This window comes from Paenibacillus sp. Y280, assembly GCF_056786335.1.
In genome coordinates, this window is record NZ_JBXCIW010000008.1 from 171,953 (window position 1) to 229,623 (window position 57,671).

The following is a 57,671-nucleotide window of genomic DNA, read 5'->3' on the forward strand; positions in this document are numbered from 1 at the left end:
ATATCATCCAAATCTTTCAGCATATCGATAGAGGAAGCATTCCAATCATTGTACGTTTCGATATGGTTGGAAAAAGACTGCTGCTGTGGCTGCTGCACGGCTTGATAGCTTGGCTGCTCAGCTTGTTGTTGTTGGCTTTTCCATGAGTAGGTCTCTGCATATTGAGACTGCTCGGATTGTCGGGATTGCTGTGCCTGCTGGGACTCTTGTGCCTGCTGGGACTCTTGTGCTTGCCGGGAATGCTGTGCTTGCTGCCTTTGTGCCGTCTGTGCTGCTCCACTGTGGTGCACGGAAGGAAGTTCTCCTATCAGCTTCAGAAGCGTAGCTCTCAGCTCTGCTAAAGGCCATCTTGTACCCGTTAAATGATGCAGAACTTGCTTTAATCCCTCTCCGTCGATTTGATCGATATATGAGGTGAAACGAACGATCAATGACAAGAGGTCCCCCGCACCGACAGTTTGCTCGGCAGCCTCACCCTTCATAGGCACATATGCTAATCGAATGTCATGCAAATGATGTCCGAAAAAAATAAATTGCTCGTCGAGCAAGCAGCCTTCAGGACGCAGCATATAATTCTTGCACTCAAAAAGCGCATCCGTAACGGCTAATATAAGCGAATAGTACTGCTCCATCGTAAGCTTTTGCTGCTGCAGACGGTGAAGAAGCATTTTCATACCCGACAGCTTATATCGAAAGATTAGCTTTCCATCCAGCTCAAACCAATCAACTGGCAGCAGAAAAGGAATCCGCTCGCTCTGCAGCATCTGAATCTCGATTTCATCAAGCTCGTTTCTATAGATGCCGCCTTCTCGATCAAGCGTCATCTCATGCCCATGATTCATGGTAAAATCAACGCGATAGCTTTGCATGCCACATTCATCTCCTTTCAAGAATGCTAGTTTAGCTGATCATTGACCATACCGTAATAGCTGCAGGAGCAACCGCCAGCATAAAAGGGAATTTCTTGCCTGAATTCGCCCACTGCAGCCATTGATTCCTTTTCCATCTCGCTGCTGGAATGAGGATGGCGGTTACGCCTGCTGTTACCTTCTTGCCGAAAGCTCGATTCACAACAACTAGACATACCCCGATCACCCCCGCGTACAAAATGGCATAAAGCATCATTTGCAGCACGATCCATACGCCTACCCAAGCGCCCAGCGCTCCAAACAGCTTCACGTCGCCGGCGCCTATCCCTCTCGCCAAGTGAAGCAGCAGCAACGGAACGAAGCCTGCGGCTGCGCCGGCAGCAGCATTGACTAACCCATCTATTCCGCTGAAGGCAGCATGATAGATAAATGCAGCAGCAAAAAAACTAACCGTTAACCTGTTCGGAATAATTTGCGCTTTTATATCCGTCACGAAAGCAATAATCAACAACAAGGCTGCTGCAGCCGTCATCATGAGGTTCATGCTAACTCCAACTCCACTCTCAGCTTTTTTCTCTTTAACTTCTTCCGCTGCTTTTTTCCACTTCAAAATGCATCGATACTTGATTGGAATGCTTGCTCGTTTCTGATGCTGTAAGCTCCCAAATGCCAGGCGTTGTATTTCCTGATACATGCCAAGTCCATGTCACATAACCATTGGCATCGGCAACGGCTGCTCCCAGATGCTTCGCTTTGCTTGAGCCGCTTTTGTAGGTGACATCAAGCGATATAGCCGCATTCGGCTCCGTCTTGACCGTAACGGTCGCCTTCCTTCCCGGTCGCAGCGGCGTCGGTTCAATAGCCACGATTTGTATCGGGATATTATTTTGTTCGATGCTTTCCATTCCATACCGTGCAGGAGCAGAATCGCTTATCCAAACACGCTCGGAGGCTTGCTCCTTAAGTACGATTGGCTTCCCGTAGAAAGGGAGCTTTAAGGGGAAATCATATTCCACCGAAATAGCTAAATAGGGCTCATCCTTCTTCCCCAGATCAGGCAGCGTCAGCCAGCCCAGCCTTAGCCGCTTCGGATCGATAATGGCAGCATCCGCAAACTCTCTTAATAACGGCTCAATGACAGCTCGTCCTACTTCCGTTGCGGCCATATTTTGAAGCGGCCTGAAATCGCCACGCAGCACGGACGATACCATTTCCCCAGTCGGCGAGGGAAGCCACTCCGACGCTTCTGCAGCAATCTCGCTCCACGGGGACAAAGGGAATCGAGTCTGTGCAGATACTGTGATCTGAGCTGCTGCTGCCTGCTGCCATGCCAGATTTACAGGATGTATATTTGCTGCCATTTGCCTTGCCGTCTGGGATGCCGCCGAATGCAATGCCATCTGAACGGCGCATAGACGAATAAGCATGACAAACACAAGCAGTACAATCATAACCATGGGCATTACTAACGCAGCTTCTAATACGATAGAGCCTTGCTCATTTCTGCGGCATCGGCATTTAATAGGACCAGCCAATCGTTTGTGTCGTTTCATAGCGATTGCCGACAACCCTTCCTTCCAAAAGTCCAAACTTGCCCAGCACTTGCATTAAGCCAGGTACAAACCATAGCTGCATGGAGACTTCAGCCTCTCCCGTCACTCCGCTCGGAACGGCCGAAAGCGTCGTTCCGCTATTCTGCTCGATGACCGCAATCATGCGGGCAAAGCTTGCCCCGTCCTCTGCTCCATGCATAAGAATGAATAATCGTAAATAGTCGGTGTACGACAGCTCTACTTTTACATATTTAGACAAAGGCGCCGATCCTCGTTCCGTGAAGGCAAGCATATCCTCAATCGTCTTCTCCAAGCCGTAAATAAGCGCAGCCGACAAAATAAGCAGCGGATGGCCCAGCGATCTGCTCTCAATCAAACCCTCCATCGTCCTTATAGCAAGACGAGTCGCAAACAGCTCTCCATATGCGGCTGCTATATTTCCGATTGGATTGTGAAAGCCATAGATGATATACTCCGACTCCTGATTATTAAAAGAAACAGCTTGCGACAGCTCTGATATGTTTCCATCTGTTATCATGTTTCGCAAATACTGCGGGGCAAAATGGGAAAAGCGATTAATCACGTACTCGCCATAATAAACGGAATCTCTCGCCCTCTCCAGCATCCCGGACATACCCGAAAATAGACCGTACATCAAGGCTGTTGATTGTTCCGCAGCCTCATGTGCATCGGTTGCTTGCCCTTCCCCTGCAGCCGCCGCTGTATGGTCTGACTGCTGATTAAACATTAAGTTTTCGTTATAGCGCGCCTTAACCTGCTCAAAAATTTGCATATGCTCTTCCGTCTGAGGGACAGCTGTCAAGCCGTGAAGCATGCTGCGCGCCCGCTTCCACAGCGAACCTGCTTGCTCCTCCTGCTGCTTAAGCTGCGCCTTAATGTTGCCTTGCTCAAGCGACTGCTTGCGACTTATAAGAACACCAGCGGGACGAATATATTTCTCTTCATAGGCACCATATGCAAGTCGCAGGCTAGCTGCACTTTCCAGCAAAGTATCTGAGGCATAACGTTTAATCGGCTTCGCCAAGGAAGCCAAGCTGCTGGATTGAAAACCTCCCGCTTCCATATCGATGGCTGCTGCTGCTGTTCCTTGCGTCTCTAGCTCCTGCCGGTAGTCGTTAAACCAATTTCCAGGATTTACCAGCTCATTTGCAGCTTCCTTCACCTGTATAATATCAGAAGCGGCGCTATCCGGAACAAGGTGCTGCTCCGAGCCTGCTACACTGCGCCTTGACACCGCATCATAATCAGCTAGATTTGGCTGCTGATTCGCTTGTTGAACGAGCCTTTGCATATCCTCATTCAGTAATCGTGCAGCTTCCAGCTCCTTAATAGCATCGCCTTGAAGCTTTACATGCTGCTTCAGCATCCCTCCGCTCACTCGGCGAAGCTCAAGCGCGAACGCTCTGACTTTATTCTCATATTCCTCAATTTCACTCGTATACTTTGCTTTCTCTCCAGCTGGCAGCGATTGATCATGTATGACCTTCTTCGCATAGTCTTCATATTCACTAGCGATACGAAGTGCGGATTCACCAGAAAACGCTACTCCTCCCGTCTGAGCGGGAATCATCGCAGCAATTCCGCTTTCTCCTACCGTTCCAGCGGATTGCTCTTGCAGCATCAGCACTCTGGCTAGGTGAGCTTCTCGCTTCTCGTATAGCCTGCGCATTTTCTCAAGCAGATTGACTGCAACGGAAGCCTCCTTCATCGCCCCTGCCATCGGCACAAACCTCGCGGCAAGCTCCAGTGTAAAATCAATAGGCGCTTTGTACTTCATCTCCTCCAGAACCTGCCTGCCAAACACATCATGACTTCCTAGAAACGAGGCTGCATGCAGCCCAGAGGATTCTACCTTCAAACGGACCAGCTTCATGCCTTGTTTATTCGAATCAACAGCTCCTTCTGCATTAGCTGCCATCACCTGTGCGAAGAGCGTTTTCCCCTCCGTTCCACCGCGTCCGAACAGTCCATATTTCTCATAAAGAACAGCATCGTAGGCAGAGAGCACGGAACGTACGCTCGAGCGGACAGCATCTTCGGTAAGCTTATGAAAGGCCGCAATCCGGGCATAATCAATGAGCAAAGAGAAAAATAGCAGCAGTGCAGATAATACGATAACCGAAAATATCGTCACTGCACCGTCCTCTCGAAACAGCAGTCTGCTTTTGCCAACTTCTCGATTGTATCCCCTGTCCTTCTTCACGATCACAGCTGCTCTGCCCCTCTCTTCCTATGTAAGGCTCAACCTCAAATCAAGGCTTCCTCAACTCTACAGCGTCTTTGTAGGGAGTAAGCGCTTGACCTGCTTGAGACCTTGCCTGGCCTGCTCCGCCTGTCCGATTGGCAAACTTCGTAGTATAATAGCGGACGAGGTCAACGCTTCGTATAAACTCGACCGGATCAACAACGGCAGCAGTCGATACCGACATTGGCTCTCGCCGCAGCCAGCTTTTCTCAATAGATCGATTAGACAAAGGCGACTTCAGCTTTACCTCTATCTCTCTCTTTAGAACGCCGCCCGAATAGCTAATTTGGCCTTCGTATGTAAGACCTGCTTGTCCGATCCACCTTACGGATCGCTCCATTTTTCGCAGTGGCAATGCAGCCTCTCCAGCCTCGCTTGCCCCAGCAAAAGGAATCGCGACTGCTGCGGCCTGCTTCTCTCCGCCAAGTCCGAACAAGCTGCCTAGCATCTCATCCTCGCCAATCCGCCAATACAAGCCGTCATACTTAGGCTCCGCAAGCATGCCGCTCCTTGCCTCGCGAAAGCTGTTGTCCCAACCAAATGCGGCACGTTCCGCGGATGCCGAAGCAGCATAATACAGAACGACCTTCTGATACATGTACATGCCGAACAGGATAAATAGCAAGATAAGCCCAAGCAGCAGTGGAAAAACGATGGTCGACTCCAACGTAAAAGTGCCCTGCTCCCTTCTCAGCCATTGCAGCAGCCGCGCCTTCATCCTTATTCCGTTCACAAGCATCACCTGCTAACTAAAAATTTTGTCTGCCTCGTCATCCGCTTTGCCCATTAGCCTTTCAATCAGCTCAATAATCCAATCCTTAAACAGCAGCGCAATAATGATGACGACCGCAATAATCAAAATAATTTCCAATGTTCCAAGACCTTCTTCCTCCGACCAGAACGACCTCATTGCTTGACCTAGTTTTTTCATTTTTTATCTTCCTCTCTGTTTTTGGTTTGATTAAGACATGAGCAGAACTGCTGGCGCAGCTACCAAAACCATAAGCACAAGCAATATGCCTACGAGGGGAAACACCAGCTTGGACGACGCTTCCTCTCCGCGCGATCTGGCGATAGCTTTGCGTTTCTCCCACAGCGTATAGGAAAGCTCACGCAGAGCAAGTACAAAGTGCTCCCCGCCTCGGCGATAATTCAGCAGCAGCACAGTCGTAAAAATCGATACCTCCTGAACGGCGCAGCGCCTATTAAATCTCTCGATCGCCGCGCTGAAGGTTTGGCCATTGCGAAGCGAAATCACCGCATCTCCCCACTCTTTATAAAGCGGATGCTGCCTGGAATCCTTCCCTTCCAGACATCTCGATAATGCTTGCTGCACGGTTTCCCCAGCTCCTACCAGCAGCATCAGCTTGCTCAGCATTTCCGGAAGCTCGGTGATCAACTGCTGCTTGCGCCGCTCTACGCGCCTGCCTGCTTCTACGAATGGGCGCAACGTCAGCACAATGCCGAATACGGCACCCATCGCTAGCAGCATAGGCTCTTGACCGAGCAGGCTGAGCCATGCACAGGCCGTTAAGGCTGCATATCCCATCCCGAAAGCAGCTGCCGCTTCTGCCTTCGTTCGCTCAATCGTCCAATCGCTTTCCATCAGCACGAGCAGCTTCATATGATAGCTGCTTATTGGCAGCTGCAGGGAATCGTACAAGTGGAGCCGCTCAAGCAAGCGCATAAAGGGATGGATCAAGCAAAGCTGCTTAAGTTGCTGCGCTGCCTGGTTCTCATTCCGCTTCCTGCTCGTTAGACGAAGCCAAATCGAATGCAGCGCCGCTCCTCCAGCCAAGTAAAGCCAATTCGCGGTTAAAAGAACAGCGGCAATCGCTGCAGCCATTCTCCTCCCCCCTTTCCATCTATATCTGAATGTTCATTATTTTAGCCATCACCCAGAAGCACATAAGCAAAAGCAGCAGCGCTGCCGTCAGTAATAAATAACCAATTCCACCATATAGGGGAGCCATATAATCGGGAGCGGCGAGGCCAAGAAAAGCTAGAAAAACAAAGGGCACCGCCATCATAATCCGCCCCTCGAATCTTTTCTGCGCGATCAAGATGGCAATCTCCTGCTCAGTTTCCAGCTTCTCACCGATAATAACGGAGGTTCGTTTCATCACCTCCAGCAGATCCCCGCCCGAGCGCTTGCAAGCTGCCAAAGCATCAACGAACTGCGTGATTTCGTCGATACTCGCACGATCCGCAAAGTTGCGAAGCGCATACTCAAGCGGCTCAGCGTTCTCCAATCGAAAGCGAACAATTTGGAACTCAATCAAAAGCTCAGTTCGCGGATCTGGATAAAGCAGCTTCAAGTCATCAAGCGTGGATAAAAATGCATTTTCGAGCGAGCGCCCCGCGGCAAGCGAGGAGGTAAGGGAGAACAACGCCTCCTTAAACTGCAGCTTCAACCGCTCTTTGCGCTGCTGCAGAAGCGTTCTGCGCCTATACCTAGGAGCGATAATCCCGAGGCCAGCTAGCGCAAGTGAAAGGAAAATCGAATGATAAAATAAATATGATGCTACATAAATCAGAAGTGCTCCAGCTGTCGCAGCGACAATAAACTGCTTGCGAGTTAAGTGGTAATGCCCATAGTTGGTTAATGATCTGCCTGCCCTTATATGCGCCATCGCAGCGCTGCTCTCCCAGCCGCACCATTCAAGCGCTCGCTGCAATCGCCTGCCTTGCAAACGCTGCGGGGCGTGTGGTTGACTGCCAACACGTATCGCCCCACCGCGCGCTGGCTGCGGGTTATTAAATGCACTCGCTCCTCTAGTGATGCTCATATCGCCATTCCTCCATTAATGCTCTTCCCGGCCATCATCAGCTTGTCCATTTGCACGAGCGGATTCGCCGTTCTTTTAAGCTTGCCTGCCACCTGTCCGTTACGCTCTCCCTCCTCCTCGAAGAGGAAAAGCGGATTAAGCAATACTTCGCCTCCCTCCATGCCTGCAACCTCGCAAATTTCCGTTACTCTGCGCGATCGATCCCGGAACCTCGAGATATGAATGACAATATCGATTGCAGATGCAATTTGCTGGCGGATAACCTGCACAGGCAATTCCGCAGCGCTAAGCGCCATCGTCTCAAGGCGCGCCATCATATCTTTTGCTCCATTGCTATGGCCAGTAGACATGCTTCCGGAATGGCCAGTATTGAGGGCTTGCAGCATATCAAGCGCTTCTCCGCCGCGCACCTCGCCAACAATGATTCGGTTAGGACGCATCCTGAGCGAAGCGCGAATGAGATCACGAATCGTTATTTCACCTTTACCCTCTGTATTAGCATTCCGTGTCTCCATCGAGACTAAATTCGGAACGGTACGAATTTGAAGCTCCGCGGAGTCTTCGATGGTCACGATTCGCTCGTCTGCTCCGATAAACTGAGACAATGCATTTAGAAAGGTTGTCTTGCCTGTTCCCGTACCTCCGCTTATGAAGATGTTGTATTGCGCCGCAATCATCACTTTTAAAAATGATGCAGCCTCAGCGGATATGGACCCTAGTGAAACGAGCTGTTCCATCGTAAGCGGCTGCTCAGGAAACTTTCGAATTGTCATGCATGGCCCCTTCAGCGCAACTGGGGGAAGCACGACATGCACCCTTGAACCATCCTTCAAACGAGCGTCAACGATGGGAGAAGACTCATTAACGACACGATTCACGCTGGCGACGACCGTCTGAATTAAGTCCTCCAGCCGCTCTCGACTCTCGAAAGAAACTGGCAGCAGCGTCATTTGCCCCCTGCGTTCAACAAAAATTTCAGCATGATGGTTGATCATGATTTCGCTGATCGATGGGTCCTCCATCAGGGGCTGCAAAATATCAAGCCCTCTGAACGAATGGAAAAGTCTGCGTACCAGCTGCACCTTTCCCGATGCTGTAAGCGGATGACGCTCGCACCACTCGAATACGATTTCTTCCGCTATTCTCATCAGACTGTCGTCAGACAGCGCTCCGCTGAAATCGATTTTCGCCCGCACTTTGTCGCGCAGCGCAAGCACAGTCTCTTCGCTCAGCATCAGCCCTCTACTCCTTCCGGGCTAAGCTGCATGAATAGCTTATCTACCGCTGCCCGGTATAGCGGAGATGAGAGCAGCGCCACACTGCCAGCACCTCTCCACTGCGGAATTTCTGGAAGCTGGGCATGAGCATGGGCCAAACCATTTATTGTTCTGCTTGAGTGAATCTCAGCCTGTGCTGCATGATTTTTTACGGTAAGGAATTTAGAGGACATTCGGTTGAATCTATTGCCCCACCTCTGTTCCCCATAACGAAGGGCCATTGCATGTTTATTCCGCACCGATGCTTCGTCATTCAACACCCAAAGCACCTGATTCGACCTTTCGAAAACGACGGCATGCAGCTCATCCAAACCGCTCTCCAAATCGATAACGATAAGATCGTATTGCCCGCTTCGGACGATAACGTCTACTAAGCCTAAAGCATCATCCTCACTAAGCGTCATACGATCCTCCATATTCGTACAAGCCGCCAAATAATCTGCCTGCAGCAGCGAGTCACGCTTCCGATGCTCCATAAGCCAATTCACTGCTTGATCCGGCTGAGCTTTAAGACCATACAAGAACTCCGATAAGCCTTCGTTTTGCACGTCCACTTCATTAATCCCATTGCCATTACGCCGTGATCCAAGCCAATTTACCGATGTATTCCACCTCTCAAGGTTCAGATAAAATGTTCGGCAGCGGTGCGTACTTGCAGCATGTGCCAAGTGAAGAGCCAAAGCGGTCTTCCCTGTGCCGCCTGCCGCCGAGTAAACCGAAATAACTCTCGCACCTGCAGCAGCTTCAGTGGTTCCTCCCGTATGGACAGGAAGAACGGCGGTGCGGGCATGTATCTCGACTAAGCGCTGCAATAGCAGCGGCAGCGGCTGATATTGATGCAGCTCATTCTCGCCGTTGCTCTCTCTCAGCTTCAATACGAGCGCGGCAACAGGTATGTTCGGCAGTTCTGACTCCAGCTCGGCAATCAGCTCGGGCTGTGCGGCCAACAAGTCAATTTTGTAGCCCTGCTTCATATAGCGCCTGCATGCATCCGCACTTGTGAACCCGGTAATCTGCCATTGCTCGCCGAGCTTGCTGTCGCGGATATAATCAGCCAAGCGCTTCAAGTATTCTTGTTCCCTTACTGCAACTGCCAGCTGATATTTGCTCAACATCTTCCCCCCTTTTCCGTCAAGAAAACACAAAAAAAGCACCATAGAAGGCGCAGATAGCTGCGGCCTTTTACGGTGCTTCCGTGTTAGATCATTAACTTTGTATAAAATTTACCATATTCCGATTCCATCCGTCAACCTAACAATTTACTTCTGCTTGCCCCAGTCGCTTAAAAACTTTTCAATACCGATATCGGTAAGCGGGTGCTTCCAAAGCGATGGCAGAAGCGAGCCTGGAATGGTCGCAATATGCGCCCCAGCGATAGCGGCTTGCTCTAGATGCCCAATATGGCGGATGCTTGCGACAATGATTTCGGTTGAATATCCATAGTTGCGAATAATGGCATTCAGATCACGAACCAGCTTCAAGCCTTCTACGCCGATATCGTCCAATCGTCCAACGAAGGGACTAATAAAGGCTGCGCCAGCTTTTGCCGCCATCAGCCCCTGCGCTGCGGAGAACACAAGCGTTACGTTCGTTTGAATGCCTTTCTCCGAAAGTGCATGCGCCGCGTACAGCCCATCCTCCGTCAAGGGCAGCTTTATGACGACGTTTGGAGCCCATTCTGCAATTTCAAAAGCTTCCTTGAGCATATCATCGGCACTCGTGCCAATAACCTCAGCGCTGACAGGACCGGGTACGATGCTGCAAATTTCTTGGATGACTTGTTTAAAATCGCGTCCCTCCTTCGCAATAAGCGAAGGGTTAGTCGTAACACCATCAACGAGTCCAAGCTTGGCAATCCGTCTAATTTCATCTACGTTTGCTGTATCCAAGAAAAATTTCATAACCGGTCATCTCCCTTAGACTATTCGAAAAATAGTTTAATTTCCCGCTCAGCGCTCTCGGGCGAGTCCGACCCGTGGATAATATTGCTTGCTACATCGATTGCAAAATCTCCACGAATCGTCCCCATAAGCGCATCTGACGGATTCGTTGCGCCAATTATCGCTCGCGCGTTTTTGACAGCGTCCTTGCCTTCCCAGATCATAGCGAATATAGGTCCCGAAACAATGAAATCGACCAACTCGTCAAAAAATACCTTTGAGCGCAAATGCTCATAATGATGCTCGGCATGCTCTCTTGATAATTTCATGACTTTCGCATCTACAAGTGTAAAGCCCTTTTCTTCGAATCGACTGACAACACGACCAACCAAACCTCGAGCATATCCATCCGGTTTCACCATTACAAACGTTCTGTCCATTAAGATTCCCCCTTGTCTCTATCGGTATTGCCATTTATTTGTTAAGCCATTCAGTTATTATTCCGGCTGTTTCCTCAATTGCGCGATTTGTGACATCGATAACGGGACAATTTAATGATTTCATGACTTCTTCCGCATATTGAAGCTCTTCTTGAATTCGCTCTCTCGTCGCATATTGTGCTGATGCAGGAAGCCCCAGCGTCTTCAGCCGTTCAGAACGAATTCCAAGCAGATGCTCAGCCTGCATCGTAAGTCCAATGATCAGCCGTCCAGGAGCAGGCTTTAGTTCCTCGGGTGGATTAACCTCCGGCATAAGCGGCAGGTTGGCTGTCTTAATGCCTTTATGTGACAAAAATATGCTGAGCGGCGTCTTCGACGTCCGCGATACGCCAATTAGAACAACCTGCGCCTGCACAATGCCTCTCGCGTCCTTGCCATCATCGTATTTGACCGCAAACTCAATGGCATCCATTCGGCGATGATAGGCATCGTCAATGGAATGCAGCAGCCCCGGCTCCCGCTTCGGAAAGCTGCCGAACGTATCCACATAAGCCTGCATCATCGGCCCCATCACATCCACTGCTCGAACGCCGACTTTAAGTGCCTCTTCCTTCATAAGCTCTCGAAGCTCCGGCTGTACGAGCGTGTAGCTGATGAAACCTCCTGTGCCGAGCGCTTCGGCAATGATGCGCAATATCTCATCCTCGGACTTGATATGCCCGTAGCGCTTAATTTTTACATGCTCCGATGCAAATTGACGCAAGGTTGCCTTAGCAACCGCTTCCGCCGTTTCGCCGACAGCATCGGAGCATACATAAATGATTTGCTGTTTCATAAATCTGGCTCCCCCAATTCCCCATCCATCCCGATATCCGCCATCAGACGTATAATGTTCGACTTCGATACCCAGCCGGTTACTTCCGGATCTGCCGCTTGCTCCTCGCGAGGAACAATGACTGGCAGACAATCCACCTGATGGAGCGACATTTTGCGTATCGCCTCCATAACGGATTCATCGGGCATTAGCGTTACAATATTCGGATAGCGGGTCATTACCATGCTGACGGGAATGGATGCAGCTCCAGCGTTGCCAAGCGTTATTTTGAGCAAATCCTTAGGCGTTACGATTCCAACAAACCGCTTCTGTTCATTCACGACTAGCAGGGTATCTGCATTCTCGGTGAACAACGTAATGACAGCATCATGCACAGACAAAGAATCAGGCACATTGACAGGAACCCCTTGTACCTCTCTTACTTTCATACTGTTGAATTTCTGTAAAGGCTCGCTGCTTGAACGATAGGTATTGCCGAGAAAATAACCGACCTTTGGCTTCGCATCAAGCAAACCAAGCATGACGAGGAGCGATAAATCCGAGCGCAGCGTCGGTCTGCTGACACCTAGATATTCCGCTAGCTGTTCACCGGTAATCGGTGCATGCCTCTTCACGAGCTCAAGAAGCTCCAATTGCCGTGATGATAACTGAATCGTACTCTCCTCCGATCTGTATATGAGTCATATTTAGATGATATAGTACCACTATTCGAAAAATAATATATCATATTAACGTATTACGCACAATAAATAGTAGCCTTACTCCGCGAATATAACTTTGTACAAAATCGATTTTTCAAAATAAAAGCTGCCTAACCGAAGTTTGATCTACGGTTCAGACAGCTCTTCTTATCCTGCTTATTCGTTAGTCATTGCGATGAACTGCTCCACATCATCCGAAGTCAAAGCAACGGCATCGCGCCAAAAATCGATTTCCGCCACATTTACGCCAAGATGCTCCTGAGCAAGCCGCTCGACGCTCATTCGCCCGGTGTCTCGCAGCAAGGCAACATATTGATTTTTGAACTCGGGGCCTTCCTTCAATGCTTTTGCATAGATGCCCGCACTGAACAAATAACCGAATGTATAAGGGAAGTTATAGAAAGGGACGTCCGTGAAGTAGAAATGCAGCTTGGATGCCCAAAAATGAGGATGAACCTCGCCGAGCAAATCGCAATAAGCTTCTCGCTGAGCTTCTTCCATCAACGTGTTAAGCTCCTCTACACTCACCAGGCCTTCCTTGCGGCGCGCATAGAACCTTGTTTCGAATAAGAAACGAGCATGAATATTCATAAAAAAAGCGACTGACCGCTGAATTTTGTCCTCAAGCAGCCCAAGCTTCTCATCGGGTTCAACCGCCGCATGAAACGCACGGTCGGATACGATTAGCTCTGCAAACGTAGATGCAGTCTCCGCGACATTCATCGCATACTCCTGCGACAAGGCAGGCAAGTCATTCATTACATGCTGGTGATAAGCATGACCAAGCTCATGCGCCAGCGTAGAGACGTTGGAGGCAGTGCCCGAAAAAGTCATGAAAATACGGGTTTGGCCGCTCTTCGGAAACGACGTGCAGAAGCCGCCAGGGCGCTTGCCGGGGCGATCCTCCGCCTCGATCCAGCCCTCGCGGAACGCAAGCTCCGAGAAATCAGCCAGCTCTGGGCTAAACGTACGGAATTGCTCTACGATAAAAGCAGCCGCCTCGTCGTATGTAATCGTCTTCGCAGCGGAGCCGATCGGCGCCTCTACATCATGCCAGTCAAGCTTGTCGACGCCGAGCAGCTTTGCTTTGCGCTGTAGATAGGCAACAAGCACCTGCTTGCCCTCTTGAATCGCAGCCCACATCGCTTGCAGCGTTGCCTCGCTCATCCGATTTATTTGCAAAGGATCCTGCAGCACGGATTCCCAGCCGCGCTTCTCATACAGCTTCAAGCGAAAGCCGGAAATCCGATTTAGCGTCTCGGCGCATAAGTCAGCCTGCTCCGACCACTCGCGCTCCCATTCTGCGAATGCCGCTTGGCGAACGTTGCGGTCTCCGTCGGATAGACGGTTATGCATTTGACCAGCGGATAAAATACGCTTCTCGCCGTCCTTGCCGATATCGGTAAATTTCGCTCGCGACACAATGACATTATAGTAGTCGCCCCAGCCATGATAGCCGTCTACAGCCAAATCCTCGACTAATGCCTCAAGCTCCGGAGCCATCTTCTTCTTCGCCAGCTCACGGCGTTCGTTCAGGTTGAAAGCGACCTCGGCTAGCTGCTCATTCGCAAGCATCGCGGACCATTCGACGTCATCAAGCCCGCGCAGTTTGTTATCGAAGCGAGTCAGCACGCCTAGAAACTTCGCGGATAGCGTTTTCACATTATCGTTTCGTGCGCTAGCTGCTGAGTCTCGAATATTTTGAGCGAGCAAACAGGAAACGAATGACTCCGACTGACGGAGCCGGATTAGAACGCTTTGCAGCAGCTTCGTCATCGCCGCGATGTCTGAAACAGCCGTTTCCGCATCCGCCAAAAGCGCAGCATCCAGCTTCACAATATCCTCTTCGATTCCCTTTAGCTCCTGCAAGAAAGCAGCCGAGCTTGAGCCTCCCACATATAAAATGTCTAAATCCCAATTTTGCGGATATCCCTTAATCATTTGCTTTCACCCTTTCCTCCATAAAAAAAGCCAAGAAGCGGCCGCGTTTTTATTTGCGCAAACCTTCTCGGCGGTGTATAACTTAATTATATCCAGATTGGAGGAATTACACCATGTCTAAACCGTTGCAAATTTCGGCCGATACAGCGATCAAGCTTTCTGAGCAGCTTGGCGTGCCGATCGAGCATTTGATGCATATGCCGCGTCACATTCTGCTGCAGAAGCTGGCGGAGCTCGCTAAGAGCGATACGCCCGAAGCACCTGATAGCGATCCGAAATCATGATTCCGTTCGAAAAAGCATGGCCTTATGACATTCTTATGGGTGATCTCTATGTCTCAAGCTGTCCCTTCTGCCACGCGGAAAATGTGCTGCTCCCCGTAAAGCCAGCAGAGCTTCAGGACATTCAAGACGGCATGAAACGGTTGCTCGTCTTCCCATGCTGCCGCAATAAAGTGACCCTTGTTGACGCAGATCGGGATTACTTGCTGACGGACCGCGTCCTGCGCCAAAAAAACCGCTAAGCCGAACTAGAGATCGTTTGCTCAGAAAGAGCCATGCTATCGCTTAGAGATGTGTCGCCGGGTGCATTATTGCGTCCGGCTTCCAATTCCTCGCGGATAAACTGCCATTGCTCGCGGCTAGCGCGAATCATTGCGGCATCGACGATTTTCTTGTCATTCACTACACGAGAGAACCAACGCACAGCATCGTTCAATTCCCCAATTCGCCGATTCAATTCCCCGATCAAATACATCAGCTTTGCATTGTTAAGCTCAACGCCCTCTGCCTCATAAACCCGTATGTAAGCCTGCAGGGCAAACCGAAGAAACCTTTTTTCATCGTTTTGATTCGCTTCATAGCGGTAAAGCCAAGCAATATGATGCAAGATCCCTGCAATGACACGGTCCTTCTCGCCTATTGCTTGCGCGGATAGAAGCGCTAGCTTGTAGCTGGCCATCGCCTTATTTGGACCGCGCTCCCCGCCATACTCCTGCTGTTGCCAGCGTCTGCCTATTTTTTCTTGATACTGCTTTATTTGTTGATCGTTTAACTGACTCACACCATTCTCAGTCGAAGCAAAGCCGCAATTCGGACAAACCCTAACGACGTAAAAATCAGGATTCACCTCAGGTTTATAATATCCGCAAAAATCAGTATCCGTCTTAATCGCTCTTTTGAAGCTCGGTCTGACTCGCGATGTCATAAACGTAAATTCACAGCAAATGCATACGATTTTTGATTGGTATAGTGGTTCCATAAACGATCACGTCTCCTCTTCAGATGTGTTCACAAAGTGATGTGCTGGTGCGGATAGTCTCTCAATAACGATTATTTGAAGCTCTTCATCGATTCCCACCTCTTGCAGTGCTCTGCGCATGCAGTCAAGCCATGCGTTTGCGCGCTCAGGCGTAATCGGGAAGGGCAAGTGTCTAGCTCGCATCATCGGATGCCCATACTCGTCGGAGTACAGCGATGGACCACCCAAGAACTGGGTCAAAAATAAATATTGCTTCTCTATAACGGGATCAATGTCTTGTGGGAACAATGGCCCAAGTAATGGATGTGCTTGTACCTTTGGATAGAAGGATTCAACAATTAGTCTTAAAGTCCCTGCCCCGCCTAACGCTTCATAAAGGCTTATATTCCTATTCATCGTCAAAACCATCTCCAATTTGTAGGTAATTAGTATTATATCATAAAAAAATAATTTGTAGGGAACAAAAAAAAGCCCGCATCGCATCCATGCGGACCTCGTCTTATAGAACTTGCTACCTATTAACCCTCATAGTCTTCTTCCCCAGGTGCTGTAAGAGATTCTCGAATGACATAGACGAAAGCACACACCAAGATGCCAGCGATTATACTCATACCCATCACTCCAACCATTCAAAGGTAATTCTATTGTACCATAAAAAAATAAGGAATCCAGCTTTTTGGAAGCGTTTTCTTTAGGTTTCCTAATTATTTTTAATTTTGGTCCAGTGATGGATGTCCCCATTAAGGCATATACGTGTAGGAGGGGTTTGTACAACATTATACAGTTTCTTCATATATGCCATTTCAATTATAGAAGGAGGCGGCCTTATTGCTGCGCTCATTCGTCCATCCGTTATCCATTACCGCCTTTGGCGCACTTCTTATCGTGCTTTTAATGACCGTCTTTCCTACGGAAACGCTGCATTCCTCCTTGCGCGGACTCTCCATTTGGTGGCAGGTGCTCTTCCCGGCATTGTTTCCTTTCTTCGTTATCTCAGAACTGCTGCTCGGAATCGGCATCGTGCACTTCTTCGGTAAACTGCTTGATCCGCTAATGAGACCTTTATTTCGGCTACCCGGTATAGGCGGCTTTGTAGTAACAATGGGCTATATTTCCGGCTACCCGGTAGGGGCAAGACTAACTGCACAGCTATGGGAGCAAAGGCTCGTCAATCGGGCGGAAGGCGAGCGGCTGGTCGCTTTTACTACAACATCTGATCCTATATTCCTAATCGGGGCGGTATCGATCGGCTTCTTCCAAAATGTAGCGTTAGCGCCTGTTCTTGCCGCAGCTCACTATGGCGGAGGATTGATTATCGGTCTCCTTATGCGCTACCATGACCGTCATGCCCCGCCGTCCTCAGCAGAGAAAAACATCGAAATCGTTGGAGGAGTCAGAAAACGCCAGCCTTCGCGAATAGCGGAGGCACTAAAAGCGATGCATGAGGCTCGCTTGCTTGACGGACGCGGACTCGGCCGGCTGCTTCAGGACTCCGTCCAATCGGCGCTTCGGCTTATGATTGTTGTTGGCGGCCTAGTCGTCTTTTTCTCCGTCGTAATGGAGATGCTGACGAATGTCGGAATCGTGGAAGCAATGGCTGAAGCGCTCCGTTATTTATTTCATGCAATCGGTCTGCCGAAGCCGCTGGCGGATGCAGGCATTTATGGCTTGTTCGAGGTGACGCTGGGGGCCCGCGCTGCCGGAACAGCAGGCACAGGTCTCATGCACCAAGCCGCGATTGCTGCATGGGTACTGTCATGGGGCGGCATATCGGTCCATGCTCAAATCGCCAGCTTGCTGAGCAGAACGGATTTGCGTTATCGCCCTTTGCTGCTTGCCAGGCTGCTTCATGGTTTTATTGCGATGGCGCTTGTATACTTGCTGTGGGGCTGGATGGGCCCCTAATTTGCCACAATCCTTTACGAAAACGCCGCGACTCATTGAATTTATAGGCATTTTCCTTTATCATCTTAAGTACTATGGAGATCGGAAGGAGATTTACCTTTGAAGTATGCGGTTATTGATCGAGGCGATGCTTTATCCAAATCGTTAGCGGAGAAATTTCATACCTTAGCTGCAGAACGCGGCTTCACTCGAAATGATGAAGCACCAGAAATCGTCATATCCATCGGGGGAGACGGAACGCTGCTGCAGGCCTTTCATAAATATGTCGATCAAATTACAAATGTTGCTTTTGTTGGCGTTCATACCGGCCATCTAGGCTTCTATGCCGATTGGCAGGCAGACGAGCTCGAGGAGCTAGTCGCTATGATGGCCGAGGAAACGCCAAGAATAGTGAGATACCCGCTCGCTGAGATTGAGCTTGAGACGCCGACAGAATCCCGTCATTACTTGTCTTTAAATGAATTTACGCTCAAAGGCGTCGACGGAACGCTCGTTGCGCAAATCAACATTAATGACGAGATGTTCGAAATGTTCCGCGGTGACGGAATCGTTATCTCTACCCCATCGGGAAGCACCGCATATAACAAAAGCTTGGGCGGCGCCATCGTCCATCCGTCCATTGAATCGCTGCAAATCGCGGAAATCGCATCGATTAACAATCGTGTTTACCGCACGCTTGGCTCTTCGGTGCTGCTGCCGCAGCATCATCATTGCGATATCATCTCCAAAAAAGTGCAGCGTCTCCAGCTTGCCATCGATCATATCAGCATTATGCACAGCGATATTCGCTCGATCCGCTGCAGCGTATCCAGCCGGAAGGTCAGCTTCGCTCGTTATCGTCCCTTCCCTTTCTGGAATCGGGTCCGCGAGGCATTCCTCGGCTACGATGTGCGGTAACAAACTTGACCACTTAACCTTTGTTGCCATAAAAAAAGACACGACAGCGCCAATTACAGGCGCTCCGTGTCTTTTTTGTTTGGTCTGTTCCCTTCGGCGGATGCGGCTGCGGTCTCGCCGGCTGCAAGCCGGAACGGTTTCTTCCCGCGGTTGTCGTTGCCTTTAAAGCCGCCCTTGCGCTGCTGTTGTTCACGCTTCCCGCCGCCCTGCTGCTCACCGCCGTTTCGGCCTTCGCCAGCATTCAAGCTGTCGCTGCCGCCCTTGCTTTCGTTATTGCTGCGGTTGGAGCTTCTATGGCGATTTTCTCGGTTATGGGAGTGGTTCCGATTAGGTCTCTCATGCGATGGCGCTGTAATAGCTTCCTTCGCGCTTGCAACCTCATCATCATCATCTGCATCCACGCCCTCGGAAACCTCAAGTAAGCCAGCTGCTGCCGCAAGAAGATCCGCAGCTTCGATACGAGGCCGTTGATCATCAGCGTCCAAATCATAATCGTCTGGCTCACGCTTCGTGCTTTGCGTTTTTTCGAGAATAAAATAAGCGCAGCCAAAATTGCAATATTCGTTGATGTAATCCGGCATCCCGGAGAGATTGCTCTCCTTCGTTGCCTTCTGATGATTATCGCGGAAAAAACCCTTAAGCCTAAGCTGGCTATAGCCCCAGTCTCCAACGATAAAATCGTAACGCTCTAGCACTTCGCTGTATCGATCACGAAAAGCTTCAGGATTCCAGCCGTTTCGATTCTCTTGAACAATTTCGTAAGATTTTCCGCCGATATGAATTAATGCCATGTTCTCCACCTCATCTTGAGCGTCAGTTACATGCTGCTCGAGCAAGCACCGGAGGAAAGCTCCCGGTTCAATACCGTTTCTACGGTTTCTGCAGCAATCGCTGCATGTGCCGAATCGGTCTGCTCATGCGCATGGTAAGAGCTGCGTACTAGCGGTGCGGATTCTACATGTCTGAATCCACGCTTCAGCCCTTCTTCTTTTAATTTTGCGAATTCATCTGGGTGGACATAACGTACGATCGGCAAATGATTTGGCGTCGGCTGCAAATATTGACCTAATGTCAAAATATTCACATCGTTGGCGCGAAGATCGTCCATCGTTTGCAAAATTTCATCCCATTCCTCGCCCACGCCAAGCATGATGCTCGATTTGGTTGGAATTTTTGGTTTCATTTCCTTGGCCCGCTTTAGAAGCTCCATCGTACGGCTGTACTTCGCTCTAGCGCGAACGCGATCGGAAAGTCTCTCCACCGTTTCTACGTTATGATTCAGTATGTCCGGATTAGCATCCATTACTATTTGCAGCGCATCTTTATTGCCTAGGAAATCGGGGATCAGCACCTCAACACGGCAAAACGGCATCCGTTTGCGAATAGCGTGCACCGTTGCGGCAAATATAGAAGCTCCGCCATCCTTAAGATCATCACGTGCTACCGAGGTAACAACGCAGTGCTGCAAGCCCATTTGCTCGGCAGCCTCCGCAACGCGTTCCGGTTCGTCCAAATCAAGCTCTGTCGGCATTCCCGTCTTAACCGCGCAGAACCGGCAAGCACGCGTACAAATGTCTCCCAAAATCATAAAGGTAGCCGTGCGATTAGCCCAGCACTCATAGATGTTTGGACAACGCGCTTCCTCGCAAACGGTATGTAACGTCTTGGAGCGCATCATATTTTTAATTTCGGCAAAGTTGCCGTCTGTCGCTAATTTTATACGCAGCCAATCTGGCTTTGGAAGTGTTTCTCGTTGTTTCATGGGGTTTACCTGCTTTCACGTTCATTTATAAATCGTAAACTCATGGGGTTATTATAACATGTTTCAAATAAAAAAAAGCACTTTCTCAGGTATTCGTTTCGATGATCACTCAAACTGACCATTAAACGTCTAAATCACACAGAACGAATAAAAACCAATGATTTGCAAAACATAACGTTATATCCGTCATGCTTTTGGAAGGGTGAGACGTTTGAAACTGACTATTTCTATTGCCGCAGCCATTACCGCTGCTTCCCTGCTCATTGTCTTCCCTGGCGGTCAGGCAAATGCATTATCAACCCTTAAACCGCGGACCAAGGCGGAAAATGAGCAGCCGGCAGCAGCCGAACCCGATCCTCTTCCGGCTAGGAGAGGCTTGTATGAGAAATTAAGTTTGTTTACTGAAATTCCATGGAACTGGATTGCGGCAATTGATCAATACGAGCGGTCCATGTCGAAGGTTCGTCCCAAGGCTCGGCCGATGCTTGGCAGCACCGTAGGCGTATTTATTGACCAAGAACAGTGGGTCGGTCCGCTTAATCCGAATATAGAGGACAGCTCGCCTGCCTCCATTCGCTTCTTTAACGGTCTTGGGCGAGATGGCGACGGCAACGGACAAGCGGAGCGAACGAGCGACGTAGATCTGCTTTATTCACTCGTAAGCCGTGTTGCTGCTTATGGAGCCACAGAGGATGACTTTGCAATCGGACTTTGGGAATATTACCAAAATAATCGATCCGTTCAGCGCATTCAGCAATTTGCCCGCATTTATGCTGCGTTCGGTCGGCTCGACCTGTTCGAGCACGCTTTTCCCGTTCCGGTGGGCAGCAATTATGCCTATAACAGCACATGGGGAACCGGCCGAAGCTGGGGCGGCAGGCGAACGCATGAGGGTACCGATATTTTCGCTAGCCACGGGCTGCCTGTACGAAGCACCTGCTACGGCATTGTTGAAGTAAAGGGTTGGAATCCTTATGGAGGCTGGCGCATCGGCATTCGCGATCTGAACAACTTTTACCACTATTACGCACATCTATCCGGCTATGACAAAACGGTCAATATCGGCGATGTCGTCAAGCCCGGTCAGGTCGTAGGCTGGGTTGGCAGCTCCGGTTATGGCAAGCCGGGAACGTCGGGTAAATTCCCGCCGCACCTGCACTATGGCGTATATAGCGACCGAGGACTCATCGAGTGGTCGTTTGACCCGTATCCCATGCTGCGCCGGTGGGAGCAGGCAGAGCGCAAACGAATTCGCGCTGGCAAATGAAGAAATAAACGATTTTACAATAAAACGACTTTATCGTCTTCTTGTTCAGAGGACAATAAAGTCGTTTTTATTTGCAGAAGCTATTCGGAGGAGGCATCACCAGCATTGCCTGACGCATTATTATGCGCATTTGAGGCGCTTGATTCCTCTGTCGACGCTTCTGTAGATGCCCCCGTATTTGCCCCTCCTTCAATAGAGGATTCGTCATTGCCGCTGCTTTGAGGACTCGTCGTGACGCCGCCGCTTCCAGAGCCTTGGCCTAGCGGTACGGAAATGTTTGGCGCTTGCGCAGCCGATTCGCCGACAGGCTTGCCGGTATTGTCGTAATAATACATCGGCACATCTCCGACTACGAGCAGATACGAAATCGGGATATCGGTTTCTACGAGCTCCGGCTCGGTATCAAAGGGAATAATAATCGTAACCTCCGCAATGATCCTTATATATACCTCCACTAAAATCATATTGATGCCGGCGTCCTTCTGACGCGTGCTAAGATCAACCTTCACGGCGCCAACCGGCTCGAATTTGACCGGCACTCTTGGTCCATATGAGGATATAATCGCACTGTTCAGCGCATGCCCGATCGGAATATGCTCAGGGATATCCTTCATATCGTTTAAGGTCTGTTGAACGGTATTGATCGTCTGCGAGGTAATGCTCATATGCTCGGCATAATTCAGCATGAAGCCAGAAATTTTGCCGTTGCTGTTCATTTTCCAATCAATCAGCTTATCGGTTTCCGACCGGTTCGCAACCTGCTCCGTTATAGCTTTGTTAATCGCCTGCGTTGCGACCTGCTTAACTCGTATTTTGGCGATATTCATGAGCGGCGGACGCAAATTCCGTTCCATATATACGAAGGACTGTATCGAAAAAACCATCATGACAAGAAGTGTAATAATAACGATTGTACGACGTCTTATACGCGGCCTAGGGGGATTTGTACCCCAATTGCCGCCTGAGCTGCTGCTCTTGCTTCGCACTCCGCTGCCAAATCTTAGCGCTGGGCGCCGAGTTCCCCATTTTCCGCCGCTGGAGCTTGATCGCATTCCCCATTTTGAAGAGGCTGCGCTTGCTCCTGAACCCCATTTTTTCGGCGTGGAACGCGTTGAGGCAGAGCTGCTGCGGCTTCCCCAGCTAACCGTTCTTACCTTTGAGGATGGGCGGCCTGACCAGAGCTGCATTCGGCTTCCGCCAAATGGCCTGAACCGCCAGCCTTTCCTCCCCCATTTCGCCAATCCGATCCCCTCCCGCATCATCATGCCCGCTTCTCTTACCCATACTTATGCCAAACTCGGCCAAAAAAGAAGACGACCATACCTCATCAGGTGATCGGGGGCATGCAGCTCATCCACAACGAAAGGGGATCTCGTGACTACAATGTAATATAGGCATGGCCTTACGAACAAAGAGGCTTTGCAACTCAATTACACATGGGATAGACTAGAAGAAATCATTTTATCTATCGAGGAGTATACCTATGGCCATAAATCGACGTCTGAGCACCGATCAGGATTTTGAAGAGGTAATCGAGCTGCAGCAGCGCATTCGCGTTTTTCAGGACAATCAGCTCATCGATTCCAGCTCGCTGGTCATACGGTTTGACGATAGCACCATCGTGACCCAGTCAGGAGTTAGTGATATTGCCTATCATAATCGTAAGGAATGCGAGTTTTTTGTACTCCGAAAGCGCTAAGCCACAGCCAAAAAACGGTGTCGTCCTGATCGCGTGCGCGTGACAGGTTGACGCCGTTTTGCATTCATGAATAGTGTTCACCTGCAAAATCAGTACTCTGACTTTAGTCCCATCATGCAGCTCTCCACTAGCACCTGGTACTATAAGAAGTTGGTACTTTTGGTTACAGGAAAATGCAGTAAACTAAAGACATCAACAACAACTCGATTCGGGAGGCAATCTCAAATGAAAAAAATAGAAACGATGCATGTTCGCAAGTCCGCAAACTTTTATCGCCGCCGCAACACCCCAACCTATACGTTTATGGCATGGGCAGCCTTTCTCATCGCTTGCGGCTTCGAATTCGTCGGCATTTATACGCTCAAGCAGCCGATGTCCGTTCAAGGCTATTACGCCGTAACCGGCATTCTCTTAATCATCACTTCCTTTGTCCTCCAAAAGGTAGCGCGAGACAACGATGAGGATAAATTTCTTAAGGAATATAACCCGGGGTACAGAAACCGCAATACATCAGCCTTCACTTTCATGGCTTGGGCAGGCTTCATCCTCGCTATTCTTGCTCAATATATCGGGATTTACGTGCTTGAGGAGCCGCTGTACGTCAAAGGCTACTACGCAATTGCCGGCGCTTTCCTAATTGTCGCATGCCTTGTCTTGCAGAAGACCATCAGAGACAACGAGGAAGACGGCTTGCATACAAGCGCATCTGAGGATTTCGAAGGTTAAAAGGGTACGAAAAAAAGCTGCTAATCAACAAATGTTGATTAGCAGCAAGAAGGCTCGTTTATTTTAAGCAATAATGGACTTGATGTGAACGTTACGCTCTTGGCTTAAATCGAGGAAATAATCCGCCAGCTTAATTAAAGGCGTCTCGATATTATGCGGGTTGATGTAAACGACCTCACCCTCGCGTCCATCCGTCAGCAGCACTTGCTTCCCTACTAACCGCTTCATCATATTTTCAATAAACACCGAAATGATTTGCGGGTTTAATGCGCCAAATTTGCCGTCGCTCATCTGGCTGACGATTTCATGGAACGACAACGGCTCATGATAAGGCCGCTTCGAGGACATCGCATGAAAAATATCGGCAACCGCTACAATCGAGCTGAATAAATCTATATTTTCTTTCTTGATTCCAAGTGGATAGCCCATCCCATCCTCACGCTCATGATGCTGCAGCGCAACGCGTGCGATCCGCAGGCTTATGCCAGTCGTTCCCTTGAGAAGCTCGTAGCCCAAAATGGTATGCTTCTTGACTAGTTGAAATTCTACCTCGTTCAGCTTGCCCGGTTTATTCAATACCTCGAGCGGAAGCTTCACTTTGCCTACATCATGCAGCGTCGCCGCCAAGGACAAAATCATAAGCTCCGACTCCTCTAGATTCATCCATCTGCCAATGAGCGTCGATATGACCCCAACTCCCACATTATGCTCGTAAATATAATCATCCTTCGCCTTCAACGCTTCAAACAATTCAAAAATATTTTGGTTTTTGGAGAGCTGTACAATAGCAGGCAGAACCTGATTGCGAATCTCCATCAAAGGCACCTTGCGGGACAATAAGATCGACTCGAACAGCTCCTTCGATACACTAACCGTCTGCTGCACGAGCTCTCCGATTTGAATGCTCTTTTTTGGAGTAGAGAGCTTCTGCTCAGATGCCAGAACAATAGCATTTAAATCTATCCGATGGTTTATCATAATTTGTAGTGACTCGCGAGAAATAAAAGAATTGGCCGGTACAATCGTAACGCCATATGCGTTCAAGATATCATGCTGTATTCTCTTCCCGATCAATTGTTCCATCGTTCCACTCCCTCGGACTTGTCATTTCCAACATTTAGTTTACCATATCTGAATCAGGAAATGACCCAGTCGTTGAAAAATTGATAGAAATACTAGAAACATCCCTCTATCCCTCGGATATATTCATCCATGTTTCCAGCAGACGATCCGTTTGTTCTCTCCTGCTGCCGCCTCGTCTTAAAGTCATCATAATTGCCCAAATATTCGGCAATCGTCCCCTGTTTCAGCTCCCACACTCGCTTAGCTAGCCGATTAATAAAATAACGGTCATGCGAGATCGCCAGCACCGTTCCGGCAAATTGCTCCAAGGCTTCTTCCCTCTGCATCATCCCTCTTGATTCGACAATAATGACACGCCAAACACGTCAAGTAGTTCAATCGAATTGGGAATAAAGTCCAATTTTTAACAATCTCTTCTTATTCATGATTCAATGACCGGATTATCGAGTATGATTTGGAAAGAGGATTTGCCTGCTTTCACGGGGAAAGTTGGGTAAGGAGGGATTGATACGGATACGATAAGGCGGATCCGAAGCGTTGTCAGAGACTACGCGGAAGCTATTTACCAATTCGTACGAGAAATACCGAAGCGTTATCCGTGGCTCAAAACCGTCTATGCGATATGGTGCTGGCTCTCACTGCTTCTGTTCATCGCGGGCTTGTTCTTTTTTCGTGATTCGCGAACGATGCTGGTACAGTATCTATGGTCATTCTACGTGATGCTGCATTTCTGGCTGTTATGCCGGAGTAAAACGTTTACTTGGAAGAAAACCGCCATGTTCATGCTGCTCGGTATCGTTCTCGTGATCCCGATTACGGCATGGACGATTATGTTTGCACACGGCTTGTTCGACGGCAAGACGTCGGACACCTGGTCGGTCGCGGTGGTCACCCCCATCGTGGAGGAGGTATGGAAGCTGATCCCTCTCTGCCTGTATCTTTTCTTCTCGCGCCGGGCATCATCGATGAGCCTGGGCGACTATACGCTGGCAGGAGCGGCAGCGGGCGTCGGCTTCCAGCTCATGGAAGAGCTGAGCCGCAGGTGGCTCAACTCCGGGATTATTGGTCGGACGTACGGTTACAGTACGACGATGCTGGGAGGAGAGACGATCCACTGGGATTTCTGGACGCTATTTCCCGGTCGGTTCGAAGAAAGCTTTTTCCCAAGCCTCATGACGGTCAGCCATCCCGTCCACACAGCGATGGTCGCTCTCGGAGTCGGGATGGCCGTGCAGTTCCGCAAGCGGCTGACGAACGCGATCTATTCACTGCCTGCGCTGCTGCTCGCCTGGTCGATCCTTGACCATGCCGCTTATAACGGACAGTACTCTTTGCCGGACTGGGTCATGAAGATCCACGAATGGACCGGCAGCGGCTATCAAACGAAGGATGTTTTTCTGCTGATGCTAGTCCTGGGGTTAATTCTGGATTACATCGCGCTCAATCGGGTAAGGAATCAGCTCCCGATGATGACAGGCGAGCGGTTCATAGACCCGCTCACCGAGCTGCGGCATATGTCGGCGGCCTTCTTCCAGAGGAGGGAGAGATTCGCCAGTGTCATGGCCTGGACGAGAGAGCGCCGGGAAATGGGATTTTCTTTGCTATACGGCAATTCCGAGGCGGTTTCCGTCCAAGAAGATCTGCGCGGCCGGATGCAGCTACATTACCGGATGGCGGCAGGTCTCACCGCACTGCTGATCGGCGCGGGCCTGCTTGCGGGCTTCGCGGCCTATTGGCAGGCACCCGTGCAGCCTGATGACGCCGCTTGCTTCTCCTGCATGTTCGACTCGCTGCAAAATTGGTGGGACCGCCTCAGCTACTGGGAAAAGGGGGCTATCGTGCTTGGAGCGTTCGCCCTCTCCCTGCTGTTCGTTGGCTTCTGGCCGGCGCTCGGCATCGCGCTGACCGCGTCGAGCATCCCCGGCAGCGGCCATGAGCTCGCGAAAAATATCCGGGATCCGAAGCGGCTGCTCACGCCTGAGAATGCCGCCGCGGCTTTACTCGCACTCGCGCTCAGCCGTGTGCCGTTTGGCCATCTGGCCAAGAAAGGCGGTGAGCGGCTCAAGAACTGGCTGGAGAAGCTGCTCGGGCGCCGGACCAAGCCTGAACCGGACGTCCCCCGCAAGCCGGACGGAGATCGGCTTGGAGAGAAACCCGATTCCGATGAGCAGGAGCAAGCCCCGCCGAAAGACTCGGATGATTACGTGCACTGGAGTAAGGCGAAGTACAAAGGCGTAGAACTGTACGACAGCCGCAACGGTGCGCTAGGAGAGTTCGACGGCATTGACGTTGAGAACGGTATTTTCTATGAAGCCAAGTCGGCCGAAGGCCTTAATCGCATTCATCCCAAAACCGGCAAGCCGCAGCAGACGCCGAAGCAGTTTACGGATAAACAGCTCTACCAGAAAACGCGGACACGGATCAACAACCTGATGGAGAAGGCAGTCGGTACAAGGACAACGCCGGATGGAACATCCGAACTTCCGACCTTGGAGGAAATCAAGGGAATCCGCAACTTCCAGTTCCAGCTTGATGGAGACTCGCCGGAGCTGCGGGCCGCGGCAGAGAACAGCCTGAACCGTTTGCGCCAGGAATTCCCGGATCACACATTTACGATAAGATTTGGAGTGAAGTAAAGATGTCGATTAGCGCTATTATCATCGATCCAGAAGATGAATTCGAACGCTCGTTCATGCTGCCGGTTGCGACGGAAGCCTTCTATAAAAAGTACTGGGAGCCGGCGGCCGAGGAGCTGAGTCTCCAGTGGACCGCATTGTTTCAAGGGGGCACGGATGTGGAGAGAGAGGATGTGACCTCGATTCTGGAAGAAATCACCCTGCTCAAGGACTGGGTAGCTTCTAAGATGAGCGGCGACGCCCAGGAGCATATGCTGCGCAGGCTTGAGCTGCTGGAGAGAGAACTGCCGGGTGCGTTTCGGCGCGGGGGGACGGTTGTTTATATCGGGTGACGCATGGCCGCGTTCGATTTTATCCGCAAAACAGTCCAACTAGTCTCGATGGACTTAGACTGTCGAGAAAGTCTCGACAGCCTGAAAAGGCAGCCATTTATAATGGCTGCCTTTTCTTCGTGTTTATTGAGCTAAACTGCCCGTTTGTTCTTTTCTTGATCTCCAAAAACTGATTAATAATGCTGGTGTACAAGGCTTTTAAGTTCTTCACTTAACTCGATCAATCGCTGAACTTCTTTAACGCTTAATGCCACAAAACCGAGTACCCTTAAATCAACTTGCAGTTGATATGGCAGAGAAGTTATATGATCCTCTAGGGTATGTCCTTGAGATGTTGATAGGAACAATCCAAATGCCTCACCTGCAAATTGCCATTTGAGGTTAGTAAACTGTTTGGTTCGGATTAATCGTTTAGCTTTATTACCCATTAGAATGTCTTGTATCGGTGATAAATCAAAGTTGTTCCAGTGTTCAGGAGTTTTTTTTCTGAAGTGCTCTCTATATTGTTCAACGGTTCTTATAATGAAAGTAACATTGTTTTCCGTGTTATCAAGCCAATGACATATTGTAATATATTCAGCAAAACCCGAACAATTTTTATCAAGAAAAGGTATTAGTTCGCCAGTAGATAATGAACTTTGATTGAAATAAAGAAACATAAAAGCAGCATCAGCAAAAGCAGCTCCAGCAGCGACAGTTGCTGAGAGCAATTTGCCTGCTAGAATTTTTTCTCTAGCCCAATCCTGACGTTGAGTCACTAAGTTAATCCAATCAACAAATATTCTCTGTTTCCCTAATGATGATTGAAGATACGCTCGTGACTTTTCTATTAACGAAGAAAAAATAGAGTTAGGATCATATACTAGTAATGACTCCAGTAAAAATCGATACTCTAACGGATTCTTTTCTACAGCTTCCCACTCATAAGGGTGTGTGATAAATAGTTGTACCGTTTCTCCCTCAAAAATAATGTTTCTATTACAATGATATCTCGCATCTTCGACACAGATCGTTAAATCGATATCACTCCATTCATCATCGTCCCCACGACCTACGGATCCGCCTACAAAAGCAAATTTCACATCTGGGATAGATAATTCTATAGTCAGTCTTAGTGCAATCGATATATTATTTTTCATCTTACTCCCTCTGATTTCGCCAGATATTCAGTATTTAATTCTTCACGAATACATTTTATTCCTGTATTGCTTACTGAACTAATCTGCTCGATAGATTCATAAAACGAGCAGGAAACTGAATGTCCTGCTCATCCATTTGTATTATTCAACTATTGTTACCCGTGTAGTTTAATAGCATAGGTCTAGTATCTATTTATCCTCGATATTTTTAGCAGGAGGACCAAACCTTATTGTAAGCGACTATCCCTCTTACCTTTTTTGAAAAACTACTCCTTCTCATAAATCGGCTGGCCGGCACCCTCATCGGCGTATCGGGTCTGGCGTTCCCTCACCAACTGATTGAAATCCGCGCCGTCGCACACAACTAACTAGGCCACCGTGGTCGACGCAGCCCCAGGCGATCGGGCTTCGAAAAGGCGCAACCGCTATTGGCGCGATGCGGAAGGATCGTCGCAAAAATCCCGAGATTTTTCGACTGTTAAAAGGTTGATCCCAAGCGGCTTTTCGAATTATAAAATCGTCAGCCTCAAAAAATATGTATTCATGTTCTTGTCGTCCGACATATACACTTGTGAAATGAAACAAGCCGCCATTTTATTGGCGGCTATACTCAATTTGGTCCATTACTTCTTGCACTTTTTACTATATCGAACAACTGCAGGAGTGCTCCCTCAGAAGGGTCGAAAATATCAATAGACTGTAAACGCAGCTGCCAAGTCAAACTAAGTCGATCGCCTCGTTTGAACACTCCTACTTCGCCGATTTATTTTAACGACAGTTCAAACTTCGCCCCAGCTTCACCCGCAAAAACAAGGGAGCCTTTCTCGGGGAGAACAATCTTTTGATCGCTGCTAACGACGCTGAAGTATATACATGTGCCTTTCTCGTCGTAGATTGCGAATGAGCCGGTTGCCGGCATCTTCACCTTCACGGTCTTGCCCGCGGTCTTTTCGGACAACATGTACCACTTAGCATGGCCGCTCGCCGAAATGGTAACCGACGACTTTTTACCAGGGTAAACGGACTTCATTGCATCTTCGTGCACAAACAGGCTGCCGGCGACTTCGAGATACTCGGTCCCATCCTGCGTGAAGAAGTTATAGCCAGACATGTCTCTGCCGTTCATCCCTGAAATTTGCAAATCGCTGGAAGCTTCGTTCGGGCCTGTAATCTTTTTGTCGGACATATAACCGGGTGCTTCCTTGGACAAATTCACTTGAAGGGCGGGTATGATCATGTACGCCACAGATGTATATTTCTCGTTGATCGAGTAATATTTCTTGCCGTCGCGCAGTGTCCAGGCCGCAGCCGTTTCTTCCGGGATGTCATTGGATGCGAGCTTCTCCGCCGAATAATGCGACAAGGCCGTCTGGCCGAGCCCCGGGATTGTGATATATTGTTTGGTCCACAAGTAAGTACGTCCATTCTCCTCAGTCACGAAGCTGACCTTAGCATTTCCGTCCGCACTTACGAAAGAACCATCTGCCGTATAGACATATTTCTCGGCTGGGTAGTCAGGCATTTGCAGATAAGAAAGCGTCATTTCACCAGTTTGTGCGATATCCGCTTTGATCAACTGGGTGGTCATTCCGTATAGCCCCGCGTTCTTCAGCAATTCCTGCGGCATCTGCGCTGCTGTCGGTTTGCCATAGGTTTTCTCGGGCTTGATTTCGGTAACGATTCCTTTCTCTTTCAGCGCATGAAGCAGCATATCATTCGCAAGCAGTTGATTTGTCGTGCTGGACCCGCCGGAAGAGAGGACCGCAGCCGCCATGTTATGTTCGGGAAGCACAACGAGAGATGCGTGATACAGAATCGTGTCGCCGCCTTTTGTAAGCGCCTTGATGCCGTAATCGCCGAACGGGAACAGGGTGACGCTGTCCCAGCCGAGCCCGTAGCTTATAGACGTGTCCGCCTCTTCGGGCCATAGGCCTTTCTTGTATTCCTCTTGCTCCATCGCCTTTACGGATTCCTTGGAGAGTGTGCCGGCAGCTTGTCCAGTGAAAATTTGCGAGAATCGGGCCAGGTCTTCAGCCGTGGAATAGATGCCGCCCGTACCGATGACGTTAACCGACTCGTTCGGCAACTGTGTCTCATCGGAAGGAATGTAGAGTCCCGCCATACCGGAAACGTCAGGCTGATCCAGCGGTGTCTTCGTATCGGACATGCCGAGAGGTTCAGTAAAATTCTTATGGATAAAAGAGGTAAAATCCATGCCACTGACTTTCTCTACCAAAATTTCAGCTAATGTAAAACAGTCGTTGCAATAAACCGAAAAAGCGCCGGGATCGGCCTTGAGCTTTTGGTTTGCCAATTGATTCAGAAGTGTATCGTGAGCGTAGGTATCGTTATCTTCGAATAAAAAAGCGTTGGTCAGCGTAGACCCGCTAAATCCAGCGGAATGATTGAGCAGCATGCGTGGCGTGATCTGCTTGTACCGTTCGTCTTTCATCGTAAATTCTGGGATGTAGTTAACGACAGGCTTATCCAGATCGACCTTCCCCTCGTCTACCAGCTTCATTACGGCTGCCGTTGCAAACATCTTGCTCGTCGACCCGATGCCGTACATCGTTTTCGCCGTAAGCGGCCGCTTACCTTTCTCGTCATTCCGACCGGATTGTCCGGATACGACAATGCTGCCATGATCGATAAGTGCATATTGAACGCTTGTCGTGCCGAAAGTGTCCGTCAGCAGCTTGGCTTTCTCCGCCGCTGCCTTTCGCGTGTCTTGATAGGCAGCTCCGCCTTCTTGACCGGCAGCCATCGCTCCGGCCGGGACAAGCAGCGTTAGCACAAGCACTGCTGCCAGTATCCAGGATATTCGTTTTCTCATATTAACCTCCTTAGGGTGTATTCTATGATTTATACGTATAGCGTTTAGATAACGATACATATATTAACAAAAATAATAGAATAGCCCCAAAATAGCAGAAGGAGATAGGCAGAGAGGCGGATATTCCGACATATTCAGCGTGCTGGCCAAACCTTGCCCGTTGGCTGAGGCATGTTCGTGCTGATCGCTGTTCTCAATCGTTAACAGGAAGCTCGTCCAAGGCAAATCGGATAATAACTGACAATCGGGGGTGATAGATATGACAATTAATAAATGGAAAACATCAATGCTTCATCTCGAATTGATAGCCGGCTTCATCCTTTCTATCTTTCCTTTCTACTGGCTGCTCGTGATGTCAACGCATACAACACCATAAATTTATAGCTATCCTCCAAAAATGTGGTTCGGGAGTCATCTCTTTGATAATATATCGAGGGTAGTGGCAAACATTGATTTTTTCGGTGCGTTTTTGAATACATTGTTCGTCGCAACCGTTTGTACATTGCTGGTTCTATTCTTTGACTCGCTAGCTGGAATTACCTTTGCCAAATACCTTTTTCCGGGGAAAAAGTGGCTCTTTATTCTTCTTCTCGCAACGATGATGGCGCCGGCCCAGCTCTCGCTCGTTCCTTCATTCGTCATCATGGCGAAATTCGGATGGGTAGGAACGTTCAAGGCCTTAATTATACCTGGTATGGTAAATGCATTCGGTATTTTCTGGATCAAGCAATATGCCGAGGATTCGATTCCATCTGAACTGATGGATGCCGGTAAGATTGACGGCTGCGGTTTTTTCCGCATCTACTGGAGCATAACGCTGACTATTTTGCAGCCCGCACTATCTTTCCTGCGCGCCTTCACCTTTATCACGTGGAATGATTATCTCTGGCCGCTCATTATTCTGACAGACGAGAGCAAGTTCACGCTGCAGGAGCCCTATCTTCATTAAACGGAATATACACGACTGACTATTCCATGGTTATCACGGGAACGCTCCTTGCCGTTGTTCCGTTGATTGTGCTGTTTCTCTTCATCAGCAAGCAGTTTATATCCGATATCGCAGCCGGTGCAGTCAAGAGCTGAATACGCCAGAGACAATTATTGCTGACTGTTCAACTACTTTGGAACAAAAAGATTAAGAGATCGACAGAAAGCAAAGCGCCGCCCGGGGAGCTGGGAGGCGCTAGTTTTTAATGCTTATGCTGCTATTGGACGAACAATACTTGCATCCCTTAGCTCCTCAACTTCGGGCAGTTGGAGCAGTATTCTTCACTACTTGAGACCTCATAGTAGAAGCAGCAGGTTTTGCGAACCCGCGTGGGCGTATTAGAAACAGAAGAGAATGTCGGTTTGCCATAAAAGCGGCTCAGCGGGTTTTGTTTTTCCCCGAATAACGTACCAGGAGCCTGATGAATCAGATATTGAAAGTCTGCTCGGCCGCGAGATTGCTCCTGCTGTTCACCCGTTCCCCAGATTCGTTACTCGTATAGCGAGAAAATACGGACCGCAACATTTTCCCATAATATCGGTTTTGGTACATTGGCCACTCTATACATGACCGCTATTAATTCCCATAAATTCCCGGAAAAATGAGCTGGAATAACAGTATCGCGCCAATCATGCCGTTCGCATGCTTCGGGCATAGCATCAATAACCACTAGACTGACATGCCCAGCCAGGATTGACCCGGTGAAGATTCAAGAAAACAATTTTCGGCAGATAAATCCATTCCCTTGTTGTACACTGTCATGGCGTACAGCAGCGGAACAGTGGTTACGAAAGCGTACCTTTTAAAAAAACTGCGAAGCTGTGACCTCCTCGATGGGAACTGTAGAAGCACGGTCAGCCGGTCCAGATAATCGGAGCACATCTCCACGTCGAGCAAGTCCGAAGTTCTCACCGGATAAACAGGACGGGTTGCACTATATTCACACAAGCCAAAATGCTGGTTTAAGTAATCCCATTGAATCCCTAGTTTATGGACCATATGCTGGCTCTAGGTGAGCAGCCGGCAGGCAGCGTCATGGTAACCGGAGAATTTAGTAGCTTTCCTGAGTATCTAATCGACAAGCTGCGCGCGGTTCAGCCCTTGGGAACGTTGGATGAACCCGATCTCGAAGCACTGCGTACTTTTGAGCCTGATCTGATCATCTGCACTGAGTTCCAGAAGAACATTTATGAAAGCCAGATATTCTAGCTACTTCTGTTTTTGAACAGACTAAATCATTATCTCCTAAATAAACTACCGCTTCTCTTATCAATTTTTTGTTTTGTTCTATTTCAATATTTTTAAGTTGGATAGTTGAATTCAAAACTTGTTCTTTAAGCCATTCACTCAGCCCCGGACAGTACATTGATCCATTTGTTGCGTTTATTTAAAGCCATGTATACATCCTCAGCAACGAAAGATTGCTTGTTTTTGAGTTTCTTACTAACGAATCTTTCTGCTTCTCTCCAGTACAAAGATTGCCGATTTTTCATGGAACAAACCTGCTTATTAGCTAAACAGTCTGCTATACTTATCAACTAACTCAAATACTTTGGATATTCTCTTAACATAGGTAAATTACGATTAGGCTCTTCATATATAAGTTGTTGAATGTTTTTTTGCTAGAAATAACAAAAAAACTCCTGAATTGACCAACCAAACAGTTTTTTAGCTTTGTTCCCCATCTTCCAATGAAACGTACCCCGTGTCGTTTCGCTTAATTCGGTTCAACAATAGAACTGGACGTATAAGTTCAAATTTCCACGATATTTCCTCACGTTTTATCTCTGATATCTTATCGAGTAACGACTCATACTTGGAGTCAACGGGGCACTATCATCAAGCTGTTATTCAGTTCCTAAAGAAACGCGGCATCTTGTTCTTGGTCGTAAATCCGCTCATTTCACATCAAGCGAAGAAATCAAGTCTACGAATAGTGAATTCGACTATTCAGATATTCGCCAAATTTAATCTTTGTGCGTTGCACAAGTTTTCTCACTTTGGAGTTGTAAGAACTCTCTCCCATTAAGGAAGCAATTTCTTTTAACGGGTAGCCGTTGTCTAAGAGTTGAATAACTGAGGCATATCTTTTATTAATCTTTGAGAACTCACTTATCAGAGTCCATGAATGTTCCCTTTCGAGGTAATCATCTTCTGCGGATGGAGTTTGAACAATATCGAGTAAAGTAAAGTTCGTCTCATCCGAATCGTCCTTTCCAGCAGGTTTATCCAAGGAGAATGTTAGAAGCCTTGCCTTCTCATATTTGCGATCCGGTTGGATTTTGCCACGGGTCTCATAATACCGCCATACATCTGCTTCTCGTAATCGTAGGTTGGCGTGATAACGTGGTAAAAAATCTCCAAGCTCAATGTCGTAACCTTTGGTAGCCTGAAATAATCCCTGGTTAAAGTGGGAAATGAAGTCCTCCAAAGGTATATTTACCCCTGTACGTTGTGCACGTTGATGTGAACTTCTCGCTCTATTAATAATGAGTGACTTTAATTCCAGAAACAATTGGCTAAATGCCCGCTGGTCTTGGGTTTGTGCGAAGTGATACGCAAGGTCATTTATTAGACAATTATTGATAGATTTTTTCATATTGTGTGCATTCCCCCCGTTTTATGTTTCTATTTATATATATCGGATGGGAACACTTGTTCGTGACACTTAACCAAATTTATCATCTTTTGGAAGTTTGGTCAATGAAAAAAACCGTGGTCTGTATCTCCTGACCACGGTTTGGTTTGAAATATTAGTTTTCAGTTTATGTTTAAGAAGTAATCAAATCCGCTAGTAATTTGAAGAATATACTTTGTTACAGCTGTCCCTTGGTTAGCTTGAGGATCTGTCTCTTCAAGATAGGTTGAAATGGTTCTGATACGATCATCCTTATCTCGATAGTAGAACCCTGTGGGACTCATCATTTTTTTGCTATTATCTTCAAAATAAATCTCTAATTCTACGCCCTTCCGCTCCCCTTTTGGGTATGGGAAGGCTTCAACCTTGTGGTAATAAGCCAGTATTTCTTCCTTTGTAAGTGCAGAGCTTAATTCCATGATCGCAACAACGTTCCAGTATCCCCCGCTTCCTCCACCATCAACAAAATTTTTGCCATTGAACTGATACTTTGCAATAAGTGAAGTTTCAGACGGCAGGGGATAATCGAAAAGGTGTTCTGCAAATTGCTCTGATACTTTTTCTTTACTTGTACCCAACTGGAGCGCCAAAACAACTCCAATAAGGAATATGGCCGTAATTGATCCAATCCATGCAATCCTTTTCATGAGAGTGCCCCTTCCCTTTAATTGAATTCTTTTTGTATAAACGTATGTTCAATGGATAAAGTTTCTTGGTTTATAAAAAACCGCCTAAGCGGATGCTTAGGTGGATTAAAGAGATCCCTATTATTGTTCACGAATAAGTTTATTGAATTGTTCAAATGCCGCGTAGTACTCATGGGTTTCTTCACCATACACTGCAGCTTCATCCCCCGTACCATTATAACGCGATAGTACTTTTTTCGTCTTAATAGCATCATACTCATAAAATATTTGATCCAATGAAACTTGGTTTGCTGCTCTAATGAGAACCAGGGTGCATGTGCTGATATTATAATTCTGTTCCGTATTTAGTTTGTTCCAAACATGCCACTTGTCCTTCCAATCTGCGGCATCGTACAATTGCCCTGAAATAATCCCATTTTGTACAGCGTAGTTATTTGAATCAATTGCCGTACTCGCAAATATTTGTCCATGACCTGTGCTGCAGTCTTCTTGGGCGCCAATTGGGAAAGTTGGAGCTGGCGTAATTAATTTAAGGGCTAGAGGCAAGTTATCCCAAGCCTCGTAATCCAGTTTATAGCTGTAATAGGACACAACCAATGAGTCTACCACAGTGTCCTCTGCTCCTTCAAAGCACAATTCACGATAAAGAACTGCTTGGATCATTGCTTTACGCATGCTGTAAGTTTGACTGAGTTGGGTAATCAAGGTGTCGTACTCAAATACTTTAGCTACGGCGTTTTCTCGAGAGCGTACAGCCTTCGCTTTTTGAAGAGTACCCATGTGTGAGTCTGCCAGAGCAACCAACTGGGTCTCTAACGTTGTTCTGTATTGCGTTTTAAAAAGTTCGTCATCCAGGTTGGTAAGATCGATAGGCGAGCCAACAAAGGAGACGCCAGGATTTCTACCCGAATGGATATTGTTATCTATCTCAATAAGACCATCGCCGCTACCGATTGTAATCGTTGAAATCTGATCAAATGCCCAATCCTGTGGGAGTGGGTAACCCAAATTCCCACTAAAACCGGTTGACATATCACAGACGAAGCTGCTGATTGAATATCCTGCTGCAGCAACACGGCTACAAACGTTTCTCGGTCCATAAATACCTATCCGATATCTACCGCCTAGAGCGTTCATTTTATTAAACAATGCTCTAAAGTGCGGGATGATATTCGTTGTTACATCTCCGTCCAGAGCATCAAAATCGACGGCAAAGTAAATGATGGTTCCGGATGGGAATCCATAGCTGTTAGCTGCAATTAAGGCCCCTTTAGCATCTTTTGCCCCTTGTGTAGGGTTAAAGTAGTTTAAATTGTTACCAGACGATTGATAAATGGGATAAACCTTCATTCCTGCTCCAAAAATGGTATCCAGCTCGCCGGGTTTGATTTTTTTCCAGTCACCAATAATATAACGTCCTACGGTTGTGTAACCATTGCTGACTAACGTTTGAGCTCGTGCTGGGGTGATCGTGGTCACACAGTCAAGTGCGGTACCCTTCCTTGTTTTGTCGCCTGTACTAAAGAGCAAAGAGGCCCATGTTTGCTTACCAACACTACCATCAACCGTGAGCATACAAAAGGCTTGAAACCGTCGAACGGCTTCCCGGCAACCTGGACCAAACGATCCATCGAAGCCGTTCGGATCAAAGCCGTTAACATATAACGAATACTGAAGAATATAATTAAATTTCGTTAACGTGCTTCCCTGTGACAAGGTTGGGAGAAGAGCTGTTGTCGAAGGACCAAAGGTACCCGTTGGTTCAGGAATCCCCTCTTCAATTTGCAAGGCATAAATGAGTGCTTTATTTGTCGTCCTAGAATATCGGCCGTCACAAGCAATTAAACCGATGACGTGGGAATAATTTTTGTTTAGATTTTGTTGAATAATGCGTACCTTGGGATCGCCAACGTTGACATATGCATCCATATTCAATAGTGCTTTAAAGAACATTGGCGTTGTAATGCCATTTGCATTTGGCATACCTGCATCCGTCTGAAATGTGGTAATGGCAGCTTTCGTGTTGTTCCCGTACGTTCCCGTAATGCCGGTTGGATTATATCCCTTACAGTAAAGGGCACCTTGAAGAATTTTAATGATATTCTTTGTTTGAGCGTTAGTAGAATCCGATGCTGTCGAAAGTGTTGGGCAGAGGTCTGTTGTTGTCGGCCCGAAAGTACCGTTAGGCGATGGAATGCCGAGCTCGATTTGTAACCCTTTTGTAAGAGCTGTAATGGTTGGCCACCCTGTTTTGCCGTTTTCTTCAATTTGTGAGTAGTGCGGATTATTCGCATAGGTTGCATTTACCCATTCTTGAACTGTAAGTACCATTTGATCCATAATATCAACCTCTTTTCCTTTGATTTGCTTATAGGCTCCTTCATTCATATACTGAATTTGTAGCCACTGATAGTACATGTCGTAATAGTCCCTTCCATTGTGACAGTGAAATATAGAATTTCGCATATCACTTTAAAAATAGCTTCTTTGGTTCATTAATACGCCGGTCAATTTTAAAAACGCGCAACATTCACCTGCTTTTTAGCGTCCAATAATATACAAGGATTCCGAAAATAAGGAGGATAGATTTTGAAACTAACAAAGATTGTTGCTGGAGCGCTAGCACTTGTCTTAGTTGCCGGAGGTTCAGCTTATGCCGTCGCTGAATACACGAGGGTGAGTGAAAGAGCGAGTTCTGAGGGAAGCATGCAAAGGGATACGGCAGCTGCTTTGTCATCCGAAGTATCGTCTGTTCCAAAGACTACACTTACTGAGGCAGAGTATGTTGAGTACAACCCCCTAACAGGGAAGGACGAGACAAAGAAGGGATACGTCTTTAAGACCAACGATTCGGGTATTTCCAAGCGTATGGATACCGATGTTTTACAGTTTATTGAGAATCGCCATACAGAAACGGAAGTCCTTCTTACACACTCTTATAGAGTGATTGATGCCTATATTCTTGGTTCCGCTGAAACGCAAGGATTGGGTGACTTCGCGCTGGACCCATTTGAAGTTGAGAAGCTGCTAAATGACGATTGGGAACAGTTCAAAACGTTGTACGCTGACGAACTTGAACGCGCAAAAGCGTTCGTTAAAGAAAGCGGTCAGGTAAAAAACATTCTATGGGGCAGAAAAAAGGATGGTGGACTACTCAGCATCGTCTTTGAAGTTGATAAGGGTTACGCCGGGGCGATCGATAACCTTTCTTGGTCTAATACAGAACCTACCGACGTTACAGGGATTAACGAGGAAGAAGAGCATGCCATGATACGCGAATTTTCAGCAGATACACGCTTCAATAAAGCGCGGGACATTATGCAACGATATGTTACTTACATGTATGGATATAAGATGACCATTGAGGGCGTGGAGCATGATGCTAGGCCAATTCCCGAAGAGAATTTATCCGCGCCAATGAAGACGCAAATCAGTGCTCAAAAATAAACAACATGTAACGTCACCTCAATAACGTGAGAGTGTTTTACCTTTTTGTATCACACGAGAATAATTATTCAATCAATTAAAACAAGCTCGGATTGCAGAACAAGACGCCTTGGATAGCCCCAAGGCGTCTTTCTAATCTTACCAATCGCCGTAAACCGAAATCGTGTTTTTTGTAGACCCTTTGCTTAAACCGACTGGAACGAAACCATGGTAGTCCGTATTACTGGTAGCTCCATAAACGGATTGCCATGTTCCTGTAGCCGTTGTACGATAATAACGAATCAACAACCAATCCGGGTTAGACGAACCGGAATCCCCCGCTTCCGAGTCACGCATAGCAACTTGACCACCTGCAGGAATAGAGATTCCCGTCGACGAAGCGTTAGGTTTATAAATCGTTGTCGCATGGCGAACATTAAAAATGTCATGAGCCATGTTGTTACTGCTACTGTAGTCGTACAACGTCGCGGTCGAGCTCGGATGAAATCCGTATGAACTTTGCAAGCCGTTATAACCCGTCATAAACATGTAGCCTTTTACGACTTGACCTGCGGAATTTCGGAACTTAATTACCGCGTATCCTGGACTCGTATCAGCTTTGTCATAACACCAAACTTCATTGTCGTAAATTGTACCAATTTGTGTGTTGTGGTCTGTGTCTTCCACCTTAACATTAAACCCCGACCTGTTAACATTAATTGTACCCATTTTAATTCCCCCTACTAAGTTAGTTTAGGTCAGCGCCGACTCTATACATAACTATGTCGTCACAGAATTGATCTTCGTGACGGGCAAGGAGAAAATAATCAAAAGGTAATCCCGAAGCTAGCTCCATTCATGCACATATAAATAAACAACAACATGAGATATTCTGTATCATCTTTTCTAACCTAAACTCATTTCCCTTTTTCAATCTGCCAAATAAGTTGCACAAAGTAAAAAGGAACTTATTAAAGTTGATGCAAAACTAACATCTGAAATTATATTTCCAAGTATCTCCCTCTTAAAGCCTTTACCTGCTGGGAGTATGGGATTCTTACGAATCTTATAACTAGTCTCAATTATGATTGAAATTAGTCTCAATTGTTGTTAAAACCCACACCATTCGTAATTAGTTAAATTCCTGTAGAAACATAAAAATTACTGTCCCAACCCCCAACTCCCCATCCGCCCTACTCCCACAAGGCTTCACTTGCCAATTCTGGGAAAATAATTAGTGTCCCCCTCATGTGAGGTTTAATCGAGTAAAAACTGGTTCAATTGTGATCGAAAACGAAAAATAATTAGTGTCCTTGAAGGCAGGGAAAGAGCTGGGGAAAGGCTGGGGCTTGGGGGAATGAATCGGGTAAAAGATCAAGAAAAGCCTACTCATCCCACTCCTGCTATTCCCCGTCTCTTCAAAGCATCAGAGCTAGCAAAGGACAAGACCATAGGACAATCTTCAATGGATTGAAGTCAATGATTGAGAAACAGATTGTGGAAAAGATTGAGTAAATGCCTGTGGAAAAACCCTGAGGAAATCGCTTCAAAGCATTATGTTTATTGGGTTTCACCCGATAATGAATTTAGGAAAAAGCGGAAAGAGATTATGGGGATAGGCTAATAAGACGGAGGAAAAGCGGGAGCGAAAAGAGAAAAGATTCGGCGAAAGGATCGGATAAAGCTTTGATATGCTTGGGTTTTTGCTTGGGTAAGGACATGAGAGGGGCTTTAATTAGCAGAGAAAAAGACTGGAGTTTGGTTTGGGATTAGCTCCGACCAGTTACCAGTCTTTGGTGAGTTGAGGACAGTAATTTGAGTAAAGGACAGTTATTTAGGTTGGTGGACAGGAATTTTTTATTAGATAAATTCCCTCTGTCTCAAGCTCTCATAAAGCAGCACCGTCGCCGCCATCGCTACATTCAGCGACTCCGCTTGTCCAACCATTGGAATGATAACCGACTCGTCAACGAGCTCGCTTACCGCTGGCGACAATCCTTCGGATTCATTGCCCATTAGCAGCCATGTCGACTGCGTCCAGTCATAGCCGTAGCAAGTATGCTTCGCTTGCAGGCTCGTTCCGATCAGCTTAACGCCTTTTGCTTTTGCCTCGGGCAGAAGCAACTTCAAATCCGCTTCAATGATCGGCAAATGGAACAAGGAGCCCATTGTTGACCTTACAGTCTTCGGATTGTACAGATCCACGCAGCCTTTGCCTAATATAACAGCATCCGCTCCAACGGCATCGGCGCTGCGAATGATCGTGCCGGCATTGCCTGGATCGCGAACGCCGTCGAGCACGACGACGAGGCCATTTTTACGGAATAAAGCTGCTTTATCTGCTGAAGGCTTTGACAAAATAGCAAAAACAGGTGGAGGAGTGTCCGTCCCCGTGCATTTTGACATAACCGCCCTAGATGCTTGTATCCATTCCAAACCTAGCGTTGCGGACGAATCGTTTGTTTCCCTCTCCACCATAAGCTCCGCAGGAATGCCGCGTTCTGTATCGTAGACGATAGTTGTCACTTCAGCATTTCCCTTCAGTGCTTCCAGCACTAGATGAACGCCTTCGATTAGAAATTGGCCGCTACGATCACGGTATTTTTTGTCGAGCAGCGACGCCCACTGCTTAACCTTTTCATTTTGCAGGGATGAGATATTTGGATCAAAATGTTCATTCATAGTTAGATTTAACCTTCCGAATAAGCGATTTCTAAATTTGACAAATCTGAGTTTTTACCGACGATAACCAGGATATCATCCTTGCCGATTAAATCATCCGCATAAGGAGCAATGTTCATCGCAGAACCTGTTTTGATAGCCATGACGTTGCATTTATGTTTTGCTCTTATATCGAGCTGCATTAAGCTTTGACCAATCATCCGACTTGGCGCTTTAATCTCAATGATACTGTAGTCTTCCGAAATCTCAATGTAGTCGAGAATGTTAGGCGATACAAGATGATGCGCGACGCGCAGGCCCATATCCCGCTCAGGGAAAATAACCTTATCGGCCCCGATTTTGTGTACGACCTTGCCATGCAGCTCGTTTTGCGCTTTGACGATCAGCGTCTTGACGCCTAAATCCTTCAGGATGAGCGTCGTCAAAATGCTGGATTGAATGTCTTGTCCAATCGCTACAACAACGACGTCAAAATTTCGTATGCCAAGCGCCCGAAGCGCATCTTCATCTGTAGAATCCGCAGAGACTGCATGCGTAACCGTATTGACAACCTCTTGGATGCGCTGTTCGTTGGAGTCGATTGCCAGCACCTCAAAGCCCATCTCGGTCAATGCTTTTGCAACGCTGGAGCCAAAGCGTCCCATTCCAATTACCGCATATTGTTTCTTCGCCATCTTTACAAAATCCTCCTTGCAGGATGATTGCTGTAGTCGTCTCATCAGTATACCATAGCTTGCTCATTCGGATGAAAGAAGGATGCATTGGACATAGTAAATAAGTAAATCCGAATGCGCAGGAGGTTATTTAGCATGGAAGTTATTGATTTGCGTCAAGCGATCGTAAGGCGTGTCCAGGAAAATTCAACACAGGAGCTCTCTGAAGTCATTGAAGATTCAATTGGCGCCGATGAGCGTACATTGCCCGGGCTCGGAGTTCTGTTCGAGATGATTTGGCAGCAATCCTCGGAGCAGGAGCACAACAAAATGGTCGACTCCCTTTACAAGCATCTTCATCATGCCGAAAATGCCAATCCGTCTCAATAACGAACAGCTGATGTATAAACGACTTGGCCTCCGACGATTGTATTCGTTACCCAAGGAAGGCCTTCATAACGATCCACAATAATAAGATCAGCTGCTTTGCCGAGCTCAATGGACCCCAGCTCGCTGCCTGCGCCTAATGCCTGCGCTGGATGCAGCGATGCCATACGTACCGCTTCCGGCAAAGCAGCAATCCCTTCATCAGCTAGCTTAAATACGGCCGCCAGCATCGAGGAAGGATGATAATCGGAGCATAAAATATCGGCAGCACCTGCACTAATCGCATCGACTGCCTTCAAGTTTTTATCATGCGAAGCTCCTCTGACGACATTCGGCGCGCCTATACAAACCCTTAGACCACGTCCTGCAGCATGCTTAGCTGTTTCCAAATTAATCGGAAATTCACAGACGGAAACGCCATAGCCAGCCGACTCTTCAACCTTTTGAACGGAATCATCATCATGTGACGCAATGGCAATGCCGTGCTCCGCGGCTAACTTGCTAAGCTTCAGCAAATGCTCACCATTAACAAGCTGCCTTCGCTTAATCAAATCCTCAACAATAGCTTGAACCTCTTCCACACCTACACCTTGATTTTTCATGACATAACGTTCGAATGAGCCTGGCTCGCGGTACTGCCCCTGCCCTGGCGAATGGTCCATAAATGACAAGTAGTCAATCGCATTCTCCATCAAGTAACGCTCGACAATGGGCATGCCAACCAAATGCGATACTTCGAATCGAAGATGAATCCGGTTGCGAATAATGGATCTCTTGCTTCTATAGCTGTTGATATGCTCAACCATTCCAGTGAGCAGATGCTCGCCGCGCAAGCTTAGCCCGACGCCAAGCGATAAGGAGTGATACATCGTTGTAATACCGTGCACCGGCAGCTTCCGCTCGAACTCCAGCAATGCCATATCAAGTGGAAATAATGTATTTGGACGTGGCTGTATTTCCTTCTCGATCGCATCGCAATGAATGTCGATTAGGCCTGGCAGCACGTATTTCTGTTCCGCATCAATCAAGATATAATCAGCATGCTGTTGAATCCAACTATGAACAGCTGCATCGCCTTCCAGAATAGCATCAACTCGGCCATCAACTACCGCTACAGCAGCCTCCACGATTTGATCCGGAATTACGACCTTTCCATTCGTAACGATTATGGGCTTCAAGCCAGCACTCAAACGTTCAATCATCGATCAGGTCGTCCCCTTGCCCTATAGTCATAGGAGTAAGCTTACCATAATCCGTTCTTCTAATTCATCTTTCCAAGCTTGCCGCTGTCTACCGTATCGTGCACTATTCTCATTGTGCTTAACTTCTTCATTAGGCAAAAACCTCCGTTTTTAATTGGGCTGAAACGGTTGCCCCTGCACATCGCTTTGAACAGCAAAAAAGCTGCAGGAAAGAGCTCCCGCGGCTTCGCAGCAAGACAAAAATATCGTAAATAGTTCCCTATTGTCTATTCTTCTTGCGGGATAAAGTTATAGATTTCCCCGCTCTCAAAGGAATCGATTAGACGATCCAGCCATCTATAATACTTTAATGCCTCATCAATCTTCTGGGTATCATTTTCAAGCACCTCAAGAAAAGCTTGGTCGTCCTCATATTGCTGCTTCAAAGCATCGATTTCCTTCATAGAACGCTTTAACGCGCTCATGTTCTGCTCGGCAGCCTTCCTCCATTTAATAGAGAAGAAATCGGTGAAATTTTGATGCCAGTTCGGCTCCACCTCGTACAAATCTTTTCTTGAGCCCTTGCCCCATACTTTATTTATCATCTTCAAGTCATGCAGCGTACGCATGCCCGTACTCATCGATGTCTTGCTCATGCCCATCGTCTGACTCATTTCATCAAGCGTAACCGGCTCACGATTAAAGTACATATTCCCGTATAAATGACCAATCGATAACGTGATGCCGTACAAATCCATGTTTTCTCCAATTGATTCAATTACACGGCGACGCGTATTTTGCAGCTTTGTGAGCTGCTCTTCTGATAATGCTGCAAGTTCTTTCATGTCGTTCCTCCCGAGGAGTGTCTTCCCCCTATCATTCCTACATCAGTTATTGTAATCAAATGGTTGTCCATATGTAAAGAAACCTTTTGGGTTGAAAAAGGGAGTTATCAGGAGTATACCGTATGTAAAGTACGTAAAGTTATAACTGTACAAAGTATACGAAGACTCACGCCTTTTGACCTTTACAATGATAACCATCTAAACTTATGGAAGTCGAAATATTCCACAAGGGGGCACAATATGGCGATTATAGAAGCCAAGAGGCTAACCAAGATTTTCGGAGCCGATCCGAAAAAGGCGATCCCGCTGCTGGATAAAGGATGGTCTAAAGATAAGATTTTTGCCGAAACGAAGCTCACGGTTGGGGTCAACCAAGCTAGTTTCTCGATTGAAGCAGGGCAAATATTTGTCATTATGGGCTTGTCCGGCAGCGGCAAGTCGACACTCGTGCGTCTGCTAAACCGATTAATTGAGCCGACACACGGTCAAGTACTGTTTAATGGGACAGATGTGCTTCGCATGTCTCCTGAGCAGCTGCGGCAGTTTAGAAGAAAAAATGTAGGCATGGTCTTCCAAAAGTTCGCGCTCTTTCCGCATCGCACCGTCATTCAAAATATTGAATACGGACTTGAGGTGCAGGGCATCGACAAGAAGAAACGCAGAGAAATGGCTATGAATTCACTGGAGCTTGTTGGCTTGAAGGGCTGGGAGAACAGCTATCCTGACCAATTAAGCGGCGGTATGCAGCAGCGTGTCGGACTTGCAAGAGGACTTGCTAACGATCCCGATGTTCTGCTCATGGACGAAGCGTTCAGCGCGCTCGATCCGCTTATTCGGAAGGATATGCAGGACGAACTGCTCGAGCTTCAATCCAAAATGAAAAAAACAATCGTATTCATTACGCATGACCTGAACGAGGCGCTTCGAATCGGCGATCAAATCGCTTTGATGAAGGACGGCAGCATCGTTCAAATCGGGTCGCCAGAGGAAATATTGATGCAGCCCGCCAACAAATATGTGGAGCGCTTCGTCGAGGACGTCGATCTGTCCAAAGTATTTACGGCATCACATGTCATGGTAAAGCCCGAGACGATCACGATCGAGAAGGGCCCTCGTGTAGCTTTGCAATTTATGAGAGACCGCGGTGTTTCGAGTCTCTACGTCGTAGACAAAGGCATGCAGCTTCTAGGCGTTATTACGGCTGAGGACGCAGCAAACGCAATTAAAAACGGCTTGAGGCTTGAAGAAGCAATGGAGCGCAAAGCACCTTCCGCCCACCCGGACACGCTGCTTAATGAATTGTTTGAATTAATGAGCAATTCGAAATTCCCCGTATCCATTATTGACGACAAAGGACGCCTGAAGGGCATCGTCATCAAAGGTGCAGTTCTGGCCGCATTAGCCGGAAATTCCGTATTAGAGGCTGGTGATCACAATGAATCTGCCTAAAATACCGCTGGCAGACTGGATCGAATGGCTCGAGTCATGGCTGGAAGCCCACTTAGATCCATTCTTTCAGCTAATCCGTACCGTCGTTGGGGAAACCGTCAACGGACTGGATACAGCGCTCAACTGGTTTCCAGCGCTAGTCCTTATTATTATATTCACTCTTGTAGCTTGGTATATTGGCAAATGGAAGATGGCATTATTTACACTTGTTGGTCTGCTCATTATCGAAAATCTCGGCTTATGGAGCCAAACGATGCAGACGCTTGCGCTCGTTTTGACAGCCGCCTTCATATCGGTTTTGATCGGCGTTCCAGTAGGCATACTGTGCGCCCGCAACGCCACCATTCAAAAAATAGTTACACCGGTGCTCGATTTCATGCAGACGATGCCAGCCTTTGTTTACTTGCTGCCTGCCGTCACCTTCTTCTCACTTGGGGTCGTTCCTGGCGTCATCTCATCGATTATTTTCGCGATACCGCCAACGATTCGGTTAACGAATCTCGGCATTCGCCAGGTGCCGGAAGAATTAGTGGAAGCTGCCGATGCCTTTGGCTCAACGCCAACGCAGAAGCTGTTCAAGCTTCAGCTTCCCATCGCTATGCCGACCATTATGGCTGGTATCAATCAGACTATTATGCTTTCGCTCTCGATGGTTGTCATCGCCTCCATGATCGGAGCACAAGGCGTTGGTGCTTACGTCTATCGCGCCGTTACGCAGGGTAATACCGGTGTAGGCTTCGAGGCCGGTCTTGCCATCGTTATATTAGCGATCATTTTGGATCGCTTGACGCAGCAGGTCATTCGCAAAAGCAAAACGACCTAGATTTGAACAATAAAACACGCAGCAAAAGTGCGCGTTTACGAATTCGCAGCCCGCTTGCTGCGCAAACCTTAAGGAGTGATTTTTTGAAAGTCAAAAAAATGAGTATAATTGCAGCAGCTGTAATGGCATTTGCATTGGTAGCAGGGTGTTCCGCTTCAAGCGGAAACAGCAACAAAAAAGTGACGCTAGCCTATGTCGCTTGGGATTCTGAAATTGCAAGCACTTATGTCGTTAAAGAAGTACTTGAGCAAAAGCTTAGCTACGAAGTTGAGCTTATGCAGGTAGATGCAGGTCCAATGTGGGCCGGTATCTCCGATGGCAGCGCGGATGCGATGGTAGCAGCTTGGCTGCCAACGACGCATGCTTCTTACGTTTCGAAATATAACGGCAAGTATGAGGATCTTGGACCGAACCTGGAAGGAACCAAAATCGGTCTCGTCGTTCCGCAATATATGGATGTCAACAGCATCGAAGAGCTTACTGATGTAGTTGGCGAAACGGTAGACCATACCATTATCGGCATTGAACCGGGTGCTGGTCTCATGATGTCGACTGAGAAAGTAATGGATGAATATAAGCTGCGGGATAAATGGAAGCTGCTCGAAAGCTCCTCCGCGGCGATGACGCAGCAGCTTGAGAAAGCGTATGAGAACAAGGAGCCGATCGTGGTTACAGGCTGGACGCCGCATTGGAAGTTCGCCAAGATGGACCTGAAATATTTGGCGGATCCTAAAAATGTATACGGCGGAGACGAGCAAATTCATACGATTGCGCGTAAAGGCCTTAAGGATGATCAGCCGGAGGCATTTGCTTTCCTTGATCAATTCAACTGGACGCCAGACGATATGGCAGCTGTCATGATTAAAATTCAAGAGGGCGAAACGCCTGAAGCAGCAGCCAAAGCATGGGTTGAGCAAAATGCGGATAAAGTAGAGGCTTGGATAAAAGCATAATGATTTAATCGAAAAGCAGAGCGGAGCGGACCCCGCTCTGCTTTTTTTACTGAGCTAACTTACGTCTATTTTCTAGACTTATTTTCGCAGATTGGGTTCACTGGATAAAAATAGATCTACTTTATAGATTTAATCCCTACTTTTACGACCTTAAAAAGATAAGGCTGACTCGAATGGTCAATATAGACCCTCCAAGCCAGCCCCCTAAAATCGTTTAATCTAAACAATACGGCTGCAAGCCAAGCGGCAGCTGCGCCGGACGCTCACAGGTGCTCTTCATCACATAATGTACGCCTTGCTCCGAAGCGTCATGGAAGCCGTGCATCGCTTCAAGCACATGATAGGCTAGATCGCCGTTCGCGCGGTGCTTGCGGCCGGTTTGGATCGCTTTGGCCATATCGGCTGCGCCAACGCCGCGAGCATTTTCTGTAAAGCCATATGCAAGCGGAATATCCGACCATTCGTTCGAGCCTGCCCGCCAAATTTTGATTTGGCCGCCGAAACCGTTCGGGTCTGGAACAAGCAGCGTGCCTGCACTGCCGTATACTTCGATACGAGGCAGCGTGGAGCCGCCCTTCACGTCAAAGCTTGTCAGCAGCGTTCCGATCGGGCCGGATGCAAAATCCATCACGCCTGCGATATGGGTCGGCACTTCTACTTTTACCTGCTGCCCGTATTTCGGCTTGCTTGTTATCGTTCTCTCCGGATAGGAGATGCGTGCCGATCCGGTAACGCGAGTAATTGGCCCAAGCAGCGCAACTAGCGCGGTTAAGTAATAAGGACCCATATCAAACATCGGGCCGCCGCCCTTCTGGTAATAGAACTCTGGGGCTGGATGCCATGTTTCATGTCCTCCGCCGACCATGAACGCTGTTGCGCCGATTGGCGTGCCAATCCAGCCATCCTCCAACAGCTTAATGCTCGTCTGAATGCCGCCGCCAAGGAACGTATCCGGCGCGCTTCCGACATAAAGCCCTTTTCTTGCTGCAAGCTCCAATACCTGCTTCGCTTCCTCACGTGTTACGGCAAAGGGCTTCTCTACATAGACATGCTTGCCTGCCTCTAGTGCCTGCAAGCAAACTGATGCATGCGCCTGCGGAATGGTCAGATTAATGATCATTTGAATATCCGGATCAGCTAGAAGCTCCTCCACCGAACAGCCTCGAACGCCAAACTCCTCGCCCTTTGCTCTTGCCCGTTCAACGTCCAAATCCGCGCAGGCAACTACCTGAAGCGCATCAAAGCGATTGCCATTTTCAAAATAAATGCCGCTTATATTACCCGTTCCAATAATACCTGCTTTAATTTTGTCCATTTTCGCCCATCCCTCGTCCCATATCCTATTCATTTTATAATTGCGTATTAGAGCTGATTATCTGCCATTCCGCTATAAGCTGAAGCTTTAGTACCAGCCTCTATCGCACTAGCCTTTCCTTCTGCACACCATAGGAAGCCGCGACGCATAAGCTCCTTAACCGTTGGAATATCCATAATATTGGCTTGATGGCCAAGCGAGTTATAATAAACACGTCCTACTCCCCAGCGCTTCGTCCATACAACAGGCATATCCACCGCTTTATTAAGCGAATGAGGTCCCGGCGTCAGCGGAAAACGTGTAGTCGCGAGCACTTCAACCGCAGGATCCACATGTAAATAATATTGCTCGGAGCTTACAACAAAATCTTCAATGCCTTCTGTAAGCGAACTTGAAGAGTTATTTATATTTACCGTATATTCAACGCCGTCATTGCCCGGATGCGCAACCCATTGGCCCCCGGTCATAAATTGCCAGTCCACATTTTCACGGAACGCATCGCACATGCCGCCATGGCAGCCAGCGAGGCCTACGCCGCTTTGAACGGCTGCAGATACATTATCAACCAGCTTCTGCTCTATGCGTGCCATCGTCCACACCGGCACGATTAGATCAAGCCCAAGCAGCTTCTCCGCCTCCGCAAACGCCTCAAGCGTATCAGACACCTCTACTTCAAAGTCTTCCGCAGCGAGCACCTCGCGGAATATTTCAGCTACTTCCTTAGGCTGATGTCCATCCCAGCCGCCCCACACGATCAAAGCTTTTTTCATTCATGCTCCCTGCCTCTCCCTAGCTCATCTCGATTTATTCATAGCTTTATTTATGATAATTCGCTTATAGCAACCCAGCGGCGCTCTGCAATGGAGCGATCTACCGCCTCAAGCACCTCTTGGCATTTCACGCCGTCTACAAAGTTAGGCACCGGCTGGCGATCCTCGGCGAACGCTTGCATCAGCTCATGCACTTCGTGCGTGAACGTATGCTCGTAACCGATCGTATGCCCCGCTGGCCACCAAGCATCCATGTAGGCATGAGCTGGGTCAGTAGCCAGCACGCGGCGGAAGCCTTGAACATCCTCGGCATCATCGGCAAAATAAACCTGAAGCTCATTCATTCGCTCAAAATCAAACTTGATGCTTCCTTTGCTTCCGTTAATTTCAAACGCGTTCGTACAGCGATGGCCGGCTGCGAAGCGAGTAGCCTCGAAGCTGCCTAGCGCCCCATTCGCAAAACGTGTCATGAATAATGTCGCATCATCAACCGTCACCTGGCCTCGAGGTCCATCCCCGCTCCCTTTGGCGCTAAGTCCCGTCATCGCAGAAGCGATCGGCCGCTCCTTGATGAACGTCTCATTCATTCCAATCACCTCGTTGAACTCGCCAACAAGGAAGCGTGCCATATCAATTAAATGCGCACCTAAGTCGCCATGGGAGCCTGAGCCTGCAATTTCCTTCTGAAGGCGCCACACGAGCGGGAAGCTCGGGTCAATTATCCAGTCCTGAAGGAAAACAGCGCGGAAATGATATATTTCGCCGATACGGCCATCCGATACCAGCTTCTTCGCCAACTGAATGGCAGGTGCGAAGCGGTAGTTGAAGCCAACCATATGCTTCACGCCAGCCTTCTCCGCAGCTTCGAGCATTTCGCGTGAATCCTCAAGCGTCAGCGCAAGCGGCTTCTCGCAGAACAAATGCTTGCCAGCAGCTGCCGCTGCGAGCGCGATTGCCTTATGCGCGTCGCTTGGCGCATTAATATCGATCAAATCAATGTCATCGCGCTTAACGAGCTCCTTCCAATCGGTTTCCGAGCTTTCCCATCCGAACTGTGCCCGTGCTTGCTCCAGTCCTTCTGGATCACGACCGCAAATCGCCTTCATCTCCGGTTTAATCGAGTTCGGAAAAAACATCGGAAGCGCGCGATAAGCATTGCTGTGCGCCTTGCCCATAAATTTATAGCCGACCATGCCTACTCTTACTTTATCCATTGAAACCCGCCTCCCGTATGCGTAAACGGCTAACTCTGCCAGCTGGCGTCTAGTTAGCGTTCCGCGATAGAAATATCGTTCAGCCGCGCAGCTCATTCTTCATTATTTTTGATGTGAGAGGTTTCCCTTTGAACCAAGCTGACAGACAGCACATCATGTCCCGGTTCCGCTTCTTCCCTATTTTGCTCCGGATCAAGCAGCCTTGCGGCTGCGAGCTTGCCCATTTCATAAAAAGGAACGGCAACCGTTGACAGACGCGGACTAATGATTCGCGAACCGTCTGAATCATCATACCCGATTAGCGCGTAATGCCTGCCTGCCTCAAGCTCCAGCTCCCTCAAGCCCTGCATAAGCCCAATCGCCATCCGGTCATTTGCGCCAAATACCGCATCGATGCTGCCGGAACGAATCTGCTTCGCTAGCTGCCCCGCAAGCTCATAGCCGCTCTTGCGGCTGTAATTGCCCACGTAGACACGCTCCGGCTTATACGCTATGCCTGCTTCCTCCAATGCTTCCTTATAGCCATTCAGCCTATCAGCACTATTGGAATACTGCTTCGGGCCGTTTACGAACGCAATGCTGCGGCTGCCCTGCTCGATCAAATGCTTCACGGCTGCTTTACTGCCAGCTATATGATCGGCATCAACGGTTCTGTACGACTCCTCGTCGTACCGCTGATTCACAAGACAGAAGGGAAAGCCTCCTGCCTTCAGCTCCGCCAGCGCCGCTCGTTCTTCAGGCACGTCTTGGGAGCCCAGCACGATACAGGCATCGATTTTTTGCGTCCGAAAAAGCTTTGCGTAATCCCTTGCTCCATCAGGCTCCCGGAAAATCAGCAGCAGATCATAGCCGCAGCGCTTTGCCGTCTCGCCGATTCCGCTTAAAATTTCCGAGAAATAGTAAGTGGAGAACAAGTGAACCTTCGGCACGAACGGAAGCACAACGCCGATATTCCCGCTCTTTCTCCGGGCAAATTGCTGCGCGAGCGCATTCGGAACGTATCCGAGCTCAGCAGCTGCCTGCAGCACGCGCTCGCGCGTATCCTCTTTCATCGGGCCAACATTGTTCAACACTCTAGATACAGTCGCCTCTGAGACGCCTGCCAGCTTCGCTACTTCTTTCCTGCTAATAATCGTTTCCTCCTGAAAAGCCAATATGCCAAGATTCGTTTTAATTAATGTACACGCGTACATTATGGCATGAAAACGTTTCATCGTCAATAAACTTATTGATCGTTTTTTCCAGACGCATACAAACAAATAAAAAAACGATCCAGAACACTTGAAGCCGCGCTCGGGATCGATTTGTTATCACATGCTATCGCTGATAAGTTAAATTACCGCTTAGCAATTTCATTAATCCACTCGAAAACGGCTGCTAAAGCATTCGCTTCCTCACTCATGTTCATTCTGTCGATAAACGCCTTGCGATTGTCGTACAGACGTTCAACGCTCTCCGTCAACGTGCTCGCTGACAGCTTCTCTTCATACAAAACGTCGGCATAACCTGATTTCTCAAACGATTGCGCATTCAAGATTTGGTCGCCCCTGCTTTGTTCCTTCGTGAGAGGGATGAGCAGCATCGGCTTCTTTAGCGACAGAAATTCAAAGATGGAGTTGGAGCCGGCACGGGAAATGACAAGATCCGTCATCGCGAGCACATCCGGCAATTGCTCATTCACATATTCGAATTGCTTGTAGCCGGGCATATCGAGCGAAGGATCAACTTGATTTTTGCCGCATAAATGCACGATTTGGAATTGCTTCGTAAGCGCGGTTAACGCCTGCCTTACGGCTTGATTGATTTTACGCGCGCCCAAACTTCCGCCCATGATCAGAATAACCGGCTTGCTCCTCGTAAATTCGCAGAAAGCTCTGCCGCGATCGGCATTGCCCTGCTTCACTTCCTCGCGTATGACCGCTCCTACATGCCGGCTCTTGTCTGCCTTCAGCATGCCTCCCGTCTCGGGAAAGGTCGTGCACACGCCAGTTGCGAACGGAATTGACAGCCGATTGGCGAGCCCTGGCGTTAAATCCGATTCATGAATAAGCAGCGGAACCTTATTTAACCATGCGCCAATAACGACCGGAACGGATACAAAGCCGCCTTTGGAGAAAATGACATTCGGTTTATTTCTCTTAATGATGCGATAAGCCTGATAAAGACCTTTTATCACTTTAAAAGGGTCCTTGACGTTCTGAATGTCCATGTACCTTCTCAGCTTGCCGGTCGATATCGGAAAATATTTGACCTGCGGAATCGTAGCGATAAGCTGCCGCTCAATACCGTTTTCCGAACCTATATATTGGACTGACCAGCCCTCTTCCAAAAATCGCGGGATCAAGGCCAAATTAACGGTAACGTGTCCGGCTGAGCCTCCCCCGGTGAACATGATTGTTTTCATGAATGACTAGCCACCTAACATTTTTTATCCATTTATTATACGGGTAAAGATTTGTTTTAGCACTGAAAATCATGCCTTTGGATACAAAAGCATCCCCAGCTGCAAGCGCTGCTGCGCAATTGGCTGAGGATGCGTTCTTCTTGCCTATATCCCTATCCTTAAGGCGCGGTTTCCAGAAACTTTGATGTCGGGTTTTTGTCAATTGCCGTACGCATCGCATATTCGTTCTCGAACAAGACGACATAATTGCCCTTCTTGTCCTTCACGAGCGTCGTGTTGATACGGAATTTGCTTGGGTCGATGTTATCGTCGACGATCCAACGCGCGAATTGGAACTGCATGCGATGCAGCTGAATATCTACGCCGTACTCCGCCTTCATCCGATGCTCGAACACCTCGAATTGCAAATGACCGACAACGCCGAGAATCGTCTCGTCGAAGTTGCCCGTGGAATGAAACACCTGAATAGTGCCTTCCTCTGTAAGCTGATCGATGCCCTTCTGGTATTGCTTATGTTTCAGTGCGTTTTTGACGGTCACTTTAGCGAAAATTTCCGGCGAGAACGTTGGCAGCTCATCGAACACGACCTCTCCGCCCTGCGACAAGGAATCGCCGATACGGAAAATGCCTGGATCAAACAATCCGATAATGTCCCCTGGATAAGCAGTATCGACAATGTCGCGATCCTGTGCTAGAAACTGCTGCGGCTGCGCCAGCTTGATATCTTTGCCGTTGCGAACATGACGAACGCTCATGCCTCTCTCGAATTTGCCGGAGCAAATACGGAGGAAAGCAATACGGTCGCGATGCGCCGGGTTCATATTGGCTTGAATTTTGAACACATAACCGGTGAATTTCTCATCTGTCGGTTCAACTTGGCCCGTCGTGCTATTCCGCGAAGTCGGCTTAGGAGCAAGCTGCAGGAAGTTCTCAAGGAACGTCTGCACGCCGAAGTTGTTAACCGCGCTTCCGAAGAAGAGAGGCGTCAGCTCGCCGGCTTGCACCTTCTCGAAGTCGAATTGGTCGCCAGCGACGTCAAGCAGCTCAAGATCTCCAATAAGCTGATCGGTCAAATAATCGCCAGCCATCTCGCGGATCACTGGATCGTTATAATCGCTCACAGGACGAACTTCTATCGTTGAATGGTCATTTCCTTGGAACAGCTCAACCTGCGTTTTCATTCGGTCATAAACGCCGCAAAGCTCGCGCCCCATGCCGATCGGCCAGTTCATGGGCACTGCGCGAATGCCAAGCACCCGCTCCAGCTCTTCCATTAAATCAAATGGACTTTGCCCTTCGCGGTCCAGCTTGTTGATGAATGTAAAGATAGGAATGCCCCGCTTGCGGCAAACCTGGAACAGCTTGATCGTCTGTGCCTCCACACCTTTGGCAACGTCGATAAGCATGACGGCGCTGTCGGCTGCGGTAAGCGTACGGTAAGTGTCCTCACTGAAATCTTGGTGACCAGGCGTATCGAGAATGTTGACGCGGTGTCCCAAATAATCGAACTGCATAACGCTGGACGTTACCGAGATTCCCCGCTGCTTCTCAATTTCCATCCAGTCGGATGTAGCGTGCCGGCTCGCTTTGCGCGCCTTGACTGACCCTGCAAGCCGAATGGCTCCTCCGAATAGGAGGAGCTTCTCAGTGAGGGTTGTTTTCCCTGCATCAGGGTGAGATATAATCGCGAACGTGCGGCGTTTATCTACTTCCTGTTTAATTTCTTGGATTAACGATTGGCTCATGCTTGCCTTCCCTTCATTACGCAAGGTATACGGCAGCGGTTATTTTCCGCTGTTCGACACCCAAATGACGTTATCTTCCTCTTGACCGTTAACCGGCCACCAATGAAAGCCATCTTCTCCGAGCAGCTGATTCGCTGCGTCTGGACCCCAAGATCCAGCTGGATATAGCTTCAAATCACTTTTTTCTTCGCGCCAAGCCTGAGCGATACGATCCACGAAAGCCCATGCTTGAGAAACCTCGTCCCAACGCGTAAAGTAGGTCGAATCGCCGCGTGCTGCATCATGAATGAGACGCTCGTACGCTTCCGGCGTATTCAAGCCGATTTGGCAGCTTTGGCAAAACTCCATCGCTACCGGCTGTACCGAATTGTTCTCGCCCGGCGTTTTTGCGTTTACTTTAATATATATGCCCTCAATCGGGTTTACGCGAATGACGAGCAAGTTCGGCGCCAAATCATGACGCTCAGCGAACAATACATTTTGCGGCATCGATTTGAATTCGATTACGATTTCAGTCGTTTTTACCGGTAGACGCTTGCCCGTTCTAATGTAGAAAGGCACGCCCGCCCAGCGGAAGTTATCGACAAATACTTTTGCAGCAAAATAGGTTTCCGTCGCGGAGTCCTCGCCAACTGAATCCTCTTGGCGATAGCCGGGAAGCTCCTTGCCGTGATGGCTGCCTTCGCTATATTGACCGCGCACAACGTTTGAGCGCACTTCTTCACTCGAGCGGTAGTTGCGCAGCGAGCGAAGCACCTTAACCTTCTCATCGCGAATATCTTCGCCGTGCAGACGGCTTGGCGGTTCCATGGCAATCATCGTAAGCATTTGCAGCATGTGGTTTTGGCCCATGTCGCGAAGTGCTCCTGATTTGTCATAATAGCCGCCGCGATCCTCTACGCCAACGGTTTCGGATAACGTAATTTGAACGTTTGCAATATGTTTATTATTCCACAACGGCTCAAAAAATGCATTAGCAAAACGAATAACTTGAATATTTTGAACCATTTCCTTACCCAGGTAGTGGTCAATGCGATAAATCTCTTCTTCTTTAAACACTTGGTTAATTTGCTCGTTCAGCTTCTGAGCAGACGGCAAATCGTAGCCGAAAGGCTTCTCGATAACGACGCGATGCCAGCCGCTCGACTCCAGCAAGCCGCCGTCACGAAGGTTGAAGGAAACCGGGCCAAATAGCGATGGTGCAAGGGCCAAATAGAATAGGCGATTGCCTGGGATGTTAAACTTCACATCCAGCTGCGCGGACAATTTGCTAAGCTCGCGGAAGCCTTCCACATCGTTGATATCAAGTGACATGTATACGAAATGCTCTGCAAAACGATTCCATAGCTCAGCATCGTCCGCTTTGTAACGACAAAATTCTACGATGGATTCATACAAGTCCGCACGGAATTGCTCATTTGTCCGCGGGCGTCTCGCAAGACCCACCACGGCAAAGTTTTC

General features: G+C 48.3%; 56 protein-coding genes and 2 pseudogenes (2 of these 58 running past the window's edge). 17 read left to right on the forward strand and 41 right to left on the reverse strand.

Translation table 11 applies throughout. The features are described from left to right. The 15 genes from AC1TPC_RS13315 to AC1TPC_RS13385 form a co-directional block, all read right to left on the reverse strand. Positions 1-869 carry the 5' portion of a DUF6382 domain-containing protein gene (locus AC1TPC_RS13315; RefSeq protein ID WP_482067323.1) on the reverse strand. Its footprint begins 763 nt before the window's first position, so 869 of the gene's 1,632 nt are visible here — the first part of the coding sequence; its start codon is at positions 867-869; its stop codon lies beyond the left edge, outside the window. A gap of 31 nt (positions 870-900) precedes the next feature. Next, on the reverse strand, positions 901-1,413 hold the full coding sequence (locus AC1TPC_RS13320; RefSeq protein ID WP_482067324.1) for an A24 family peptidase: 513 nt from the start codon (positions 1,411-1,413) through the stop codon (positions 901-903). 34 nt (positions 1,414-1,447) lie between these two features. Next, positions 1,448-2,437, reverse strand: a complete 990-nt coding sequence (locus AC1TPC_RS13325; protein WP_482067325.1) for a TadE/TadG family type IV pilus assembly protein — start codon at positions 2,435-2,437, stop codon at positions 1,448-1,450. Then, entirely contained in the window at positions 2,388-4,652 is a 2,265-nt protein-coding gene (locus AC1TPC_RS13330) for a hypothetical protein (RefSeq protein WP_482067326.1), read from the reverse strand. The genes AC1TPC_RS13325 and AC1TPC_RS13330 overlap by 50 nt, the downstream gene beginning before the upstream one ends. 43 nt (positions 4,653-4,695) lie before the next feature. Next, positions 4,696-5,421 (reverse strand): TadE/TadG family type IV pilus assembly protein, encoded by a 726-nt coding sequence (locus AC1TPC_RS13335; protein WP_482067327.1) that lies wholly within the window; start codon positions 5,419-5,421, stop codon positions 4,696-4,698. A gap of 12 nt (positions 5,422-5,433) precedes the next feature. Next, positions 5,434-5,619 carry a Flp1 family type IVb pilin gene (locus AC1TPC_RS13340; protein ID WP_482067328.1) on the reverse strand — a complete coding sequence of 62 codons (186 nt, stop codon included), beginning with the start codon at positions 5,617-5,619 and terminating at the stop codon, positions 5,434-5,436. 30 nt (positions 5,620-5,649) lie between these two features. Further along, positions 5,650-6,534 carry a type II secretion system F family protein gene (locus AC1TPC_RS13345; protein WP_482067329.1) on the reverse strand — a complete coding sequence of 295 codons (885 nt, stop codon included), beginning with the start codon at positions 6,532-6,534 and terminating at the stop codon, positions 5,650-5,652. A 19-nt stretch (positions 6,535-6,553) separates the two neighbouring features. Then, entirely contained in the window at positions 6,554-7,477 is a 924-nt protein-coding gene (locus AC1TPC_RS13350) for a type II secretion system F family protein (protein ID WP_482067330.1), read from the reverse strand. Beyond that, positions 7,474-8,709 (reverse strand): TadA family conjugal transfer-associated ATPase, encoded by a 1,236-nt coding sequence (locus AC1TPC_RS13355; RefSeq protein WP_482067403.1) that lies wholly within the window; start codon positions 8,707-8,709, stop codon positions 7,474-7,476. Before AC1TPC_RS13355 ends, AC1TPC_RS13350 begins: the two co-directional genes overlap by 4 nt. Before the next feature lie 2 nt (positions 8,710-8,711). Further along, complete coding sequence (locus AC1TPC_RS13360; protein ID WP_482067331.1) at positions 8,712-9,869, reverse strand: P-loop NTPase family protein; 1,158 nt, start codon at positions 9,867-9,869, stop codon at positions 8,712-8,714. Between the two features lie 144 nt (positions 9,870-10,013). Beyond that, entirely contained in the window at positions 10,014-10,655 is a 642-nt protein-coding gene (fsa, locus tag AC1TPC_RS13365; RefSeq protein ID WP_482067332.1) for a fructose-6-phosphate aldolase, read from the reverse strand. 20 nt (positions 10,656-10,675) lie between these two features. Beyond that, entirely contained in the window at positions 10,676-11,074 is a 399-nt protein-coding gene (gene ndk, locus AC1TPC_RS13370; protein ID WP_482067333.1) for a nucleoside-diphosphate kinase, read from the reverse strand. Between the two features lie 34 nt (positions 11,075-11,108). Continuing rightward, positions 11,109-11,909, reverse strand: coding sequence for a pyruvate, water dikinase regulatory protein (locus AC1TPC_RS13375; RefSeq protein WP_482067334.1), 801 nt, complete (start codon positions 11,907-11,909; stop codon positions 11,109-11,111). Next, on the reverse strand, positions 11,906-12,541 hold the full coding sequence (locus AC1TPC_RS13380) for a CBS domain-containing protein (protein ID WP_482067335.1): 636 nt from the start codon (positions 12,539-12,541) through the stop codon (positions 11,906-11,908). The genes AC1TPC_RS13375 and AC1TPC_RS13380 overlap by 4 nt, the downstream gene beginning before the upstream one ends. 225 nt (positions 12,542-12,766) lie before the next feature. Continuing rightward, positions 12,767-14,551: a M3 family oligoendopeptidase gene (locus tag AC1TPC_RS13385; protein WP_482067336.1), complete on the reverse strand. Its 1,785-nt coding sequence runs from the start codon at positions 14,549-14,551 to the stop codon at positions 12,767-12,769. 113 nt (positions 14,552-14,664) lie between these two features. Between AC1TPC_RS13385 and AC1TPC_RS13390 the strand changes: the two genes are divergently transcribed. Both AC1TPC_RS13390 and AC1TPC_RS13395 read left to right on the forward strand, forming a co-directional pair. Continuing rightward, the gene (locus AC1TPC_RS13390; RefSeq protein ID WP_482067337.1) at positions 14,665-14,835 is read left to right on the forward strand and encodes a YycC family protein; all 171 of its coding nucleotides are present in this window, start codon (positions 14,665-14,667) and stop codon (positions 14,833-14,835) included. Next, the gene (locus tag AC1TPC_RS13395) at positions 14,832-15,074 is read left to right on the forward strand and encodes a hypothetical protein (protein WP_482067338.1); all 243 of its coding nucleotides are present in this window, start codon (positions 14,832-14,834) and stop codon (positions 15,072-15,074) included. The genes AC1TPC_RS13390 and AC1TPC_RS13395 overlap by 4 nt, the downstream gene beginning before the upstream one ends. On the opposite strand, the gene AC1TPC_RS13400 is transcribed toward AC1TPC_RS13395, so the two are convergent. Next, positions 15,071-15,811 (reverse strand): DUF2225 domain-containing protein, encoded by a 741-nt coding sequence (locus tag AC1TPC_RS13400; RefSeq protein ID WP_482067339.1) that lies wholly within the window; start codon positions 15,809-15,811, stop codon positions 15,071-15,073. The genes AC1TPC_RS13395 and AC1TPC_RS13400 overlap by 4 nt on opposite strands. A 6-nt stretch (positions 15,812-15,817) precedes the next feature. Then, the gene (locus tag AC1TPC_RS13405) at positions 15,818-16,207 is read right to left on the reverse strand and encodes a globin domain-containing protein (RefSeq protein ID WP_482067340.1); all 390 of its coding nucleotides are present in this window, start codon (positions 16,205-16,207) and stop codon (positions 15,818-15,820) included. 498 nt (positions 16,208-16,705) lie between these two features. On the opposite strand from AC1TPC_RS13405, the gene ylbJ reads away from it, so the two are divergent. Together ylbJ and AC1TPC_RS13415 are read left to right on the forward strand one after the other, a co-directional pair. Next, a complete protein-coding gene (ylbJ, locus tag AC1TPC_RS13410; protein WP_482067404.1) occupies positions 16,706-17,716 on the forward strand; it encodes a sporulation integral membrane protein YlbJ in 1,011 nt (336 codons plus the stop codon). Positions 17,717-17,815: 99 nt separating this feature from the next. Beyond that, entirely contained in the window at positions 17,816-18,613 is a 798-nt protein-coding gene (locus tag AC1TPC_RS13415; protein WP_482067341.1) for an NAD kinase, read from the forward strand. A 53-nt stretch (positions 18,614-18,666) separates the two neighbouring features. Here the strand turns inward: AC1TPC_RS13415 and AC1TPC_RS13420 are convergent, their stop codons facing one another. Both AC1TPC_RS13420 and lipA read right to left on the reverse strand, forming a co-directional pair. Next, entirely contained in the window at positions 18,667-19,404 is a 738-nt protein-coding gene (locus tag AC1TPC_RS13420) for a YutD family protein (RefSeq protein WP_482067342.1), read from the reverse strand. A 26-nt stretch (positions 19,405-19,430) separates the two neighbouring features. Further along, the gene (gene lipA / locus AC1TPC_RS13425; protein ID WP_482067343.1) at positions 19,431-20,375 is read right to left on the reverse strand and encodes a lipoyl synthase; all 945 of its coding nucleotides are present in this window, start codon (positions 20,373-20,375) and stop codon (positions 19,431-19,433) included. A gap of 211 nt (positions 20,376-20,586) precedes the next feature. Between lipA and AC1TPC_RS13430 the strand changes: the two genes are divergently transcribed. Next, entirely contained in the window at positions 20,587-21,642 is a 1,056-nt protein-coding gene (locus tag AC1TPC_RS13430) for a M23 family metallopeptidase (protein WP_482067344.1), read from the forward strand. 80 nt (positions 21,643-21,722) lie between these two features. On the opposite strand, the gene yunB is transcribed toward AC1TPC_RS13430, so the two are convergent. Further along, complete coding sequence (gene yunB / locus AC1TPC_RS13435) at positions 21,723-22,907, reverse strand: sporulation protein YunB (protein ID WP_482067345.1); 1,185 nt, start codon at positions 22,905-22,907, stop codon at positions 21,723-21,725. Between the two features lie 218 nt (positions 22,908-23,125). On the opposite strand from yunB, the gene AC1TPC_RS13440 reads away from it, so the two are divergent. The 3 genes and pseudogenes from AC1TPC_RS13440 to AC1TPC_RS13450 all read left to right on the forward strand — a co-directional run bounded on the left by AC1TPC_RS13440 (position 23,126) and on the right by AC1TPC_RS13450 (position 24,067). Further along, a complete protein-coding gene (locus tag AC1TPC_RS13440) occupies positions 23,126-23,341 on the forward strand; it encodes a hypothetical protein (RefSeq protein ID WP_482067346.1) in 216 nt (71 codons plus the stop codon). 303 nt (positions 23,342-23,644) lie between these two features. Next, positions 23,645-23,782: pseudogene (locus tag AC1TPC_RS13445) on the forward strand (YiaA/YiaB family inner membrane protein); the annotation flags it as partial. A gap of 84 nt (positions 23,783-23,866) precedes the next feature. Next, positions 23,867-24,067 carry a YiaA/YiaB family inner membrane protein gene (locus AC1TPC_RS13450; protein ID WP_482067405.1) on the forward strand — a complete coding sequence of 67 codons (201 nt, stop codon included), beginning with the start codon at positions 23,867-23,869 and terminating at the stop codon, positions 24,065-24,067. Positions 24,068-24,130: 63 nt separating this feature from the next. Here AC1TPC_RS13450 and AC1TPC_RS13455 read toward each other — a convergent pair whose 3' ends face one another. Next, entirely contained in the window at positions 24,131-25,150 is a 1,020-nt protein-coding gene (locus tag AC1TPC_RS13455; RefSeq protein WP_482067347.1) for an HD-GYP domain-containing protein, read from the reverse strand. 92 nt (positions 25,151-25,242) lie between these two features. Next, entirely contained in the window at positions 25,243-25,479 is a 237-nt protein-coding gene (locus tag AC1TPC_RS13460) for a hypothetical protein (protein WP_482067348.1), read from the reverse strand. A 357-nt stretch (positions 25,480-25,836) separates the two neighbouring features. Between AC1TPC_RS13460 and AC1TPC_RS13465 the strand changes: the two genes are divergently transcribed. Both AC1TPC_RS13465 and AC1TPC_RS13470 read left to right on the forward strand, forming a co-directional pair. Then, positions 25,837-27,786 (forward strand): PrsW family glutamic-type intramembrane protease, encoded by a 1,950-nt coding sequence (locus AC1TPC_RS13465; protein WP_482067349.1) that lies wholly within the window; start codon positions 25,837-25,839, stop codon positions 27,784-27,786. 2 nt (positions 27,787-27,788) lie between these two features. Beyond that, positions 27,789-28,118, forward strand: coding sequence for a hypothetical protein (locus AC1TPC_RS13470; protein WP_482067350.1), 330 nt, complete (start codon positions 27,789-27,791; stop codon positions 28,116-28,118). A gap of 173 nt (positions 28,119-28,291) precedes the next feature. On the opposite strand, the gene AC1TPC_RS13475 is transcribed toward AC1TPC_RS13470, so the two are convergent. Both AC1TPC_RS13475 and AC1TPC_RS13480 read right to left on the reverse strand, forming a co-directional pair. Continuing rightward, entirely contained in the window at positions 28,292-29,257 is a 966-nt protein-coding gene (locus tag AC1TPC_RS13475; RefSeq protein WP_482067351.1) for a nucleotidyltransferase domain-containing protein, read from the reverse strand. Positions 29,258-30,020: 763 nt separating this feature from the next. Next, positions 30,021-32,090 (reverse strand): serine hydrolase domain-containing protein, encoded by a 2,070-nt coding sequence (locus AC1TPC_RS13480; RefSeq protein WP_482067352.1) that lies wholly within the window; start codon positions 32,088-32,090, stop codon positions 30,021-30,023. Positions 32,091-32,349: 259 nt separating this feature from the next. On the opposite strand from AC1TPC_RS13480, the pseudogene AC1TPC_RS13485 reads away from it, so the two are divergent. Continuing rightward, positions 32,350-33,173, forward strand: a pseudogene (locus tag AC1TPC_RS13485) (carbohydrate ABC transporter permease). A 149-nt stretch (positions 33,174-33,322) separates the two neighbouring features. Here AC1TPC_RS13485 and AC1TPC_RS13490 read toward each other — a convergent pair. Continuing rightward, the gene (locus AC1TPC_RS13490; protein WP_482067406.1) at positions 33,323-33,565 is read right to left on the reverse strand and encodes a (2Fe-2S)-binding protein; all 243 of its coding nucleotides are present in this window, start codon (positions 33,563-33,565) and stop codon (positions 33,323-33,325) included. Positions 33,566-34,068: 503 nt separating this feature from the next. Between AC1TPC_RS13490 and AC1TPC_RS13495 the strand changes: the two genes are divergently transcribed. Then, complete coding sequence (locus tag AC1TPC_RS13495; RefSeq protein WP_482067353.1) at positions 34,069-34,287, forward strand: hypothetical protein; 219 nt, start codon at positions 34,069-34,071, stop codon at positions 34,285-34,287. Positions 34,288-34,421: 134 nt separating this feature from the next. Here AC1TPC_RS13495 and AC1TPC_RS13500 read toward each other — a convergent pair whose 3' ends face one another. The 4 genes from AC1TPC_RS13500 to AC1TPC_RS13515 all read right to left on the reverse strand — a co-directional run bounded on the left by AC1TPC_RS13500 (position 34,422) and on the right by AC1TPC_RS13515 (position 38,781). Further along, entirely contained in the window at positions 34,422-34,571 is a 150-nt protein-coding gene (locus AC1TPC_RS13500) for a hypothetical protein (RefSeq protein ID WP_482067354.1), read from the reverse strand. A gap of 434 nt (positions 34,572-35,005) precedes the next feature. Further along, positions 35,006-35,677: an RNA polymerase sigma factor gene (locus tag AC1TPC_RS13505; RefSeq protein WP_482067355.1), complete on the reverse strand. Its 672-nt coding sequence runs from the start codon at positions 35,675-35,677 to the stop codon at positions 35,006-35,008. Positions 35,678-35,838: 161 nt separating this feature from the next. Continuing rightward, the gene (locus tag AC1TPC_RS13510; RefSeq protein ID WP_482067356.1) at positions 35,839-36,363 is read right to left on the reverse strand and encodes a hypothetical protein; all 525 of its coding nucleotides are present in this window, start codon (positions 36,361-36,363) and stop codon (positions 35,839-35,841) included. Between the two features lie 120 nt (positions 36,364-36,483). Further along, entirely contained in the window at positions 36,484-38,781 is a 2,298-nt protein-coding gene (locus AC1TPC_RS13515; protein WP_482067357.1) for a glycoside hydrolase domain-containing protein, read from the reverse strand. A 171-nt stretch (positions 38,782-38,952) separates the two neighbouring features. On the opposite strand from AC1TPC_RS13515, the gene AC1TPC_RS13520 reads away from it, so the two are divergent. Beyond that, positions 38,953-39,810 carry a hypothetical protein gene (locus AC1TPC_RS13520; RefSeq protein WP_482067358.1) on the forward strand — a complete coding sequence of 286 codons (858 nt, stop codon included), beginning with the start codon at positions 38,953-38,955 and terminating at the stop codon, positions 39,808-39,810. 138 nt (positions 39,811-39,948) lie between these two features. Here the strand turns inward: AC1TPC_RS13520 and AC1TPC_RS13525 are convergent, their stop codons facing one another. From AC1TPC_RS13525 to AC1TPC_RS13535, 3 genes are all read right to left on the reverse strand, one after another. Beyond that, positions 39,949-40,518 carry a hypothetical protein gene (locus AC1TPC_RS13525; protein ID WP_482067359.1) on the reverse strand — a complete coding sequence of 190 codons (570 nt, stop codon included), beginning with the start codon at positions 40,516-40,518 and terminating at the stop codon, positions 39,949-39,951. A 1,131-nt stretch (positions 40,519-41,649) separates the two neighbouring features. Beyond that, positions 41,650-42,471: a TrmH family RNA methyltransferase gene (locus AC1TPC_RS13530; RefSeq protein ID WP_482067360.1), complete on the reverse strand. Its 822-nt coding sequence runs from the start codon at positions 42,469-42,471 to the stop codon at positions 41,650-41,652. A gap of 8 nt (positions 42,472-42,479) precedes the next feature. After that, a complete protein-coding gene (locus AC1TPC_RS13535; RefSeq protein ID WP_482067361.1) occupies positions 42,480-43,190 on the reverse strand; it encodes a potassium channel family protein in 711 nt (236 codons plus the stop codon). Between the two features lie 90 nt (positions 43,191-43,280). On the opposite strand from AC1TPC_RS13535, the gene sspI reads away from it, so the two are divergent. Continuing rightward, positions 43,281-43,514, forward strand: coding sequence for a small acid-soluble spore protein SspI (sspI, locus tag AC1TPC_RS13540; protein WP_482067362.1), 234 nt, complete (start codon positions 43,281-43,283; stop codon positions 43,512-43,514). Here the strand turns inward: sspI and AC1TPC_RS13545 are convergent. Continuing rightward, positions 43,508-44,713: an alpha-D-ribose 1-methylphosphonate 5-triphosphate diphosphatase gene (locus AC1TPC_RS13545; protein WP_482067363.1), complete on the reverse strand. Its 1,206-nt coding sequence runs from the start codon at positions 44,711-44,713 to the stop codon at positions 43,508-43,510. The two genes, sspI and AC1TPC_RS13545, sit on opposite strands and share 7 nt — an antisense overlap. A gap of 266 nt (positions 44,714-44,979) precedes the next feature. After that, positions 44,980-45,537 carry a GbsR/MarR family transcriptional regulator gene (locus tag AC1TPC_RS13550; RefSeq protein ID WP_482067364.1) on the reverse strand — a complete coding sequence of 186 codons (558 nt, stop codon included), beginning with the start codon at positions 45,535-45,537 and terminating at the stop codon, positions 44,980-44,982. A gap of 240 nt (positions 45,538-45,777) precedes the next feature. Between AC1TPC_RS13550 and AC1TPC_RS13555 the strand changes: the two genes are divergently transcribed. The 3 genes from AC1TPC_RS13555 (at position 45,778) to AC1TPC_RS13565 (ending at position 48,762) form a co-directional block, all read left to right on the forward strand. After that, on the forward strand, positions 45,778-46,986 hold the full coding sequence (locus AC1TPC_RS13555) for a quaternary amine ABC transporter ATP-binding protein (RefSeq protein ID WP_482067365.1): 1,209 nt from the start codon (positions 45,778-45,780) through the stop codon (positions 46,984-46,986). Then, a complete protein-coding gene (locus AC1TPC_RS13560; protein WP_482067366.1) occupies positions 46,973-47,809 on the forward strand; it encodes an ABC transporter permease in 837 nt (278 codons plus the stop codon). The genes AC1TPC_RS13555 and AC1TPC_RS13560 overlap by 14 nt, the downstream gene beginning before the upstream one ends. Before the next feature lie 83 nt (positions 47,810-47,892). Beyond that, positions 47,893-48,762 carry a glycine betaine ABC transporter substrate-binding protein gene (locus AC1TPC_RS13565; protein WP_482067367.1) on the forward strand — a complete coding sequence of 290 codons (870 nt, stop codon included), beginning with the start codon at positions 47,893-47,895 and terminating at the stop codon, positions 48,760-48,762. 214 nt (positions 48,763-48,976) lie between these two features. On the opposite strand, the gene AC1TPC_RS13570 is transcribed toward AC1TPC_RS13565, so the two are convergent. From AC1TPC_RS13570 to zwf, 7 genes are all read right to left on the reverse strand, one after another. Next, entirely contained in the window at positions 48,977-50,077 is a 1,101-nt protein-coding gene (locus tag AC1TPC_RS13570) for a Gfo/Idh/MocA family protein (protein ID WP_482067368.1), read from the reverse strand. Positions 50,078-50,124: 47 nt separating this feature from the next. Next, positions 50,125-50,847, reverse strand: a complete 723-nt coding sequence (locus AC1TPC_RS13575) for a ThuA domain-containing protein (RefSeq protein ID WP_482067369.1) — start codon at positions 50,845-50,847, stop codon at positions 50,125-50,127. Positions 50,848-50,897: 50 nt separating this feature from the next. After that, positions 50,898-52,061 carry a Gfo/Idh/MocA family protein gene (locus AC1TPC_RS13580; RefSeq protein WP_482067370.1) on the reverse strand — a complete coding sequence of 388 codons (1,164 nt, stop codon included), beginning with the start codon at positions 52,059-52,061 and terminating at the stop codon, positions 50,898-50,900. Positions 52,062-52,153: 92 nt separating this feature from the next. Continuing rightward, positions 52,154-53,254: a LacI family DNA-binding transcriptional regulator gene (locus tag AC1TPC_RS13585; RefSeq protein WP_482067407.1), complete on the reverse strand. Its 1,101-nt coding sequence runs from the start codon at positions 53,252-53,254 to the stop codon at positions 52,154-52,156. Positions 53,255-53,397: 143 nt separating this feature from the next. After that, positions 53,398-54,465: an undecaprenyldiphospho-muramoylpentapeptide beta-N-acetylglucosaminyltransferase gene (locus tag AC1TPC_RS13590; protein WP_482067371.1), complete on the reverse strand. Its 1,068-nt coding sequence runs from the start codon at positions 54,463-54,465 to the stop codon at positions 53,398-53,400. Positions 54,466-54,623: 158 nt separating this feature from the next. Beyond that, the gene (locus tag AC1TPC_RS13595; RefSeq protein WP_482067372.1) at positions 54,624-56,210 is read right to left on the reverse strand and encodes a peptide chain release factor 3; all 1,587 of its coding nucleotides are present in this window, start codon (positions 56,208-56,210) and stop codon (positions 54,624-54,626) included. A gap of 39 nt (positions 56,211-56,249) precedes the next feature. Beyond that, on the reverse strand, positions 56,250-57,671 hold the 3' portion of the coding sequence (gene zwf / locus AC1TPC_RS13600; protein ID WP_482067373.1) for a glucose-6-phosphate dehydrogenase. The gene runs 135 nt beyond the window's last position; the window shows 1,422 of its 1,557 coding nt (coding positions 136-1,557); its start codon lies beyond the right edge, outside the window; its stop codon occupies positions 56,250-56,252.

Coding starts and splice junctions, on each gene's coding strand:
- AC1TPC_RS13320 (WP_482067324.1), bottom strand. CDS start 1,413: ATGAACCTCATGATGACGGCTGCAGCAGCCTTGTTGTTGATTATTGCT.
- AC1TPC_RS13340 (WP_482067328.1), bottom strand. CDS start 5,619: ATGAAAAAACTAGGTCAAGCAATGAGGTCGTTCTGGTCGGAGGAAGAA.
- AC1TPC_RS13345 (WP_482067329.1), bottom strand. CDS start 6,534: ATGGCTGCAGCGATTGCCGCTGTTCTTTTAACCGCGAATTGGCTTTAC.
- AC1TPC_RS13350 (WP_482067330.1), bottom strand. CDS start 7,477: ATGAGCATCACTAGAGGAGCGAGTGCATTTAATAACCCGCAGCCAGCG.
- AC1TPC_RS13360 (WP_482067331.1), bottom strand. CDS start 9,869: ATGTTGAGCAAATATCAGCTGGCAGTTGCAGTAAGGGAACAAGAATAC.
- fsa (WP_482067332.1), bottom strand. CDS start 10,655: ATGAAATTTTTCTTGGATACAGCAAACGTAGATGAAATTAGACGGATT.
- ndk (WP_482067333.1), bottom strand. CDS start 11,074: ATGGACAGAACGTTTGTAATGGTGAAACCGGATGGATATGCTCGAGGT.
- AC1TPC_RS13375 (WP_482067334.1), bottom strand. CDS start 11,909: ATGAAACAGCAAATCATTTATGTATGCTCCGATGCTGTCGGCGAAACG.
- AC1TPC_RS13385 (WP_482067336.1), bottom strand. CDS start 14,551: ATGATTAAGGGATATCCGCAAAATTGGGATTTAGACATTTTATATGTG.
- AC1TPC_RS13390 (WP_482067337.1), top strand. CDS start 14,665: ATGTCTAAACCGTTGCAAATTTCGGCCGATACAGCGATCAAGCTTTCT.
- AC1TPC_RS13395 (WP_482067338.1), top strand. CDS start 14,832: ATGATTCCGTTCGAAAAAGCATGGCCTTATGACATTCTTATGGGTGAT.
- AC1TPC_RS13400 (WP_482067339.1), bottom strand. CDS start 15,811: ATGGAACCACTATACCAATCAAAAATCGTATGCATTTGCTGTGAATTT.
- AC1TPC_RS13405 (WP_482067340.1), bottom strand. CDS start 16,207: ATGAATAGGAATATAAGCCTTTATGAAGCGTTAGGCGGGGCAGGGACT.
- ylbJ (WP_482067404.1), top strand. CDS start 16,706: ATGACCGTCTTTCCTACGGAAACGCTGCATTCCTCCTTGCGCGGACTC.
- AC1TPC_RS13420 (WP_482067342.1), bottom strand. CDS start 19,404: ATGGCATTAATTCATATCGGCGGAAAATCTTACGAAATTGTTCAAGAG.
- lipA (WP_482067343.1), bottom strand. CDS start 20,375: ATGAAACAACGAGAAACACTTCCAAAGCCAGATTGGCTGCGTATAAAA.
- yunB (WP_482067345.1), bottom strand. CDS start 22,907: ATGATGATGCGGGAGGGGATCGGATTGGCGAAATGGGGGAGGAAAGGC.
- AC1TPC_RS13440 (WP_482067346.1), top strand. CDS start 23,126: ATGGCCATAAATCGACGTCTGAGCACCGATCAGGATTTTGAAGAGGTA.
- AC1TPC_RS13450 (WP_482067405.1), top strand. CDS start 23,867: ATGGCTTGGGCAGGCTTCATCCTCGCTATTCTTGCTCAATATATCGGG.
- AC1TPC_RS13455 (WP_482067347.1), bottom strand. CDS start 25,150: ATGGAACAATTGATCGGGAAGAGAATACAGCATGATATCTTGAACGCA.
- AC1TPC_RS13460 (WP_482067348.1), bottom strand. CDS start 25,479: ATGATGCAGAGGGAAGAAGCCTTGGAGCAATTTGCCGGAACGGTGCTG.
- AC1TPC_RS13465 (WP_482067349.1), top strand. CDS start 25,837: ATGCTGGTACAGTATCTATGGTCATTCTACGTGATGCTGCATTTCTGG.
- AC1TPC_RS13470 (WP_482067350.1), top strand. CDS start 27,789: ATGTCGATTAGCGCTATTATCATCGATCCAGAAGATGAATTCGAACGC.
- AC1TPC_RS13475 (WP_482067351.1), bottom strand. CDS start 29,257: ATGAAAAATAATATATCGATTGCACTAAGACTGACTATAGAATTATCT.
- AC1TPC_RS13480 (WP_482067352.1), bottom strand. CDS start 32,090: ATGAGAAAACGAATATCCTGGATACTGGCAGCAGTGCTTGTGCTAACG.
- AC1TPC_RS13495 (WP_482067353.1), top strand. CDS start 34,069: ATGGACCATATGCTGGCTCTAGGTGAGCAGCCGGCAGGCAGCGTCATG.
- AC1TPC_RS13500 (WP_482067354.1), bottom strand. CDS start 34,571: ATGAAAAATCGGCAATCTTTGTACTGGAGAGAAGCAGAAAGATTCGTT.
- AC1TPC_RS13505 (WP_482067355.1), bottom strand. CDS start 35,677: ATGAAAAAATCTATCAATAATTGTCTAATAAATGACCTTGCGTATCAC.
- AC1TPC_RS13510 (WP_482067356.1), bottom strand. CDS start 36,363: ATGAAAAGGATTGCATGGATTGGATCAATTACGGCCATATTCCTTATT.
- AC1TPC_RS13515 (WP_482067357.1), bottom strand. CDS start 38,781: ATGTACTATCAGTGGCTACAAATTCAGTATATGAATGAAGGAGCCTAT.
- AC1TPC_RS13525 (WP_482067359.1), bottom strand. CDS start 40,518: ATGGGTACAATTAATGTTAACAGGTCGGGGTTTAATGTTAAGGTGGAA.
- AC1TPC_RS13530 (WP_482067360.1), bottom strand. CDS start 42,471: ATGAATGAACATTTTGATCCAAATATCTCATCCCTGCAAAATGAAAAG.
- AC1TPC_RS13535 (WP_482067361.1), bottom strand. CDS start 43,190: ATGAGACGACTACAGCAATCATCCTGCAAGGAGGATTTTGTAAAGATG.
- sspI (WP_482067362.1), top strand. CDS start 43,281: ATGGAAGTTATTGATTTGCGTCAAGCGATCGTAAGGCGTGTCCAGGAA.
- AC1TPC_RS13545 (WP_482067363.1), bottom strand. CDS start 44,713: ATGATTGAACGTTTGAGTGCTGGCTTGAAGCCCATAATCGTTACGAAT.
- AC1TPC_RS13550 (WP_482067364.1), bottom strand. CDS start 45,537: ATGAAAGAACTTGCAGCATTATCAGAAGAGCAGCTCACAAAGCTGCAA.
- AC1TPC_RS13555 (WP_482067365.1), top strand. CDS start 45,778: ATGGCGATTATAGAAGCCAAGAGGCTAACCAAGATTTTCGGAGCCGAT.
- AC1TPC_RS13560 (WP_482067366.1), top strand. CDS start 46,973: ATGAATCTGCCTAAAATACCGCTGGCAGACTGGATCGAATGGCTCGAG.
- AC1TPC_RS13570 (WP_482067368.1), bottom strand. CDS start 50,077: ATGGACAAAATTAAAGCAGGTATTATTGGAACGGGTAATATAAGCGGC.
- AC1TPC_RS13575 (WP_482067369.1), bottom strand. CDS start 50,847: ATGAAAAAAGCTTTGATCGTGTGGGGCGGCTGGGATGGACATCAGCCT.
- AC1TPC_RS13580 (WP_482067370.1), bottom strand. CDS start 52,061: ATGGATAAAGTAAGAGTAGGCATGGTCGGCTATAAATTTATGGGCAAG.
- AC1TPC_RS13585 (WP_482067407.1), bottom strand. CDS start 53,254: ATGTACGCGTGTACATTAATTAAAACGAATCTTGGCATATTGGCTTTT.
- AC1TPC_RS13590 (WP_482067371.1), bottom strand. CDS start 54,465: ATGAAAACAATCATGTTCACCGGGGGAGGCTCAGCCGGACACGTTACC.
- AC1TPC_RS13595 (WP_482067372.1), bottom strand. CDS start 56,210: ATGAGCCAATCGTTAATCCAAGAAATTAAACAGGAAGTAGATAAACGC.